This window comes from Rhodobacter flavimaris, from assembly GCF_021378075.1.
GTDB lineage: Bacteria > Pseudomonadota > Alphaproteobacteria > Rhodobacterales > Rhodobacteraceae > Rhodobacter > Rhodobacter flavimaris.
The window spans coordinates 1-56,233 of record NZ_JAJUOS010000008.1; the positions used below are offsets into that span (position 1 = coordinate 1).

Here is a 56,233-nt window from a genome sequence, read left to right on the forward strand (position 1 = left end):
CCGCCGCCGTCACCGTCGAGGCAACGACATTGTCGTCATCGTCGAGAATCTGGATCGTCACGCCAGCCCAGGGCGTGTCCTCGGCGTCGATCACACCGTCGCCGTCCATGTCCTCGTACTTCGTCCCGGAAATGTCGAACTTGTCGAAGTTCGCAAAGTCCAGATTGGTCTGGTCGGCTCCAGAGGTCCCGGTGATCGTGTAACCCGCGGTCCCGAGCGTCTGAACCGACCCGTCCGGCAGGACCTCCTGCACCGTGTAGCCCGCGTAGCTGTAGTCCAGCCCCGTGAACGACCACGTCCCGTCCGCCGCCGTCACCGTCGAGGCAACGACATTGTCGTCATCGTCGAGAATCTGGATCGTCACGCCAGCCCAGGGCGTGTCCTCGGCGTCGATCACACCGTCGCCGTCCATGTCCTCGTACTTCGTCCCCGTCACCGAGAACTCCGCGAAGTTGTAGAAGTCGGTAACCTCACCCTCTTCATCACCGAACGTCTCACCGCCCAGGACGGTGACGGCGTGCCACGGGGTAGAGGTCGGCATCCAGTTTCCGTCAGGACCGTCCATGTCTTCGATGACAAAGTAGTCTCCGACCATCACGTCGCCAAAATAGTAAACACCTGAGTCGTTAGTCGACGTCGTCGCGACCGGAGTGCCGGAGCTCAGTGCCGCGGAAATCTCGGCTTCGCTCAGCCCGCCACTATTGTCGGTGTCGATCGAGTCGTCGAAGAGATAGATCGTCCAACCCGCGATGGGCGTATCCGTGCCACCGGCGCCATTGCCGGTCACGTCTTCATACTTCTCACCGGTAATATTCCCGGTCGGTTCGTAGTTGCCGAAATCGAACCCGTCGAGCGTCTTGTTCAGATCGTTCTTGACCGGATCATAGACATAGCCGAGCGGCCCGAGCTCTTCCGACCCTGTATTCAAGGTCGGGCTAAGCACGGACACACCGCCGGAGCCCTGCTCCCACCCGTCCTGCATGACCTCGACGATAATGAACTGGGCATCGGCGACATATCCGCCGTTATTCGGTATCTGCGCATCAAGGAAGAAGTTCAGCTCGAACGCGCCGAATTCGTCCGTGAGATCGGTCGCATAGGCGCCAAAATCGTACTCGTTCTGGTCAAGCAGACCATCGCGATCAAGGTCGATATAGGCGCGGATTTCCCAGCCGCTCATGACCTCTTCGCCGGCATCCTGCACGCCATCGGAATCGATATCATTGAACTTGATGCCGACGACCTCGACGAATTGACGGACCGACCATTCTTCGAAGCCGGAATTGTTGGTCCAGTCCGCGACAAGTTCGCCGTCAACTACATAGTCGTCTTGGACGCCGAACTTGGAATAGAGCGTCACATAGGTGCCGTCGTCCAGTTCTATGTCCGCTTCCTCGAAACTCGAGAGCGGCACGTACATGATCATGTCCGAAACACCGGAGCCCGCCTGCAGCGTGTAGTCGAGCGCGATCCAGCTATCACCTAGCTCATCGAGCGACCAGACCAGTTCATACTGGGAAAGGTCGACAAAGCCCGGATCGCCCGACGGGACCTGTTCGTTTGAGAGATATATCTTGATCTCATCGAGCGAGAGATAGCTGGTCGCCCCGGAATCCGGCTCGTTGATATCAAGACGGAATTCAAGGTACTGAACGGCGTTACCCTCGTCGTCGTAAAGCGTTACGACCGGGATATCACCGTAGAACAGGTCACGCGTGAAATTCGGGCTGGTATTCTCGTCGTAATCAAGGGGCCGATCAGAGGTATTGTATCCTTCCTCCACCGGATCGTTGGTGCTGATCCGAACAAACGGATTGATCAGGCCGGTACCGGCGCCTGCCGCGTCGTTTGAAAAGAGGACGCCATCAAGCTCGACCGGCGAGGACACAAGGGTCGTGAGATCCACATCAGCTCCGGCATTATCCCCCACGCCGTCGGTAAACGTCGCATAGGCGGTATCGGACCCGCTCGATATGCTGAGAAGGAAACGCTCGCCCGCGCTGTCATCGGGGTTCACATACCAGGACGTGACCACCGTCCCGTTTGCCAGACCGTCAAGATCGCCCTCGCCGCCATCGGTGACGGTCCAGCTGTCATGGCCGTCCCCACCAAGGTCGATAACGACATCGTCCTCGGTGCCAAGGACGCCGTCTTCGCCAGCGTCGCCGACATGCTCGACCTCGAAGGTGACGCTGCCGCCCTCTTCGACACCGGTGGCGGTAAAGATTGCCGTCGAACCCGGCGCGTAATCATCTTTGTCCGTGCTGACTGCCAAACCATCATCAAGGATCTGGTCGTCCGACAGAATGACGTCGTTGTTATCTTCGAGTGCCATGTTGAGTCCCCACCAAAATCAATTCCAAACGCCGGAGACCAGAACGCGCGGAGGGACCTCGCCCAGCCGAACCCTAGTGCTCTGATCGTCCCCCAAAAGCCGGCCAATACGCCGGTCGGCTCCGCCAAAACTCCATCAACACCGGCGACAAGCGCCGATGGTGCCCAGGTCGTGCTGTCTGACGTGCCTCGTGGGGTTCGCTTGGATGTCCGTGAAAGTTCCGGACGTTATTGCAAACCGCGTTGTTTCTTTATTGCTTCAAATAGATCGTGCCCGATGAAAACGGCCCGGACACTTCGGTAAGATTATTTCGCAAACACTCGGCCTGCGATTAAGGAATATGGCGAAAGTGTGGCGTCCGTGCGGCAAATTGTCAATTACGTAAAGGCAACGATGGTTTCACCCGGCGATTGTATCCAAAATGGCGCGCACCGCTTTTGGGCGTGAAATGTGAAGCTAACCAGCGTCGCGCAGCCGGATTCGGTGACGGTCACTCATATTGTTTACAGTATCGCAACAATCGTTTTGGAAGCGACGACGACACAGATCATCTCTGCTGCGGTCGATTCGTAAGCCTCGGGCACGTTAAGGAAAGATCGGAATTGCGGCGGTCGTTGGCCCGCGCGTGCTACTCCGTTGACTGCACGTCCCACGCATCGCGGGGCCCATCAAGCAGCTCTTCGTCGCGGCGAAACCAGAGGCCGTGCATCTTGATGCGCGTTGCGGCCTGGATCGCCTTAAAAGCGGGGGAGGACAGCTTTCTGTGCTCCGGCCCATGCTCAAATCACGCGAGTTATCCTGAGCGGCTTTTCGAGCCGCAAAACGTCGACACAACGCGGCATTTCGACATCCTGCGCGAGCCTAAAAGGTCTGATCTTTTCACAACCGGTCGGCAGGACAGATCGGCCTCAATCGTGCGAAATGAAGCCCCAATTTCGCGGATGAGATTCGGGCGCTCCAGAAGTGTCGGCTCCGTACATTCGAATGAGAACGCGCCAGTGTATCCGGCCTCAAGCAACGCCGCGATTTGAGCATGGTTTCCGCAACGATCCCGTTCATCCACCAGCACGCGATGCGCATCCTGACTGGTATCAAGCATTACATCCGATGCCGAGATGCCCGAGATATGGACCATCGCAGTGTAGGGAGCGAACAGCTCGCGCTCGCCCGAGATGCAGTGCTGGAAGGTATCATGCACCAGTTTGACGCCCCATCCCACTGCTTCAATCGAATCGACAAGCTCGGCCTTGTAACGCAGCGAAGACGACTCGAAGCCGATCGGCTCGATCAACGGCTGAACCTGTGTTCCCGCGACCAAGTGTTTTATGTCTCGCATCACTTCGCGCAACGCGCGCGTGGGGCGAGCGTCCACAGTCGGAATCAGGCTGATGGTTTCGGCGCCAGACTCCACTGCGGTTTCAACAAGCGCAGCGATCTGCGCAGCGCGTTCATCATCCCAGACGTTGAACCCATAGACTTCACTCAGACCCAGCAGGCGCAGGCCGCGATCGCGCGCCATCTGACCCGCCAGACCTGGATCGATCCCATCGAAAAACGGACGCCCAAGATCGTTGCGCGGCTCCACGCCAACGCACCCGAGCTGCTGTGCTGCATCGAGAAACGCTTCGAACGAAAGATGCCGAAGTGTTTTCTGATTGAGGGCCCTTGGGATCATTTCGCGTCCCGCTCCATGATCCACTCAACCTCGGGTGCCGCGACGAAGCGCCAGTTGCGGCGCGGGCCTGCCATGACGTTGAGGTAATACATCTCGAAGCCGTAGGGGGCACCGCAGAGGTGGTGGCCGCGCGGAACGCAGACCACGTCGCCGTCCTTGGGAAGGATAGTGCCGGTTACGAGAAGCCGTTCGCCACGACTGGGGGATGTATTTTACTCAGTGTATTTGACTCACGGACGGCAAGCACCTGATCTGTGGAGTATACGGGAGGCCTCGGCCAGTCATCTTCCTGATGTTGCCATGCTGAAACTCGACAAAAGTGAAGTCGCACCATGAAGAGCCAACCTACTTGTGTAGGATAGACCCGCCAAAACGAAGCCTTATGCGCAATCTGCGCAAACTTATGCGCTGCGCGAAAGGTTATGCGCAATCCTACACAAGCGATCAGAAGTCGAGGTTCTCCACGCTCAGCGCGTTTTGCTGGATGAACTCGCGACGCGGCTCGACCACATCGCCCATCAGCTTGGTGAAGATGTCGTCGGCCTCGGCCAGATCCTCGATACGCACCTGCAACAGCGTGCGCGCCGAGGGGTCGAGCGTGGTTTCCCACAGCTGCTCGGGGTTCATCTCGCCCAGACCCTTGTAGCGCTGCAAGGTCAGGCCTTTTTCGCCCTCTTGCAAGATCGCCGCCAGCAGGTCGAGCGGGCCGTTGATCAGCTGCTCGCGTTCCTTGCGGATCAGCTTGGCGGGGACGCCATAGGTGTCGCGCAGATCTTGCGTGTATTGCCCCAGACGCCGCGACTCGGCGGCGCGCAGAACGTGACCGTCAAGCGTGCGCACCTCTTCGACACCGCGCAGGATGCGGCTCAGGCGCAGGCCATGATCCTGCGTCGGGCGGCCCTGCCAGCCGCGCTCATATTCCAGCGCCACCAGATCGAGGCGCCGCGCGACGCTGTCTGCCACCGCCTGCGCATCGGCATCCATCGCACCGGGCAGCATCGCGCCAGCGATCGCGGACTGCTCAAGGATATTGCGCGGGTAATGCGTCGGGAAGGTCGCGAGGATGCGCTTGATCACGCGGGCCTCCTCGACCACGCGCAGCAGATCCTGACCGGTGATTTCCTCACCGCTGCCAAGACGCAGCATCGCGCCTTCGACACCCTGATGCACCAGGAAGTCATCCAGCGCCGCCTGGTCCTTCAGATAGACCTCGGACTTGCCGCGCGCCACTTTGTAAAGCGGCGGCTGCGCGATGTAGAGATAGCCATGCTCAATCAGCTCAGGCATCTGGCGGAAGAAGAAGGTCAGAAGCAGCGTGCGGATGTGCGCGCCGTCCACGTCGGCATCGGTCATGATGACGATCTTGTGGTAGCGCAGCTTGTCGATGTTGAACTCGTCGCGGCCGATGCCGGTGCCAAGCGCGGTGATCAGCGTGCCGATCTGGTCCGAGGACAGCATCCGGTCAAAGCGCGCGCGCTCGACGTTCAGGATCTTGCCGCGCAGCGGCAGCACCGCCTGGTTCTTGCGCTCGCGCCCCTGCTTGGCCGAACCGCCAGCCGAGTCACCCTCGACCAGGAAGACTTCGGACAGGGCGGGGTCTTTCTCCTGGCAGTCGGCCAGCTTGCCGGGCAGCGAGGCCACGTCCATCGCGGTCTTGCGCCGCGTCAGCTCCCGCGCCTTGCGGGCGGCCTCGCGCGCCAGCGCCGCCTCGACGATCTTGCCGACGATCTGCTTGGCCTCGCCGGGATGTTCCTCGAACCACTCGCCCAGCTTCTCGTTCACCAGGTTCTCGACCGCGGGACGCACTTCGGAAGAGACAAGCTTGTCCTTGGTCTGGCTGGAGAATTTCGGGTCCGGCACCTTGACCGACAGCACGCAGGTCAGGCCTTCGCGGGCGTCGTCGCCGGTGAAATCGACCTTCTCGCGCTTGGCGATACCGCTGTCCTGGGCATATTTCGTGATGGTGCGCGTCAGCGCGCCGCGGAAGCCCGCAAGGTGCGTGCCGCCATCGCGCTGCGGGATGTTGTTGGTGAAGGGCAGCACGGTTTCATGGTAGCTGTCGTTCCACCACATCGCCACTTCGACACCGATCCCGCGCACCTCGCCGACCATATAGATCGGCTCGGGCATGACGGCGGTTTTCGAGCGGTCGAGGTATTTGACGAACTCCTTGACACCGCCCTCATAGTGCAGCTCCGAGCGCAGCGCCTCGGCGGGGCGGTCGTCCTCGATGATGATGCGCACGCCCGAGTTCAGGAAGGCCAGCTCGCGCAGGCGGGTTTCCAGCGTCTTGAAGCTGTATTCGAGGTTCGAGAAGGTGCCCTCGGCGTCGTTGGTCTTGGACGAGGCCATGAAGCGCACCTCGGTGCCCTTCTCGCCGGGCGCATCGCCCACCTCGCGCACATGCTCGACGCATTCGCCCTTTTCGAAACGGGCGTAATATTCCTTGTCGTTGCGCCAGACGCGCAGCTCAAGCCAGTCGGACAGCGCATTCACCACCGACACTCCGACGCCATGCAGACCGCCCGAGACCTTGTAGGCGTTGCCGTCGTCATCCGTGTTGTTGAACTTACCGCCCGCGTGCAGCTGGGTCATGATGACCTCGGCCGCCGAGACGCCCTCTTCGCGGTGAATATCGACCGGAATACCGCGCCCGTTGTCGCGCACCGAGACCGAGCTGTCGGCGTGAATCTTTACCGCGACGTAGTTGGCATGGCCCGCGAGCGCCTCGTCGATGCCGTTATCGACGACCTCGTAGACCATGTGATGCAGGCCCGAGCCATCGTCGGTATCGCCGATATACATGCCCGGCCGTTTGCGCACCGCTTCCAGGCCCTTGAGAACCTTGATGGATTCGGCGCCGTATTCGGCCTTTTTCTTGGTGTTCTCGGTCATGCGTTTCCGTCCGTGAATTTACCGGCGATTTATAGTGGCTCGGGCGGGGAATGTCACGTCCAAGACACAAGATTTGGTGGCATTACGCCGAGGCCGGAATGCTAAGCGTGCCATCCTCGGCCAGCGGCCAGAACGGGTTCATCACCAGCTCCCAGACATGGCCATCCGGATCGGCGAAATAGCCCGAGTAGCCGCCCCAGAAGACCTTTTCGGGCGCCTTCAGCGCAGTAGCCCCCGCTGCCAGCGCGGCAGCAAAAGCGGCGTCCACCTCGGCCTCGGTGTCGAAGTTCTGCGCCAGCGTCATCGCCCCGGCTCCAAGCACAGCTCCCGGCCGTCCCTGATCGGCGGCGAGATCTTCGCGCCCAAAGAGGCCTAGGGCCATTCCCGCGAGCTGGTAGAACACGACACTCTCGAGCGCCTGAACGGGACGCCAGCCAAGCGCCTCGTAGAAGGCGCGCGCACGGGGGATGTTGGCCACGCCGAGGGTGATCAGGGTAATGCGTTGCTTGGGATAGCTCATGGTGCGACCCTTTCGCTGACCTCCGACACGCCGCCGTGCTCGGCCACCTCATAGTAGCGCCCGCGCGGGCCGAGGCTGTCATATAGCTCGGCCCCTGTTCCGGTCATCACGACCTGCGCGGGCAGGGTGCAGATCTCATCATAAAGCGCCGCACGACGGCCCGCGTCGAGATGCGCGGCCACCTCGTCGAGCAGCACCACGACCGGCTCCCCCGCCAGCGCGCGGGCGTTGGCCAGCACCAGCGAGATCAACAGCGCCTTCTGCTCTCCGGTCGAGCAGAGTGCAGCGGGCACGTCCTTCTCGGCATAGATCGCCTCAAGATCGGCGCGGTGCGGGCCTTCGAGCGTCCGCCCCGCCGCCATGTCGCGACGCCGCCCCTCGGCCAGCGCTGCGGCCAGATCCTCTGGCCCGCCATTGACGATGGCCAGATGCGCGGCTGGAAAGGCGGTCGCGGCACCATCCTGCGCGGCGGTAATGCGCGCCAGTGCCTCGGCACGGTTTGTGGCGATCAGCGCGGCGGCCTCGGCCATCTGGCCCTCCAGCGCGTGATACCAGCGCTGATCGGTCACCTGATCCTTGAGCAGCCGGTTGCGTTCGCGCATGGCTTTTTCATAGGCCAGAACCGCCTCGGCATGGGCGGGCACGAAGGACAGGGTAATCCGGTCGAGATACCGCCTGCGCCCCTCGGCCCCCTCGATCCACAGCCGGTCCATCGCGGGCACCAGCCAGAGCACCCGCAGAATGCGCCCAAGGGCCACCTGCGGCGCCGCCTTGCCGTCGATCAGCACCTCGCGCGAGGCACCGGGCAGGGCCGAGGTTTCGACCTCATGCAGTTCGGTCTCGGCGCGGATCTTCCAACCCACCGCCTCGGCGCGGCGCATCAGTTCCTCGGCCGAGGCCCGGCGCAACCCGCGACCGGGGCTGAGCAGGGAAATCGCTTCAAGGATATTGGTCTTGCCCGCGCCGTTCGGTCCGTAGATCGCCACGGGCCGCCCATCGAACGTCAGATGCGAACGCCGATGCGAGCGGAACTGCAAAAGAGTCAGCTCCCTCAGCATCGGCGCCCTTTCACTGCATCGGATCGCAGGCCGGAACCGGCCCCGATCACACGCGCATCGGCATCACGACATAGACCGCCGAGGTGTCATTTCCCTCGCGCATCAGCGTCGGATCGCCGGAAGAGTTGAACATGAAGACGGCGTTCTCGCGGTCCACCTGGCTTGCGATTTCAAGCAGGTACTTGGCGTTGAAACCGATTTCAAGCCGTTCGTCGCCATAGGCCACGGCCAGTTCTTCCTCGGCCGCGCCCGCATCGGGGGCGTTGACCGACAGCACCAGCCGGTCTTCGTCGAGGCTGAGCTTGACGGCGCGCGAACGCTCGGACGAGACAGTCGCCACGCGGTCCACGGCCTTGGCGAATTCCGAGGCATCGACCTCAAGCCGGCGGGTGTTGCCCATCGGAATGACGCGCGTGTAATCGGGGAAGGTGCCGTCGATGACTTTCGAGGTCAGCGTGATCACCGGGGTGGCGAAGCGCACCTTGGTTTCGGAAACCGACACCGCGATCGCGGTCTCGTCGTCATCCAGCAGTTTGCGCAGCTCGTTCACCGTCTTGCGCGGCACGATCACGCCGGGCATACCCTGCGCGCCCTCGGGCAGGGGCGCGTCGATCCGCGCCAGCCGGTGGCCATCGGTCGCCACGCAGCGCAGCACCGGGCCATCTTCGCCGGTTGCGACATGCATATAGACGCCGTTGAGGTAATAGCGCGTCTCTTCGGTCGAGATCGCGAATTTCGACTTGTCGAAGAGGCGCCGCAGCACCCCCGCCTTGGCCGAGAAATTCGCCGTATATTCCGACGACGCCATGACCGGGAAATCTTCCTTGGGCAGCGTCGCGAGGTTGAAGCTCGACCGACCCGCCTGGATCGTCAGCCGCCCCGCCGCCGCGTCATCGGTCAGCGAGATCAGCGCACCATCGGGCAGCTTGCGCACGATCTCATGCAGCATGACCGCCGAAACGGTGGTGGCTCCGGCGCGTTCGACCTGCGCGGGGGCCTTGTCCACGACCTCGATATCAAGGTCGGTCGCACGGAACGACACGGTGCTGCCTTCCGCCTCGATCAGCACATTCGCGAGGATCGGTATCGTGTTGCGGCGTTCGACGACCGACTGAGCCTGAGCCACCGCCTTCAGAAGCGCGGCACGTTCGATGCTGAATTTCATTTCCATCCCCCACGGCAGACCGGAACGGAAAGGTAACATCTCTCCGCTCAGGCTCAAGATTTTTCAGGACATTCGGCCGCTTTGGCGCGGGCGTCAAGGGCTCGGCGTGTCGCGTCAGCTTTCCAGAAGCCGACGCAGCAGCGCGATATCCTCGGCCAGTTGCCGATCGCCGTCCTTCAACTCCTCGATCTTGCGGATGCCATGCATGATCGTGGTGTGGTCGCGACCACCGAAGCGACGCCCGATTTCGGGCAGGCTGCGGGTGGTCAGTTGCTTGGACAGATACATCGCCACCTGACGCGGACGCGCGATGGTGCGCACCCGCTTGGGGCCGATCATGTCGGACAGGCGGACGTTGTAATGCTCGGCGACCTTGCGCTGGATCTCTTCGATCGAGACCTTGCGGTCCGAGGCGCGCAGGATGTCGGTCAGGCATTCCTGGGCCAGATCCAGCGTGATCTCGCGCCCGACCAGCGAGGCGAAGGCAAAGAGACGGGTCAGCGCGCCTTCCAGCACGCGCACGTTCGTGGTGATGCGATGCGCGAGGAATTCCAGCACGCCCGAGGCCAGCTTCAGGCCCGGATACTGGGCGCGGTAGGCCTCGGTCTTGGTCTGCAGGATGCCGAGGCGCAGCTCATAGTCGGTCGGATGCAGATCGACCACGAGGCCGCATTGCAGGCGCGACTTGATGCGCTCTTCGAGGTCCTTGATCTCACCCGGCGCACGGTCGGCCGAAATGACGATCTGCTTGCCCTGATCCACCAGCGCGTTGAACGTGTGGAAGAATTCTTCCTGCGTGCTGTCCTTGCCGGCGATGAATTGCACGTCATCGACCATCAGCACATCGACCGAGCGGAACATCTCCTTGAAGTCCATGATCTGGCGCTCACGCAGGGCCTGCACGAAGCGATACATGAACTGCTCGGCCGAGAGGTAGAGCACGCGCAAATCGGGGCGGCGGAGTTGCAGCTCATGCGCGATGGCATGCATCAGGTGGGTCTTGCCCAGGCCGACGCCACCGTAGAGGAACAGCGGGTTGAACGAGACCGGGCCGCCCTCGGCCACGCGGCGCGCGGCGGCATGGGCCAGCTCGTTCGGTTTGCCGACGACGAAGCTGTCGAAGGTGAAGCGCGCATCGAGCGGCGCGCCGGGCAGCTCGACCCCATCGACCGGACGGGCGACACGGGCACGCGCAGGAACGGGCGCCACGGCGGGCTTGGCAACCTCGGCTGCGGGAATCGCCCGCAGGGCGGGCACGCGGATGTCGATCCGCTCGGCCGCAACACCGGCCGCGCGCAGCTCGCGCAGAATCGGTTCGGCGAAATTGCGCGACACCCAGTCACGCATGAATTTGGTCGGTGCTTCGAAGGCCGCGATGCCTTCGGACATCTCGATCAGCCGAAGCGGCGCGATCCAGGTCGAGTAGTTGTTCTTGCCAACGCTCTTGAGAAGTTCATCACACACCCGCCCCCAGGTTTCGTCCGTCATTTTCTTGCCTATTCAAAACACACACGGTCAGCCGCATTCGCATCCCCTGGCATCTTCGGCCTTAACCCCGCATGAGCGGGGCGCACAGCCTGCGATAGGAACACAGAAATCCGGCCCGGGAATCCCGAGTCAGGCAGTTCTGCCGAAGGCGAGGGCGCAGAGCCCTCAGGAATCGGATTCGCATCATTCGAGGCCAGGAGACCCGGCTGTTTTTACTTGTCGTGGCAGACGTTTATGCCTGCTCCGGTCCCGAAAAGATGCGTCATGTCCCCCAAGGCGACGTGAATCGCAAGGAGACGCTAGCGCGGCGCCAAGCCCCCGCGCAACCGATCTTCACTCTTGACGCCGGATTCGTGTCACCGAATCTGTGCCACTTGGTCAAACCTGCAACACTTCAATTTAAGCATTTGAAAAACAACAAAAATAAAAGGCGCCCGATTGGGCGCCTTTGGCAACAGTCTGTTTCGACTGGTAATCAGACCGCGAGGGCTTTCACGCGAGCCGCAAGGCGCGAGATCTTGCGCGACACGGTGTTCTTGTGCAGCACGCCCTTGGTCACGCCACGGGCCAGTTCCGGCTGAGCGGCGCGCAGAGCAGCAACGGCGGCTTCGGCGTTGCCCGAAGCGATCGCTTCTTCGACCTTGCGCACGTAGGTGCGGATGCGCGAACGGCGAGCTTTGTTTACGTCGTTGCGGCGCTCGTTCTGGCGGGCGCGTTTCTTGGACTGGGGCGTATTGGCCATGTGTTTTTCCGACTTTCCGGGTCTGTTACAATTTCGAATGCGCAACAAAGCCCGGTCGTCCCAGCGAACCGGTTGATTCTAGCCTGAGCGGGCTCCACGCGCATGTGAGGCGGCCTCATAAGCGAGAATCGCCAAAAAGAAAAGCCCCGAAGGGGGCCTTTCGCTTATTTGTCGCGGAATTGCGGCTGCCGCTTTTCGAGGAAGGCCGACATGCCTTCCTTCTGATCTTCGGTCGAGAACAGCGCGTAGAAGATGCGGCGCTCGAAATGGATGCCTTCCTGAAGCGTGGTCTCGTAGGAGCGATCGACGCATTCCTTGACGACCATCGAGGTCAGCACCGATTTCTCGGCAATCTTCTGGGCCGCGGCCATCGCCTCTTGCATCAACTTGGCCGCGGGCACGACACGGCTGACCAGGCCCGAACGCTCGGCCTCGGCGGCATCCATGAAGCGGCCGGTCAGGTGCATGTCCATCGACTTCGACTTGCCCACGAAGCGCGTCAGGCGCTGCGTGCCGCCAATCCCGGCCACGACGCCCAGGTTGATCTCGGGCTGGCCGAACTTGGCGTTGTCGGCGCAGATGATGAAATCGCACATCATCGCCAACTCGCAACCGCCACCAAGCGCATAGCCCGCGACCGCCGCGATGATCGGCTTGCGCGTGCGCAGGATGCTGTCGGAATTGTCGGTGAAGAAGTTCTGGGTATACATCTCGACAAAGGATTTGTCGGACATTTCCTTGATGTCGGCACCGGCCGCGAAGGCCTTGTCGGAGCCGGTAATGACGATGCAGCGCACCTTTTCATTGGCGTCCGCCGCCTTCAGCGCCTCGGCCAGCTCGCCCAGCAGGGTCGAGTTCAGCGCGTTCAGGGCTTCGGGGCGGTTGAGCCGGATCAGGGCGACATAGTCTTCGATCTCGACGATCAGGGTCTGGTAGGCCATCTGGCTTTGCCTTTCCTTGTGATGGCAGGAGTCCTATCAGGACCGCGGCGATTATCAAGCCTGACTTCGCGGCTGCAGCATTTCTAGCGCTGGCAGGCGGGGCAGAAGAAGCTTGAACGCCCCGATTGCACGATGCGCCGAATGGGCGTGGCACAGGTGACGCAGGGTTCGTCCTCGCGGTCATAGACGCGGAAGCTGTGCTGGAAATAGCCGAGCTCGCCATCCGCCTGCCGATGGTCGCGCAGGCTCGATCCACCCGCCTCGATCGCCTCGGCCAGAACCTCGCGGATGATCGGCACAAGGCCCGCCACCCGCTTCGCGGCGATCTTGCCCGCCTGACGGCGCGGGTCGATGCCCGCGCGAAAGAGCACCTCGGAGACGTATATATTGCCCAGCCCCGCCACCACCCGCTGATCGAGCAGCGCGGCCTTGATCGGTGTTGCGCGGCCTTTCAGTCGCGCCACGAGGTAGTCTTCGTGAAAATCGTTGCCGAAGGGCTCGGGGCCCAGGCCCGCCAGCAGCCAATAGGCCTCTTCGCGGTCGGTGCGCACCAGATCCATCGCGCCAAAGCGCCGCGCGTCGTTGAAGGTCACCCGCGCGCCGCCCTCCATGTGCAACACCACATGATCATGCTTTTGCGGCGCGGGATGGTCGAGATGAAAGCCCCCCAGCATCACCCCCGACACCAGCATCCGCCCCGACATGCCCAGATGGATCAGAAGGCTCTCGCCCCGGTCCAGATCGGCGAGGATATATTTCGAGCGCCGCCGCAGCTGCACCACCCGCGCACCGGTCAGCCGCTCGGCCATATTCTCGGGCAGGGGCCAGCGCAGATCGGGGCGATTGACCTCGGCCTGCACGATCAGGCGCCCCTCCATCGCGGGCAAAAGGCCGCGCCGGACGGTTTCTACCTCGGGCAGTTCGGGCATCGTTGCTCCTGTCGCATTGTCATGGCCGCTGGGGCCCCTATAAGAAGGGGGAGTTTTTCAGATCGGCAAGAGCGCATGAGCACGGATCAGACCAGAACCACGCATTTCGGCTTCAAGACCGTCGATGAGGGAGAGAAGGCCGGGCTTGTCCATGGCGTCTTTTCGCGCGTGGCATCGAAATACGACATCATGAACGATCTGATGAGCATGGGCATCCACCGGGTCTGGAAAGACGCGATGATGGACTGGCTTGCGCCGCGCCCAGGGCAAAAGCTGCTCGACGTGGCGGGCGGCACGGGCGATGTGGCCTTCCGTTTCCTCAAGCGCGCGCCGGGCGCCAGCGCCACGGTCTGCGACATGACCGAGTCGATGCTGATCGAGGGCCAGAAGCGCGCCGAGGCCGAGGACATGGCCGATCGCCTGAAATGGGTGGTGGGCGATGCGATGGCCCTGCCCTTCGAGGACAACACTTTCGACGTCTATACGATCTCGTTCGGCATCCGGAACGTGACCCGCATCCCCGACGCGCTGCGCGAAGCCTACCGTGTGCTGCGCCCGGGCGGGCGGCTTATGGTGCTCGAATTCAGCCAGATCCCGAACGACATGCTGCAATCGCTCTATGATGCCTATTCGTTCAACGTCATCCCGGTGATGGGCCAGATCGTCGCCGACGACCGCGACAGCTACCAGTATCTGGTCGAATCGATCCGCAAGTTCCCCACGCAAGAGATCTTCGCATCGATGATCCGCGAGGCCGGGTTCGACCGGGTGAAATACCGCAACCTCTCGATGGGGATCGCGGCGCTGCATTCGGGCTGGAAGATCTGAGATGCGGGGACCCCATAACATCTGGCGACTAATCCGCACCGGCGCCACCTTCGAGCGTACCGGCGCGATGAGCGTCGCGCTTGAGGCCGTCGATGCGCCGCCGCGCCTGCGGTTGGTGGCGCGCATCATGGGCTGGCCGTTCAAATGGCTGGGCTACAAGGGCGATCCGAACCTGCCGCCGGTGACCCGCGCGATCACCGCGCTCGGGCCGGCCTATATCAAATTCGGCCAGGTGCTCTCGACTCGTCCCGACGTTGTCGGCGAAGAACTGGCCGACCAGCTGCGCGTGCTGCAAGACAAGCTGCCGCCCTTCCCGACCGATGTCGCCAAGCGCATGATCGCCGAAGAACTCGACCGCCCGGTGGACGATCTGTTCTTCGACTTCTCGGAACCCGTCGCCGCCGCCTCGATCGCGCAGGTCCATTCCGCGCGCCGCGCCGATACCGGTGCCCGCGTCGCCGTCAAGGTCCTGCGCCCCGAGATCGAGCGCGCCTTCCGCCGCGACCTCGACGCCTTCCATTTCGCCGCCGGCATGATCGAGCGGCTCTCGCCCGCCTCGCGCCGCCTGCGCCCGACCGATGTCGTCAAGCATTTCGAAGGCGTGGTGATGGGCGAGCTGGATCTGCGGCTCGAATCCGCCGCGGCCTCGCAATTCGGCGCGAATACCGTGGGGGACGCAGGCTTTACCGTGCCCCAGCCGATCTGGTCGATGTCGGGCCGTCGGGTGATGACGATGGACTGGGCCGAGGGCGTGTCGATCGGCGACCCCGAGGCGATCCGCGCCGCGGGCCACGATGTGGTGGCGATTTCCGAGCGCGTGCTGCAACTCTTCCTCAGCCATGCGCTGCGCGACGGCTATTTCCATGCCGACATGCACCACGGCAACCTCAAGGTGGCGGCGAATGGCGATGTCATCGCCTATGACTTCGGCATCATGGGGCAGATCGACGAATATACCCGCCGCGTCTATGCCGAGATCCTGATGGGCTTCATCCGCCGCGATTATCGCCGCGTGGCCGAGGTGCATTTCGAGGCAGGCTACGTGCCCGCCGACCGCGACGTGAACGAGTTTGCCCTGGCTTTGCGCGCGGTGGGCGAACCGATTTTCGGCATGAACGCGACACAGATATCGATGGCGCGGCTGCTGGCCTACCTCTTCGAGGTGACCGAGCGTTTCGGGATGCAGACCCGCACCGAGTTGATCTTGCTGCAACGCACCATGGTGGTGGTCGAAGGCGTCGCCCGCTCGCTCAACCCCGCGATCAACATCTGGGAAACCGCGCAGCCGGTGGTCGAGAAATACATCCGCGAGAACCTCGGCCCGCGCGCCGCGATCCGCGATCTGGTGCGCACGGTGATGATCCTGGGCGATTTCGGCCCGCGCCTGCCCGAGCTTCTACGCTCGGCACTGGAGCGGCAGGCCGCCCCGGTGACCCCGCCCGAACCGAAACGGCGAATGCACCTCATTGGTTTCGCGGCAGCCGGTATGGCACTGCTGGCGGTTGGCGTGGCGGTCGGGCAGATCCTCTAGGATCAGCCCGCCTCGCGCAGGGCCGTGACATCGCTGGCCGCAACCGTCGTGCCGCCTTCAAGCACCAGCATCGTGCCGCTACCGGTTCCCTGCGCCTCGACGATCCGGCTGTAAACCTCGACCGTATCCGTCGAGATCAGCGTGCCGTTATTGTAGCTTTCCAGCCGGAACGAGTAGTTGCCCGCAGGCAACGGCGCGCCATTCGCATCCGTTCCCGCCCAGTCGAGCGTCTCGGCGCTGGCCGCAATCGTCTGGCGCGTGACCTCGGCTCCGCTGGCGTCATAGGTAACCAGCACGGCCTGATCGGCACCCACCGCCGGATTCGGCGCCAGCGTTACCGGCGCACCGTCAAACCGGGCGGGCGCGGCCACGCGCGCCTCCATCCCGACCCAGCCCGCCATCTCGGCCATCCCCGCGACACCCATCTGCGCCGCCAGCGCCTGCAACAGCGTATTGGTCTGCACCTGCTGCTCGACCCCCGAGAAGGTCGCCAGCTGCACCGCGTAATCCGAGCTTTCGATCGGGTTCAGCGGATCCTGGTTTTGCATCTGCACCGTCAGCATCTTCAAAAACGTCTGAAAGTCCGAGGTCAGCGCCCCCTTGCTTTGGGTCGCCGTGCTAGTCGCGGCAGTGCTGGTCACCGATGAGACAGTGGTCATGGCGGAAAGCTCCTTCACATTCGCAAATCGAGGCCGCGTCCTGCGGCGGATGGTTTCAGCGGGATCGGCATGGGTCGGGCGGGTTCGATCGCCGGGGCATCTGCCCCCTCGTCAGGATCGGGGGGCGGCGCGGACCTCTGCCCGGAATGGTCGGCAAAGCTGAAAGCCACGTCGCGAAACCCGAGATCACGGAACTCGCGCGCCAGAAGATCCGCATGGCGGCGCATCAGGTCGAGCGTCTCGGCGCGTTCGGCCTGAATCGAGACATTCATGACCCCGTCATGGGCCTGCAATCGCAGCTTTACCTTCCCCAGTTCCTCGGGGGCCAGCGCCACTTCAACCGCACCCTCGCGCTGCTCACCTACCGCCTCGGCCAATTGCCGCGAGACTTGAACGGGCGTCGCGGGCGCTTCGGCAGCGGCTGAGCGCGGCGGCAGGGTCACGGCCTGAACCTCGAAGCCGGGGCCGCGCGTCGCCGGGGCGGCCACTTCGGCAAGAGCCTCAGGGCTTTCCGTATCTCGCGGCGCGTCCCCGGCCATCACGGCAGGCGCAGGCATGGGTGGCGACGCGGCCGGCCCGGTATCGCGACGAACCTCCGGCGTGACCGAGGCAGGCGACGGCGATGTCTCCTCGTCACCTGACGCGTCTGCCGCAGGCGGATCGGGCGCTTTGCGCGGTGACGTCTCTGTCAGTCCGGGCGCCGACAAGAGGCCGGGCGCCTCAGCGTGAACCGATCCGGGCGCGACTTCGGGCGCCGAGCTGCGTTCGGAAGGCGGGGCGGGGTCACGTGCTGCCCGGTGCGTGGAGCCCGGGGCCGCAGTCGCCCCGAAGGCCGTCGCCGTTGCAAGCGCGACGGGCGCCGCCGTTGCGGCAGCGTTGAGCACGGCCGCCGGGAGCGGAAAGCCTGCCAGCTGCGGCCCCGAACCGACAACAGGCGTCGCAGTGCAGGTGCTGTCCGCAGTCTCGGCGGGGAGCATCGGCGCCATGACCGGGCCAAGGGGATCCGTCTTGCGCGCAACGCTATTTCGGGATTCGGGCGGCCCTTCGACCGGAGGATCGGCTGGGGCCGGATCAGAGGTCTCCAACGCCGCTCCGTAGGACGGCGGGGATACTTGGGTCAAGGCTTCGGCGTGTGCGCCCTCGCCAGGCGCGACCGGGTCCGGCATGGCAGGAAGAGGCAGGGCAAAGGCCGCACAGGTCAGCGACTCGGGGCGCGGACCATCCATCTTCGCCGATTCGTCCTGGCGCGGTGCGGCAGGCTCTGCCTCCCCCTCCAGCAGACTGCCGAACGCGCCATCCGGCAGGCCGAGGCCTTTCGCCTTGCCGCCCAGGCTGGCGGCAAGCGGCACTCCCGCCACTGGGCGGTCTGCGGGTGTGAAATGCGGCATCGTCCCCTCGACTTCTGTCGATCCGCCGCCAGCCTGTCAGCGAGAGGTTACCGCTTCTTTACTCCTGCCCCAGAGAATGGAGGAAATCGATTCAATTGGAGCGACCGCCATGCTCGATCCGACCGCCCCCACCGGTGCCGCCACCGCGCCGAGCACCCCGAAACCCGCCCTGCGACAAGCCGCGCAGGATCTTGAGGCTGCGTTTCTCGCCGAGATGCTCAAGCAGGCGGGCCTTGGCAAAAGCCACCAGGCTTTCGGGGGTGGCGCCGGAGAAGAGCAGTTCTCCTCGTTCCTCGTGCAGGAACAGGCCAGCCTGATGGCGCAGCATGGCGGGATCGGGCTTGCGGAACGGCTGTTCGCGGCCATGCAAAAGGATCAGGCCAATGGCTGAGCCCAAATCCCCCGCCGATCAGATGCGCGCCCTACTGCTTGCAGAACGCAAGGCGATCCATAGCGGCGATTTCGCCGGGCTCGAGGCGCTGGTCCGGCGTAAGACCGAGCTGCTGGCGCGGCTTGAGGGCGAATCGGCGCCGGTGCTTTCGGCCCTGCGTGACAGCGCGCAACAGAATGGTCGGATGCTGGCCGCCGCGCTTGAGGGCGTGCGTGCGGCGCAGCGCCGACTTGGCCTGATCCGCGAGGCCGCGCGCGGCTTCCAAAGCTATGACAGCACCGGGCGCGCGCAACGCATCAGCCGCGAGGGCGGCTCGGGCCTCGAACATCGCGCCTGAGACAATCGACTAAAATCCAATCGATTCAGGGGCCGGCAACTTGCCGGCCTTAGCTTTCTGTTAGGCGATCCGCTGCAAGGATCGGCTTGCATCCTCGGGATGGCGCGGCACCCGACTCAGCGCCGCATCGGTCAGAACGCCACGAGCGCCGTTTGAAAACGGCAAGCGTAACCCGGCGCAAAGCGCCGTTTTTGGAAGGACATGACATGTCGAGCATTCTGACGAACTCCAGCGCGATGGTGGCGCTGCAAACCCTCAAGGGCATCAACTCGGGTCTGGCCAAGACCCAGGCCGAAATCTCGACCGGCAAATCGATCGCCTCGGCCAAGGATAACGCGGCGATCTGGGCCATCTCGAAAGTGATGGAATCGGATGTGAAGGGCTTCTCGGGCATCTCCGACAGCCTTGCGCTTGGCGAATCGACCGTCGCGGTGGCCCGTCAGGCCTCGGAGACGATCACCAACCTGCTCACCGACATGAAGGGCAAGATCGTCGCCGCGCAGGAATCGAACGTCGATCGCGGCAAGATCCAGAACGACATCAACGCGCTCAAGGATCAGATCAACTCGGTCATCGGCGCGGCGCAGTTCAACGGCCTGAACCTGGTCGATGGCAGCAATTCGAGCGTGAACGTGCTTTCCTCGCTCGACCGCACCGCGACCGGGGTGAATGCCGCGCATATTCAGGTGGATGCGCAGAACCTGTCGACCGGCGGCTACACCGCCAAGGCGGTGTTCAGCTCGGCCAACGCCTCGACGACCAAGGATGTCGCCGCGGCCACGCTGGCCAAGGCGGATACCAGCGCCGTCTCGTTCACCCTCGACCGGACGATTACCTATGCCGAGGGCGACGCGATCTCGATGCGGATCGGCGATCAGGAGGTGCGCTACACTGTCAGCGCGGGTGATGCGGCGCAGACCGCGACCGAGCAGTCGAACCGGATCCTTGCCGGGCTTGCCTCGGCGATCGATTCGCTCGGCATTGCCGACCTTGAGATCACCACCAGCGCGGCGGACGGCTCGAACGATGGCGCGATCACGCTGACGGTGACCGATACCGCAATCGACGGCCTTGCCACCGACACCCCGGCCGATGTGGTCGGGCTGGATCAGGATCTCAACATCACCGCGCAGTTCCATTCGGCGGGCGCGGGTGGTCTGTCGGCGCTGACCGGCCTTGATGTGACGACCAACACCGGGGCGACCGCGGCACTTGGCGCGATCGAATCGCTGATCGACACCGCCACCAATGCTGCGGCGAACTTCGGCTCGGTCGAGGGGCGCATCCAGACCCAGTCGGAATTCATCTCGAACCTTTCGGACGCGATGAAGACCGGGATCGGCTCGCTCGTCGATGCGGATATGGAAGAGGCCTCGGCCCGCCTTCAGGCGCTGCAAACCCAGCAGCAGCTTGGCATCCAGGCGCTGTCGATCGCCAACCAGCAGCCGCAGAACATCCTGTCGCTGTTCCGCTAAGAATAACGGGGGCGCCTGACACGGGCGCCCCCTTCTTCGCGGCAAAGCCGCGTTCCGATGCATCCAGCCACAGGAAGGACTTCCCGTGTACGCAACGACTCTGGCCAAAACGGCCTATGGCAACCCCGCTCAGCCGACCCGCACCCTGCGCGGCACTGAATATGAGCTGTTCGCCCGCATCACCCATAACCTCAAGCAATCGAGCGCGGGCGGACCAACGCAATTTGCAGCGCTTGCCGCGGCGCTTTATGAAAACCGCCGCCTCTGGACGACGCTGGCCGCCGATGTGGCCTCGCCAGACAATGGCTTGCCGTCCGAACTGCGCGCACGGCTTTTCTACCTGAACGAATTCACGCAGATCCACAGCCGCAAGGTGCTTGCGGGCGCGGCCTCGGCCGATGTCCTGATCGAGATCAACACCGCGATCATGCGCGGTCTGCGCCATGAAGACGGGGCGGCAGCATGAGCGGCCTTGTCCTGAAACTCGCCCCGAAGGAGCGGGTGCTGATCAACGGCGCGGTGATCGAGAATGGCGAGCGGCGCTCGCGCCTCGCGATCATGACACCCAATGCGCATATCCTGCGCCTGCGCGATGCGATCCACCCTGAAGAGGTCAACACACCCGTGCGCCGCGTGTGCTACATCGTGCAGCTGGTGCTGTCGGGGGACGCCGACCCGCAAGAGGCGCGGATGCAGCTTTTGCGCGGGATCGAGCAACTCAGCCAGGCGCTAACCGATCACGACAGCCGGGCGCAACTGACTCTGGCCACCGAGGCGGTGCTTGAGGCGCAGTATTATCAGGCGCTCAAGGCCCTGCGCAGCCTGTTGCCGCGGGAGGCACGCATGCTGGCGGCTGCCCGGGTATGAGTTACACGCCGGTCATACCCATGGGCGGTTACGCCGGCTGGAAGTTCCTTAACCGGACCATGGAGAAGCAGCAGGCGGCCTTCACGGCCTCGGCCCAGATCCAGCGCAACGAGGATTATTTCCGCGACAAGATAGGCTCGGTGACCACGGCGGCCGAGCTTGTCGCGGATCGGCGCCTGCTGTCCGTGGCACTTGGGGCCTTTGGCCTCGATGACGATATCAACAACCGCTATTTCATCCGGAAGGTGCTGGACGAGGGGTCGCTTGACGGCGATGCATTGGCCAACAAGCTGGCCGACAAACGCTATCTGGCCCTGACCAAGGCCTTCGGTTTCGGTGACTTCTCGACCCCGCGCACGGTGCTGAGCGACTTTCCCGACGAGATCGTGGCGCAATACGTCGAGCGCCAGTTCGAGATCGCGGTGGGCGAGGCGGATAGTTCGATGCGGCTTGCCCTGTCGCTGCGACGCGACCTGCCGGAACTGGCAACGCAGGGGTCGTCGGAAAAGACGAAGTGGTTCACCATCATCGGCTCGAATGCCATGAGCACGGTATTTCGCACCGCCCTGGGCCTGCCCGAGAGCGTCTCTTCCCTCGATGTCGATCAGAAGCTTGAGATCTATCGTAGCCGAACCCAACAAGTCTTCGGCTCATCCGATCCGGGCCAGTTCGCGCAGCCCGACCGGATCGAGGAACTGATCAAGACCTACCTTTTGCGGGCGGAACTAGGCGGCGGCGCAGCCGTAAGCTCCCAATCAATTGCGCTGCAATTGCTTGGCGCCTCGGCAGGATTGGGCCTGTCCATCCTGCTTTAGGGCGGCGCTGCTTCGAATCTGATGCGCCTCGCGCCAAGTTGCGGCACTATTCCAAAGAATAGACCGCTAGCCTTCTGCCCAGATAGCCGCGGCGACCTGTCGAAGCTAGGATTTTCGGGTGCCGGGGATGCCCTGGCGCGGCGCGGCTGATTTGCTGCACCACGAGGTGAGAATGAATTTTGAGATGCGAATTGGTATGGGCGGCATTCTGAAAGCATTCGTGCTTTGCAGCCTGATGTGCGGGGGGGCATTTGCGGGAACCCTGCCGACGCCGCAATCCGATATCCTACTGACCGTTGAAGGGGATATCGCCAATACCAATACCGAAGGCCGAGCCGAATTCGACATGGCGTTGCTGCAGACGCTACCTACTGTGACGATCCGAACGAACACGATCTGGACTGAGGGCGTCCAGGAATTTCGTGGCGTCCAGCTTAGCGATCTGCTGGAGGCCGTGGGTGCGCAGGGCGACATGATCTACGCCACTGCCGTGAATGACTACGCGATCGAGATCCCCGTGACGGACGGAGTAGACGGGGGCCCGATCATCGCCTACCAACAGAACGGTCAAGAGATGTCCGTCCGGACACAGGGTCCGTTGTGGCTGGTGTATCCGTATGATTCGAACGCCGATTACCAAAGCGAGGTGATCTACTCGCGCAGCATCTGGCAACTGGTTCGGATGGAAATCACCGACTGACAGAACACAGGAAAAGATAGCCGAAAACCACTGTTTTGACTCACGGAACAGAAAAACCAACAAGCTATCTCAGAGAGCTCAGGGGAATCACACTTCTCCTGGCTCTCGCCATTTTTCTGACGCCCATTCTGTATCTGGCGCGCGATGTGAAAAGCCAGCTTGAGCTGCTGGCGGCCTCAAGATCGGACAACGTTCAATGGTCGCTCTCGCAGGTCGAGCTGGAGTATTATCGCTACGAAAACAACCTGCTGATGGCGCTGGAAATGCCCGACGGAACGCTGGATGAGCTGCGCCGGTCATTCGACATTTTCTACAGCCGCATCCAGATCGTGAAGCGTGGCGACATCTATTCGTCGATCCATGGCGAACCCCAGATTGCCGAGGCGCTGACTTCGGTCACCACCTATCTGGACTCGACCGCGCGCCTTATGGATGGTGACGATCCGGCGCTTGTGGCGGCCCTGCCCGAGCTTCTGACCCATGCGCAAACCCTGCGCGCGCAGCTGCGGGCGATTTCGCTGCGCGGCATCATGGTTTTTGCCGCGCGGTCCGATGCGCAGCGCGAGGATATCTCGCAGACGCTGCTGCGGCTTGCGGCGGGCACGCTGTTCCTGATCTTCACGCTGACCGCGCTGCTGCTGTGGCTGATCCATCTGTTCCGGCTGAATGCACGGCGCGAACAGCAGCTCAAGCGCTCCAGCCAACAGACCGAGGCGATCGTGGCAACGTCGCTCGATGCGGTCATCGTGGCCAATCGCAGCGGTCAGGTGATCGAATTCAACGGCGCCGCGGAAAAGATCTTTGGCTATGCACGGGCCGAGGCAATCGGCCAGCCGATGCATGAGTTGATCATCCCCGACGGTCTGCGCGCACAGCATCTGGAAGCCATGCGGCGCTACCTGAGCACGGGCGAAAAGCACTATCTTGGCGCGGGACGGATCCGGCTACAGGCCAAGCGCAAATCGGGCGCGGTTTTTCCTGTCGAGGTCTCGGTCTCTTCGGTGCTGGCGGGCAAGGATGAGATCTTCGTCTCTTATATTCGCGACATCACCAAGAGCCTCGAACGCGAGGAGGCCCTGCAAAAGGCCCGCGACGACGCGCTGGTGGGTGAGCGGGCCAAGACGCAATTCCTTGCGGTGATGAGCCATGAGATGCGCACCCCCTTGAACGGCCTGCTGGGGACGCTGGAGCTGATGGACGATACCGCGCTGACGCCACAGCAGCGCAAATATCTCGACACGATGCGCGTCTCGGGGCGCCTGTTGCTGCACCATGTGAACGACGTGCTCCAGATTTCGCGCTCGGATTCGGGCTCTGAGACCCTGTCCGAAACGCCTTTCGAAATTGACACCACCGTCGCCGAGATCGTCGAGTCGCAGCGCGCTCTGGCGCATCGCAACGGCAACATCATTCGGACAGAGCGGATCGGAACTTTGCCGCGTTCCGTCTCGGGGGATGAACGCAAGCTGCGCCAGATCCTGCTGAACCTGGTCGGCAATGCGGTGAAATTCACGAAAGACGGCGCAATCACCATCGAGATCGAGCGGGTCGGTCAGGTGCAAGACGTCGCCATGATCGAGTTTCGCGTGATCGACACCGGCATCGGCATCGCCGAGGCCGACCTGACCCGTATCTTCGACGATTTCGTGACGCTGGACACGACCTACGGCCGCCGCGCCGAGGGGACGGGCCTGGGCCTGGGCATCGCGCGCCGCTACGCCGAGACCATGGGCGGCGAGGTCGGCGTAGAAAGCGAAGAGGGCGAGGGCTGCGCCTTCTGGCTGCGCGTGCCGCTGACCGAGGTGGCCGACGCCGTCGCATCCGAACAGGCAGATGAGCCGGTGACGCAGCTCGCGACCAAGCCGCTCGACATCCTCATCGTCGAGGATAACGAGATCAACCGCTTCGTCCTGCGCGAGATGCTGCTCAAGATGGGCCACCGCGTGATCGAGGCGCATAACGGGCGCGACGGTGTCGAGGAGGCCGCCTATCGCCATTACGACGTGATTTTCATGGATATCTCGATGCCGCAGATGGACGGGTTCGAGGCCACGCGCGCGATCCGTTCGGGCAGCGGCCCCTCGCGCGCGACGCGCATCGTTGCCGTGACCGCCCATGCCCTGCCAAGCGAAGTCGCACAGTTCGAAGCGGCGGGCATGAATGACTGGATCATCAAACCGGTCAGCGGGCAAAAACTGCGCGCCCTTTTCGGCGCGTTGCCCACGGCCACGGCACGCGGCAAGGTCCCCAGCTCCGCGCCACGACTGCTGGACCACGATGCCTTGCAGGAATTGCGTGAAAGTCTGCCCCCGGGCAGTTTCATCAAGCTGCTCAAGAGCTTCATCGTCGAAACCGATATCGCCGTCGCAACCCTGACCGGTCGTGTCGCGACCACCGCGACACCAGAGGCGCTATCGCTGATCCATCAGACTGCCGGCGCCTGCGGCACCTTCGGCGCCGAGCGCCTGCGCAAGGCCCTGAGCAGCATCGAGGCGCGCTGCAAGGGCGGCGAGACGGTCGAGATTGACGGCAAGCTGATCCCGATCTGGGATGAGACGCGCACGGCCCTGAAAGCACTGCTGGAAGACGCGACGGCCTGAGCCGCCCTTAGTGGAAATGGGCTTCCTTGGCGATGATCGCCGCCTGCGTGCGGTTGCGCGCGCCGATCTTGCGGCACAGCGTCTTGACGTGCAGCTTTACGGTCACTTCCTGGATGCCCATGTCGCGCGCGATTTCCTTGTTCGACTGCCCGCGCAAGAGCCCGCGCATGACCTCGCCTTCGCGCTCGGTCAGTTGCTTGGCCAGCTCTGTCTTGTCGTCGTCCTCGTCGCCCGCAAGGAACTCGAAGGGCGCGTAGACCTCACCCGAGGCCATGAAGCGCACCGCATTGATAAGGGATTTCGCCGAAAGGCTCTTGGGCAGGAAACCCGCAGCGCCAAGCGCCAGCGCCTCATTCGCAACATGGCGCGTCGCGGTGCCGGAGATCAGACCCACCGGGCGCCCGCCATTGGCGCGCATCGCCTCTTGCAAGCCGTTCAGACCGTTCATGCCATGCATCGTGTAATCCAGCAGCACCAGATCGAAACCGCCGTGATCGACGGTCTTCTTCAGCGCACTGGGCATGTCCTTCGCGACTTCGGTCTGAATATCCTGTTCGTTCTCAAGATATGCCGCGATCGAGTCGCGTACCATTTCATGATCGTCGGCGATCAGGACCGTGATCATTGTAATGCCTCTTGGATCAAATGACTTGTCTACCAAACGATATAATACGTTGCGGAAACGCGCGACCAAAAATCTTAACGAACTCTACCGTTGTATCAAAATCCCCGACAAGGTGCGAAAGCTGGCCTGAATATCGGCTGGCTCATCTTGCGAGATGAACCCGTCGAGCGCGGGCCAGAGCGCGATCGCCCGGTCCACCAGCGCGTCCGAGCCCTGCGCATAAAGCCCCGCCTGCACCATCATCTCGGCGCGGTCATAAGTGCCCAGCAAGCGCCGCGCCGTGCCGATCAGATCGTTCTCCTCGGCGCTTGCCGCATCCGGCAAGGAGCGCGAGACCGACCGCAACAGATCGATCGCAGGAAAGCGCCCGCGTTCAGCGATCCCGCGATCCAGCACGACATGCCCGTCCAGCACGCCGCGCAGGATGTCGGCCACCGGCTCGTCCATATCCGAGCCCGCGACAAGCACACTGAAGATCGCGGTAATGTCACCCGTGCCCTCCGGCCCCGGACCCGCGCGTTCGGCCAGCGCCATGATCTGATGCGAGGTCGAGGGCGGGAAGCCCCGCAGGCTAGGCGGTTCGCCCCCGGCCAGGGCGACCTCGCGATGCGCCTCGGCGAAGCGGGTGACGCTGTCGGCCAGAAACAGCACATGCCGCCCCTGATCGCGGAAATGCTCGGCCACGGCCATCGCGCTCCAGGCGCAGCGGCGGCGCACGAGGGGCGACTGATCCGAGGTCGCCGCGACGACGACCGAGCGCGCCATCCCCTCGGGGCCAAGAACGCCCTCGACGAATTCGCGCAGCTCGCGTCCGCGTTCACCCACCAGGGCGATGACCACGACATCGGCACGCACACCGCGCGCGAGCTTTCCAAGCAGCGAGGATTTCCCCACGCCCGAGCCTGCGAAAAGCCCGACACGCTGGCCGCGCACCAGCGGCAGAAGCGTGTTGAACACCGCCAGCCCGGTCTCGAGCCGCTCGCCAAGACGCCGCCGTTGGGCGGCTGGCGGCGGCGGGGCGCGCAGTGCGCGTTCATGCTTGCCGCGCGCCAGCGGCCTGCCATCAAGCGGGCGCCCGAAAGGATCGACGATCCGCCCGACCCAGCTGTCATCCGGCGCAAGCCCCGCCTGCCCCATCAGCTCGACCCGGTCACCGATCGCCAGCCCCTCGGCCCCGCCATCGGCCAGAAGCGTAACGATCTGCGGCCGCAGCGCCAGAACCTCGGCCCCGACCACGCGGCCCTGACACCAGATCCGCGCGCGATCCCCAAGCGCCGCATGCGCCGTGAGGCCCGACACCTCGATCATGCCCCGCCCAACCTCGCACACGCGCCCAACCGGGCGGGCCACGACAAGATCCGAGATCTCGGCCTGCAAGGGTTCAAACCCGATGAATGCCATTCTGGCCTCCCTGCTGCATGAAACGGTTTCTAAACGATTCGCTCTTAAGCCTTGGTTGATAGCTCGGAGGAGAAGCCCCGATGTTCGACAGGCTCGAAATCATGCAGATGGCCCAGTCCATGGCGCGCCACGCGGCGCTGCGCCAGACCGCCGTCACGCAGAACATCGCCAATGCCGATACGCCCGGATACCGGGCGCGCGATGCGGCATCCTTTGCACAAACCTACGCGGTCGATGACGCCGTCGCCCTGCGTCAGAGCCGGGCGGGCCATCTGGGCGCCGAGGTCTCGGCCAGCGCAAAACTGCTGGTTCAGGACGGCACGCCTTCGCCCAACGGAAACTCGGTCTCGCTGGAGGAAGAGATGGTGCGCGGTGTCGATATCCGGCGCGAACACGATCTGGCGCTGAGCATCTATAAAAGCTCGCTCGGCATTTTGCGCAGCTCTCTGGGCCGGAGTTGAGCATGAGCGATTTTTCCTACGCCCTCTCTCTCTCGGCATCCGGCATGAAGGCCCAGGCGGCGCGCCTGCGCCATGTGTCCGAGAACATCGCCAATGCCGACACCCCCGGCTATCAGCGCAAAACCGCCGCATTCGAGGAGGTGGTGGCAGAGGGTCAGCGGACGGGCGCCGTGGCGCTCGGCCCCGTGACGCTCGATCCCCGTGCGCTGGAGCGGGTCTATGACCCCGGCCACCCGCTGGCCGATGACGCTGGCTATTACGACGGGTCGAATGTCGATCTGGTGCTTGAAATCGCCGACGCGCGCGAAGCGCAGCGCAGCTACGACGCAAATCTGAGGATGTTCGACCAGACACGGCAGATGTCGTCGTCGCTGCTCGATCTCCTGCGCCGATAACCGGAAGGCTGTTCAGAATGGACATCAAGACCTCATTCGCAACACAGGGCTATACGCAAGCCCGCGCGGCGGCCGCAGCCCGCCCCGAGGCCGCGCAGCAAAGCATCGGCAAGGTCGCGACCAGCTTTGCCGAGACGCTGCGCGCGGGCGAGGAAACCGCCAAATCCGCGATGCTGGGCGGGGCCGACCCGCACGCGCTGGTGCAGGCGCTGGCGCAGACCGAACTCGCGGTCGAGACGGCGGTGACCCTGCGCAACAAGGTGGTTGAGGCCTATCAGGAAATCCTTCGGATGCCGGTGTGATCATGCAAGAGGCCGTCTTCTTCGACACGATGCGCCAGGGGCTGTGGATCGCCGTGATGATCTCGGCGCCGATGCTGGGCGTAGCGCTGGTCGCCGGGGTGGCGATCGGCCTCTTTCAGGCGCTGACCTCGGTGCAGGAGATGACGCTTACCTTCGTGCCCAAGGTGGGCGCGATGCTGTTCGTCTTCTGGGTGTCGATGTCCTTCATGTCGGACACGCTGGTGGATTTCTTCACCACGCGGATCGTGCCGTTGATCGCGGGGGGCTGATCCATGGACAACGCAATCTACGCCACGCTCTCGCGCCAATCCGGCCTGATGCGCGAAATGCAGGCGGTCGCCAACAATATCTCGAACCTCTCGACCAGCGGGTTCCGCCGCGAAGGCGTGATCTTCTCGGAACATGTGAAGGCGCTTGAGGGCGATGAGAGCCTGTCGATGGCCTATGCGCATGGGCGTAACGTCTCGCTCGCGCAGGGGCCGCTGACGCAGACCGGCGGCAGTTTCGATTTCGCGATTGAGGGCGAGGGCTTCTTTCTGATCGAAACACCCCAGGGCAACCAGCTGACCCGCGCGGGCAGCTTTTCTCCGAACCCCGAGGGTGATTTGGTGACGGCGGATGGGCACCGGCTGCTCGATATCGGCGGCGCGCCCGTGTTCGCGCCCTCGGACGCCGGGCCGATCACGCTTGCGCCCGACGGCACGCTGTCGGCTGGCGCAACACCGCTGGCGCAGGTCGGCATCTACCTGCCCGCCGACCCGAACGGTCTGATCCATACCGGCGGCACGCGGTTCACCGCCGAAGCCGGCGTGAACCCCGCCGAAGGCGCCACGCTGCTGCAAGGTTTCATCGAGGAATCCAATGTCGATCCGGTCGCCGAAATCGCCCGGATGATCGAGGTCCAACGCGCTTATGAGATGGGCCAGACCTTCCTCAACCGTGAAGACGAACGTATCCGCAGCGTCATCTCGACGCTCAGCCGATAGGAGGCCCCATGCGCGCCCTGCAAATCGCCGCAACCGGAATGAGTGCCCAGCAAATGCGGGTCGAGGTGATCTCGAACAACCTCGCCAACATGTCCACCACGGGCTACAACGCCCGCCGCGCCGAGTTCGCCGACCTGCATTACCAGCAGATGACGCGCCCCGGCACGATCTCGGCCAGTGACGGCACGGTGATCCCGGCCGGGGTGCAGCTTGGCCTTGGCGTGCGCCCGAGTTCGGTCACCGTGAACCTCGCGCAGGGCTCGCTGTCGCAAACCGGCGGAGATCTCGATGTGGCGATCGACGGTCAGGGCTATCTGGAGGTGACACTTCCCTCGGGCATTTCGGCCTATACCCGCGATGGTGGGCTCAAACGCTCGCCCGATGGGCTGATCGTGACGTCGGACGGCTATGCCGTCGCACCCGGCATCACCATCCCCGAGGACGCGCGTACCCTGTCGATCAATGCCGCGGGCGAGGTCTATGCCTATTTCGGCGACCGGGTCGAGCCCGAGTTGCTCGGGCAACTGACGCTGGCGGGGTTCCCCAATGAAAAGGGGCTCGAGGCGACGGGCTCGAACCTGTTTCTGGAAACCGGCGCCTCCGGTTCGCCGCAGGTCTCGACGCCCGGCGAGGACGGGCTTGGGACCCTGCGCCAGGGCTATCTGGAGGAAAGCTCGGTCGATCCGGTGCGCGAGATCACCGAGCTGATCAAGGCACAGCGCGGGTATGAGCTGAACGCCAAGGTCATCACCGCCGCCGACCAGATGCTGGGCGCAACGACGCAGGTGCGCTGATGCGTTGGCTGCTCGTCATGCTTGCGCTTATACCGGGTAGCGCGCTGGCCGATACGCTGATCGCAACCCGCACCCTCCGCGCGCAGACCGTTCTCACCCCCGCCGATCTGGCGCTTGGGCCGGGCACGCTGCCGGGTGCGCTGACGGCGCCTGAAGAGGCTATCGGGTTGGAGACCCGCGTCGCGATCTACGCTGGGCGGCCGCTCCACCCCGAGGAACTCGGCCCCCCCGCCATCGTCGAGCGCAACCAGATCGTGCCGCTGACCTACCGCCAGGGCGGGCTGCTTATCCAGACCGAGGGGCGGGTTCTCGACCGCGCCGGGGTCGGCGACACGATCCGGGTGATGAATATCAGCTCGCGCTCCACCGTCTTTGCCCGCATCGCCCCCGATGGCACGGCAATCGTTTCAAACCAGTGAAAGGCCCGTCATGCGCCCCTTTGTGATCCTGCTTGCCGCAACCGCGCTTATCGCCTGCCAGCGATTGGAAGACGTCGGCAAGGCGCCCGCCTTCACCCCGGTCGAGAACGGCAGCGAATTCTTCGCGATGAACACGCATCCCATGCCCGAGACCCTGGGCTACCCGCAACCCGCCGCGCAGGAGGCCTCGCTCTGGTCCGGCACGCGCGGTTCTCTGCTGGGGGATCGGCGGGCGGCACAGCGCGGCGATATCCTGACCGTCGTGATCGAGATCGACGACAAAGCCGAGATCTCGAACAGCTCGGGGCGCAGCCGCAATGGCTCGGATTCGATGGGGATCCCTTCGCTGCTCGGGCTGCCGCAACGCATCGACGCCGAACTGCCAGAGGGCGCCAGCATGGCCGATGCCTTCTCGACGAATTCGCGCTCATCCTACCAGGGCGATGGCTCGGTCAGCCGGAAGGAAAAGCTGACGCTGCGCATCGCCGCGACCGTGCTTGATCGGCTGCCCAATGGCGCCTTGCAGATCCAGGGCAGCCAGGAGGTGCGCGTGAATTTCGAGATGCGCGAGTTGATCGTGACCGGCTTCGTGCGCCCCGAGGATGTCAGCCGCCAGAACGAGATCACCTATGACAAGATCGCGGGCGCGCGGATTTCCTATGGCGGGCGCGGGCAGATCACCGATGTGCAGCAACCCCGGATCGGCCAGCAGGTCGCCGACGTGCTGCTGCCGTTCTGAGGCCCCTCATGCGCAAGCTCCTGCCCATCCTTCTTGCCATGATCGGGGTTCTTGCCGGTGGTGGCGCGGGCTACTTCCTGCGACCGCCTGCGGAAGAGGCTAGTCCCGCGGCGGGCACCCATGCACCGGCGTCTGACGCGCATACTGCGGACGCGGCGCCCCCCTCAGATCATGCCGCGCCTGCGGGCGACGATCATGGCGCGGGCGCGACGGTCGAGTATGTCAAGCTCAACAACCAGTTCGTCGTGCCGGTGGTCGAGGATGCCCGCGTCGCCTCGCTCGTCATCCTGTCGCTCAGCCTTGAGGTCGGGCTTGGCGCGACCGAACGGGTCTATGCGGTTGAGCCGAAGCTGCGCGACGCCTTCCTTCAGGTCCTGTTCGACCACGCCAATGCAGGCGGCTTTCGCGGGGCCTTCACCGACGCCAGCCAACTGGACGACCTGCGCCGTTCGCTGCTGGAGGCCGCGCGCAAAACCCTCGGGGCCGAGGTGAAAAGCGTGTTGATCTCGGATATCGTACGTCAGGATAACGGCTGACGCCGCCCCTTTGCCGCCTGACGGGCGGCAAGCTTCGCCAGCGCCTCATTGCGGCCAAATGCCTTCGCGGCGGCGGCGCGCTGCTGCGCCATATCCGGGGCAAGAGCCGCCTCGCGCCGCGCAAGAGCCTCGCAGTTTTCCTGCACCCAGTCGCGATATTTCCCGAGCGTGGCCGGATCGTCCGGGCCCGCGCCCTCCTGCGCATGAAGCCCCGCGCGCAGGGCTTGCTGGCGCTCGCGCAGCGCAGCCTGCTGTTGTGCCAGAGACGCCAGACGACCCAACTCGATCTCCTGGCGAAGCTGCGCCAGCATCCGCAAGCTTGCCAACTTCTTGCCGATCATTTCCGCATCCCCTTCGCACGCCGACGCATGGTTTCCGCGAACCTGATCGCGGCGGCCACGGGCTTGTAATGCTCGGGGCGGATTTCCTCGCCCACTTGCATCGCCGCGTGCAGGGCCCGCGCGGTAGGCGGATCGGAGTGGATCGGGACCCCGCTCTCCATTGCCACGGCCCGGATCCGCGCGGCGATCTCATCGACGCCCTTGGCGACGCAGACCGGCGCGCGGCCGCTTGAACGCTGCCATTTCAGCGCCACCGCGTAATGGGTTGGGTTCACGATCACGACGTCTGCGGTCTTCACATCGGAAATCATCTGGCGCGTCGCGATCTCGACCCCCTTCTGGCGCCGCTGCGCCTTGAGGTGCGGATCGCCCTCGGATTCCTTCATCTCATCGCTCAGATCCTTGCGACTCATCCGATTGCGGCGCAGGAACTCAGCCCGTTGCCACAGGAAATCGAGCGCACCGACGACCAGGGCGATCAGGAAGACCAGAATCAGGAAATCGCGCAGCATAACCATCGCCGCGACCGAACTTATCCCCGGCGCGGTGCGTTGCATCGCCAGAATCCCCTCGATCCGGCTGCTGAGGAAGACGCCGAGGACGCAAGCGATCACGATCAGTTTGACGAAGCTCTTGGCGAATTCAAACAGCCCCGCGCGGCCGAATTTCTGCGCGGCATTGGCGATCGGGTCGATCCGGCTCAGCTTCGGGCGGATCTTGTCGGGGGCGAAAACCAGCGCACGCTGCGCCCCAATCGCCGCCAGCACCAGCGCCAGCGGAAGCGCGAACCACGGCGCAATCGCCGCCACGATCCCGCCGATCATCCCGCCCACAGGCGCGGCGGAGGAACCGAAGATCAGGCGCGAAAGGCTGTCTGCTTGGTCAAGCAGCACCATTTCTTTCTGGCCAAACAACGTCAGGCTGCTTGCCCCCAACCCCATCGCGACCAGCAGAACACCGCCATAACTGGCCGCCACGCTCAGCTCGGCCGAGCGGATCAGATCGCCTTTGCGCCGCGCCTGCTCTAGCTTTTGCGGGGTTGGTTCGAATTCCTTTTCGCTGTCATCCTCGCTCATGGGGCCACCTCGAAGGGGTTGTCAAGAAAGCCCTCGAACGCCCCGAGCCAGACCATCAGCCCGGTCGGCGCGGCGATCATCAACAAGACGAGTCCCCCGGCGGTCAGCGCAGGCGCGCCCACGAAAGCCACCATCAGCTGCGGCATCGCCCGGTTGATCGCGCCGAGGGCAACGTTGTAGATCAGCCCGGCCACCACGAAGGGCGCGGCGATCGAGAAGGCAAGCGCGAAAGCCTGCGCAACCCCCGCCAGCCCCCAAGCGCGCACCAGCGCTGCATCGGGGAAGCCACCGGGCGGCAGCGCGTCATAAGAGCCGATCATCAACTGGGCAAAGCGGACATGCAGCCCCGATTGCACCGCCAGCGCTAGCCCGCCCAGCATCAACAGGTGGCCGATCGCGGGCTGCGGCTCGCCACTCGAGCCCCCGAAAAGCTGCGAGAGCGAGGTCGCCTGCGCGGCAAGCGTGCCCGCGATTTGCAGGGCGATGACGAACAGCCGAAGCACCGCACTGATCAGCAACCCGATCATCACCTCGGCGGCGCAGATCAGTGCTGTTGGCGCGGGCACCTCGACTGCGGGCAGCACCACGACAGTGAAGTCAAGCCCAAGCGCAAGGCGCACCCGCGCCGGGATGCTTTGTTCGCCGAAGGCCGGCAACAGGGCCATCATGCCGCCGATCCGCAGAAACACCACAAAGCCCGCAACAAGCAGCGTCTGGCTGATCTGTAGCAGCTCGACCAGTGCGGCGCTCATGCGGGCACCACGCCGACCATGGCGGGTTTTGCGTCGATGCCGATTTCCTCGAAGCTGAGGACCGGGGCCGAGATGCCCTTGGCCGCCAGCACGGTGCGCAGGAAACGGCGGCGGCGGGTCGAGGTGATGATCGCGGGGAAAACGCCGGTCTCGCCCGCCCGCGCGATCTTGTCCGAGACGTTGGCGACCAGCCGGTTGAACTTGTCGGGCGGCAGCGCGACATCGGCCGGGCCGCGATCAGTCTGGAGCTGGTAGGTGGTAAAGGTGTCCTCCCACTCGGGCGCGAGTTGCAGCAGCGGCAGGGTGCCATCCTCGCGCCGGTATTCGGCCACCAGTTGGAACCCGAGGCGCTGGCGCACATGCTCGCAGATCGCCTCGGGCGATTGCAACCCGCGCACCTCGGCGATAGCCTCGACGATCAGCAGGAGGTTGCGGATCGACACGCGCTCTTCCAGCAGCAGGCGCAACACCGCCAGCAGCAAGTCGAGCGGCACCTTGTCGGGGATCAGCTCATCAAGGATTCGGCGGTTCGCGTCGGCGCGTGCGGGATCGGAGAGGTTCGCCGTCTCTTCCAGCAGGCGGCGCAGCGCGCGCAGCCCCATGAGGCGCGCGAAGTTGCGCTTGATGACCTCAAGCAGATGGGTGGCTAGAACCTCGGTCGGGGACACCACGGTCGAGCCGGTCAGCACTGCCTCCTCCTGCGAGGCGGCGGGAACCCATCGCGCGGGGGCGCCATAGACCGGCTCGCGCACATCCTCGCCAGCAGGTAGCAGATCGCGGTTGTCGGCGATCAGAGCCAGCACGCGCTCGGGGCGGAGGCGGTCGCGCGCCTGCTCGACCCCCTGAATGCGGATGCGATAGGTGCCGGGCGGCAGCGCGCCGTCATCGGTCAGGCGGATCTCGGGCAGGATCAGCCCGAAAGAGGCCGCCACGTGGTTGCGCATATTGGCGATCCGCGCGTCGAGGCCCGTCGCTGGGTCGAGCGCCATCGCCACCAGATCGGGCGCGAATTCGACGTGGATGTCATCGACATCCAGAATGTCGCCCATGGATTTACGCCGCGCAGGCTCGGGCGGGGGCATCTTCATCGCCTCGCGCCGCGCGCGTTTCTGATCGGCGCGGCGCAGCAGTTGCGCGGCGCCCCCGAGCACCAGCGCCCCAACCATGAAGGGCAAGAACGGTAGGCCCGGCACCAGCGCGAACAGCGCCATCAGAACCCCCACCGTCATCAGGGCGGGTGGATATTTCCCGAGCTGGCGAAACAGCTCCATATCGGCCGAGCCCTTCGCGCCGCCGCGCGACAGCAGGATGGCCGAGGCAATCGAGATGATTACTGCGGGGATCTGGCTGACCAGCCCGTCGCCCACGGTCAGGATCGCGTAGGTCTCGAGCGCGCGGCCAATCGGCATGCCATGCACCGCCGTGCCGATGATCAGCCCCATGACCAGATTGAGCAGCGTGATCAAAAGCCCCGCCACCGCATCGCCCTTGACGAATTTCGACGCCCCGTCGAGCGAGCCGAAGAACGTCGTCTCTGCCTGTTCGCGTTCGCGCCGGGCGCGGGCCTCGGCATGGTCGATGGCGCCCGCGTTCATATCGCTGTCGATGGCCAGCTGTTTGCCCGGCATCGCATCGAGGGCAAAGCGCGCGCCCACCTCGGCCATGCGGCCCGCGCCTTTGGTGATAACGATGAAGTTGACGATCAGGATGACCCCGAAGACCACAAGGCCGATCAGAACCGACCCGCTCATGATGAAATTGGCAAAGCCCTCGATCACATCGCCGGCCGCGCCCGTGCCGGTGTGTCCCTGCCCGATGATCAGCTTGGTTGACGAGACGTTGAGCGATAGCCGCAGCATCAGCGACGCCAGCAGCACCGTCGGGAAGGCCGAGAAATCGAGCGGCCTCTCGATGAACAGCGTCACGGTGAAGATCAGGATGGCCATGGCGAAGGACGCAGCAAGCCCCACGTCGAGCACCCAGGCAGGCACCGGAAGAATCATCATCACGATGATCGCCATCAGCGCGAGGGCCAACAGGATCGTCGGCTGAAAGATCGCAAGCAGCGTGACGCGTGGCATCATTCGGCCTCGACGCGCCGCACCGCCGAGGCAAACAGGCTTGCCCCCGGCGCGCCGCCTAGGGGCGGGCGCACATCGCCGCTACGCTGCAAAAGCGGATAGGTGTTCACCCGGGGCGGCCCGACCTCGAGCCCGCCGCCATTCGCCGCCAGAACGATATCGGGAATGTCGGGGATCGCATCGCCCGGCTGGATCGGCGCCTGGCCTGCATCTTCGGCCAGGTAGCGTCGGCGCAGCTCGGCGAAGCGGGCGGCGTAGCGATCCGCATATTCGCGGGTGCGCGAATGAAAGGCCCCGGCGGCGGCGTTCCAAGACCCTGTTTCAGCGTAAAGCTCGCGCAGGAAGCGCGCGGCGTAAAGCGCGTTGGCCATCGGATCGAACATCTCGTCGATCGAGGAGAACCCCTCCTTGTGCCATTTGTAATTGATCTGGAAGCAGCCGACATCGAAGCTGCGCGCGCCGCGCTGGTATTCGCGCACGACAAAGGCGCGCGCCTCGGGGAGGGTGTCGAACCAATGCCCCGCCCCCTCCATGTTCACCGTCCAAGGCCAGGGGCGGAACTGCCCTTCGAGCTTGCGGCCCGTCTCGGTCAGCGAGATCGCCTTCAACACCGACACCGGCACGCCCGAGCGCCGCGCGGCTTCGGCGGCGACCTCCTCGCAGACCGAGGCGAGGCGCGCGTTGCTGGCCAGTGCCCATGACGGCGCCAGCAGCGACAGGATCACGATCAGAATGCGCCCGATACCCGGCATGGGATTCGCCCCGCGACAGCAGTTCTTGCTGGGGGCAGGCTAGGGGCCAAGTCTTGCCAATTGGTTAGCCGCGTCTCACTCGGGCCAGTGACGCAATTGCGCGATGTAATCGGCGTGCAGCCGGGGCGCGGCCACGACAAGGCCGTTCGACTGCGCGCCGGGCCGGTTGAAGCGCAGCGGGCTGCCGTTGCGGTCGGTCGCCATGGCTCCCGCGCGCTCGGCGATCAGGCTGGCGGCGGCAATGTCCCACTCCCATGCCGGGCGCAGCGAGATCGTCGCGTCATAGCGCCCCTCGGCCACTAGGCACAGCCGCCACGCCAGCGAGGGCCGGAGGCTGCGCCGATAGCGCGGCACACCGCGGCGCCAGTGCCCCGGATCGTCGGACATCTTCGAGGTCAGAACCGTGCTGCCCTCGACGCTGTGCGCGGTGCTCGGGCTGATCGGCTCTCCATTGAGCAGCGCCGGGCCATCAAGCGCCGCCGCATAGGTCAGATCGAGCGCGGGCAGATGCACCACACCGGCCACCGCGCGGCCATCTTCAACCACTGCCAGCGCATGGGCAAAACCGCCGTCATGGGCAAGAAAGGCGCGCGTGCCGTCAATCGGATCGACGATGAAGACCCGCGTCGCCGCAAGGCGGTCGGTGCTGTCGGCGCTTTCCTCGGACAGCCAGCCGTAATCGGGTCGCGCCGCGCGCAGATCGCGCTCCAGCATCGCGTTGACGGCCAGATCGGCCTCGGACACCGGACCGGCGCCGCCGCCCTTGTCCCAGGCCTCGGGGCCTCGCTTCCAATAGCCAAGCGCGATTTCGCCCGCGGCCTTCGCGGCCTCGATCAACAGCGCCAGATCATCCTGATAATCACTGCCCGGCAAGCGTCAGCCCCTCGATCAGAAGCGACGGCACCAGATGGCTGAGATGCGCGCGGGCGTCATTGGCGGGGATGATCCGCATCAGCATCTCGCGCAGGTTGCCCGCCACGGTGCATTCGTTGACCGGATACTGAATCTGCCCGTTCTCGACCCAGAACCCCGAGGCACCGCGCGAATAATCGCCGGTGTTCGGGTTGATCGTCGCGCCGATGAACGAGGTCACCAGAAGCCCCGTGCCCATGTCGCGCAGCAGCTCCGCGCGGCTCTGCACGCCCGGCGTCAGCGTGACATTACCCACCGAGGGCGCGGGTGGCGAGGCCGTCCCGCGCGTGGCATTGCCGGTGCTTTCCAGCCCCAGCTTGCGCGCCGTCGCCAGATCCAGCGTCCAGCTGCGCAGCACGCCGTTTTCCACGATTGCACGGCGGCGCGTCGGCAGCCCCTCGGCATCGAAGGGGCGCGAGCCCGAGATACGCGGGCGGTGCGGTTCTTCGGTCAGCGAAAGCGCCTCGGGCAGAACCGGCGTGTCCATCGCGTCGCGCAGCCACGAGGCGCCGCGCGAAATCGCCGAGCCGTTAATCGCCGCCAGCAGATGCGCGATCAGGCTGCCCGAGATGCGTTCGTCGAACAGCACCGGATAGGCGCCGGTCTTGGGGCGGCGGGGGTTGGCGCGCTCGACCGCGCGCTGACCTGCCTGAGCGCCAATCGAGGCCGCATCGGGCAGATCGGCCTGAAAGGTGCGGCTTTCGGCGGCCCAGTCGCGCTCCATCGACAGGCCCTCGCCCGAGATCGCGACGGCCGACACCGCGCGTGAGCTGCGTCCGTAGCCGCCGGAAAACCCGTTCGAGGCCGCGATATGCACGCGCTTGCGCGAGTAAGAGGCCGAGGCGGATTGCACCTGCGACACCCCCGAAACCGCCAACGCCGCAGCCTCGGCGGTGCGCGCATCGGCCTCAAGCGCGCTTGCCGCGGGCTCGGCGGAAGTATCCTCAAGCTCGAAGGCCGTGATGTCCCAGCTTTGGGCCAGCTGCGCGGGATCGGCCAGACCCGCATAGGGGTCGTTCGGTGCCTCGCGCGCCATGGCCACCGCACGTTCGGCCATGTCCGACAGGGTCCGCGCCGAGATATCCGAGGCCGAGACGCAGGCCTGGCGCCCACCGATCAGCACACGCAAGCCGATCTCGACACCTTCGGACCGCTCGGCCTGCTCCAGCTTGCCGCCGCGCACGTCGATCGAGATCGAACGGCCATCGACCGCCATGGCATCCGCGGCTTCCGCCCCGGCGCGCTTGGCGACTTCCAGCAGGGCCCCGGTCAGGTCGGACAGGCGAGTATCGGACATACTATCTCCGCAATGAAAAGGCCGCCCGGAACGTCCGGGCGGCCTGACGTGTCGTTTGTCTTACTGGATACGCTGGCCGTTGGCGAGGATTTCGCCGTCCTCGTTGAACTCGATTGTCGAGGTATAGGCATCGTCACCCGCGGGCTTGGCGTAAAGGCCCAGCATCATGTTCACGAACATGGTCTGATCCTGCGGCACCATGCCCATCGCTACCAGCTTCTCCAGCAGCGCGTTGAGGCCCGTCAGATCCAGCGTGACCGCGCCCAGGGGCATCGGCACGCCCATCGTGTTGTCAAAGGTCAGCGCACCCTTGCCCGACAGATCGGCGCCCAGCAGGGTCAGCTGCACCTTGTTCACATCGAGGGTCTGGACCTCGGCGGGCGGGCCTTCCAGCGTCGCCATCTCTTCCGAGAAGAGGTTCACGAGCGGACGCAGCGCGCCGGTCAGATCGACGATCAACGTGGCCGGGTCATGCGGCAGCTGTCCCATGGGGTCGAACAGGCCCCAGATATCCTCCGACACGGTCAGATCCTTGAGCGTCAGCTTGGCGGTGTAGGGCGCAGCTTCCTCGCTTTTCGCGACCGGCGCGGCCAGGCGGAACTCGCTGTCACCCAGGGCGCCCGCAATCGGGAACGGCACATCGGGCGAGCTGAGGCTGAAGGTCGAGGGGCCGGAGGTCACGCCGTAATCGAAGGCATTGCCGTTCAGCACAATGTCGATACGCCCCGATTCCGCAGTGCTTTCCATATGCACCGGACCCTCCGCGGTGACGCCCTCGATCACGAAGTTCGACGCGCCATAGCCGATATATCCGTTGATCTCGGCGCCATCCGCCATGACCGTCAGGAAGTCCGCCGCACCCGGTGCAACCTTCATCCGGGTCGTGCCCTCGGTGCGCAGGTCGGCCATCTGGCCGCTCATCTTGAAGGTCTCGGTCGCCGCCGGGTCGCTGCCCTCCATCGAGAACTTGAGCGCCGACATCGACAGGTTCGAGAGCGTCTCGGTCATCTCGCCATGCGCGACCTCATAGAAACCCGAGGTGCCCTGCATCGTGGCCGACAGCGACAGTTCGGGCGGCTGGTCTGCGCCCGAGGTTTCCATGGTGCCTTCGAGAACCATTTCGGGCGCGGTGATGTCATAGCGGATCTTCTCGGGGCTGCCCGAGGCCACGGCGACCGAATTCGCCTGGGTCATCACCATGTTCATATTCGTGGTGACGGTCTCCTGCTCGGCCTGCACGGCCGACGAGGTCACCATGTTGATCTTCTCCGCGCCGGTGATTTCCACCGTGCCATCGCCGCGTTCACGCAGGCGCAGCTCACCCATGCTCATCTCGCTGCGGGTCTGCATCTGCAGCTCTTCCTGGTTCTGCTCGGATACCACCTTCACGCCGCTCAAGACCAGGGTATCGCCCGAACGCTCGCTTTTCTCGACAGTGACCACAGAGCCGTAATCGGCATTGCTCTTCTGAATGCTGTCCCAGACCTGCTCGGCGGTGACATCGGCATAAAGCGCGGTCGTGCCCATCAGCGAGAAAATGGCACCGAGGCTTGCGATACGCTTGGTGATCATCTGAAATTCCTTTCCGAATTTAATGTCGGCGGCATCCTCTTTTGATGCCGGGCAATGGTCAAGGCCCGATGGCCTTGTTAACAGGGAAACAGCGTTGCCTTGCAGGGGACAGTGATGATCCGACTTGACCAGACCGACGGGCTTTGGACCGTCACCATCGACCGGCCGGAAAAGGCCAACTCGCTGACGCGCGGGATGCTTGCCGAAATCGCCGATATCGCCGAGCGCGCCGCGACTGAGGGCGCGCGCGCCATCGTGCTGCGCGGCGAAGGCAAGGTGTTCTCCGCCGGTGCCGATCTTGACGAGGCCCGCGCGGGCCTGGCCACCGACCCGGTGTGGGAGCGTCTGTCGAGCGCCATCGCAACCCTGCCCTGCCTGAGCATCGCGGCCTTGAACGGCACGCTGGCGGGCGGCGCGATGGGCATGGTTCTGGCCTGCGATCTGCGCATCAGTGTGGCCTCGGCCAAATTCTTCTACCCCGTGATGAAACTGGGCTTCCTGCCGCAACCCTCAGACCCGAAACGCATGGCGGCCCTAATCGGCCCGGCGCGCGCCAAGATGATCTTGATGGCGGGCCAGAAGATCGAGGCGGAAGAGGCGCTGGCCTGGGGCCTGATCGACCGCATCGTCGCACCCGAGGCGCTGATGGACACTGTCACCACCCTTGCCGCCGATGCCTGCGGGGCGACGGCTGCCCATGTCGCCGGGATCAAGAACCTGATCTGAAACGCAAGACGCCCGGAGGCCGGCTCCGGGCGTCGCATCCATTCGCTTCGGCTCAGCCGTAAACGGCTTCTTTGCGGAAATGCTTGGTCAGCATGTAATAGACCACGGCGCGATACTTGTTGCGCTCCGAGCGGCCATAGGTCTCGATCACGGCGTCGATCGCATCCATCAGCGCGGGGCCATCGGTCAGACCCAGCTTCTTGACGAGGAAATTGTTCTTGACGGTCTCAAGCTCGCTCTTGTCCGAGGCGGCGACGGTTTCGGCATCGGCATTGTAAATCGCCGGGCCACAGCCGATGGTCACCTTGGTCAGAAGATCCATGTCGGGTTCCATCCCGCATTTGGATTTCAGATCCGCGGCATATTTCGCGATCAGCTCGTCACGTTTTCCCATTTATTCACTCCCACAAAGTCCGGTTGGTTAAAATGCACGGGCTGCCCCCATGTCGGAGCCGAGGGTAAGGCGAAACTTTGAACCTCTCCAAGGGAAAACTGACGCGAACTTCCCCCGATGGCGAAAAGCCGCAAGCCATCCACACCGGGCAACGAAAAGGGGCGGCGCCTTGCGGCCCCGCCCCATCGATCTAACTGGTTCAACGCTCAGTAGCGGTAGTGATCCGACTTGAACGGGCCTTCGACGGTCACGCCGATATAGGTGGCCTGGTCAGGGCGCAGTTCGGTCAGCTTGACGCCGATCTTGGCCAGATGCAGGCGGGCAACTTTCTCGTCGAGATGCTTGGGCAGGATATAGACGCCCGGGGCGTAGTCGTCGCCCTTGGTCCAAAGCTCGATCTGCGCCAGCACTTGGTTGGTGAAGGAGGCCGACATCACGAAGCTCGGGTGGCCGGTCGCGTTCCCGAGGTTCAAGAGGCGCCCTTCGGAGAGCAGGATGATCCGCGCGCCCGAGGGCATCTCGATCATGTCCACCTGGTCCTTGATATTGGTCCATTTGTGGTTGCGCAGGGCGGCGACCTGTATCTCATTGTCGAAGTGGCCGATGTTGCCGACGATCGCCATATCCTTCATCGCGCGCATATGCTCGATGCGGATGACATCCTTGTTGCCGGTGGTGGTGATGAAGATATCGGCGCTGTCGACGACGTCTTCCAGCACGACAACCTCGAAGCCATCCATAGCCGCTTGCAGAGCGCATATCGGATCGACCTCGGTCACCTTCACGCGGGCGCCGGCGCCGCGAAGCGAGGCGGCCGAGCCCTTGCCCACATCGCCATAGCCGCAGACCACTGCAACCTTGCCCGCCATCATCACGTCGGTCGCGCGGCGGATGCCGTCCACGAGCGATTCCTTGCAGCCATACTTGTTGTCGAATTTCGACTTAGTGACGGAATCGTTCACGTTGATCGCCGGGAAGGGCAGCAGGCCCTTCTTGTGCAGGTCGTAAAGGCGATGCACACCGGTGGTCGTCTCTTCCGAGACGCCCTGGATCGCGTCACGCTGCTTGGTGAACCAGCCGGGGCTCGCGGCCAGACGCTTCTTGATCTGGTTGAACAGGCAGACCTCTTCGTCCGAGGTCGGCACGGCGATCAGGTCGGTCTCACCCGCTTCGACGCGCGCGCCAAGAAGGATGTAGAGCGTCGCATCCCCGCCATCGTCGAGGATCATGTTGCAGGTGCCACCCTCGCCGCCGAACTGGAAGATCTTGTCGGTATATTCCCAATATTCCTCAAGGGTTTCGCCCTTGATCGCGAAAACCGGAGTGCCGCCCGCTGCAATCGCCGCCGCCGCGTGATCCTGCGTCGAGAAGATGTTGCACGAGGCCCAACGCACATCCGCGCCCAGCGCCTTGAGCGTCTCGATCAGCACGGCGGTCTGCACGGTCATGTGCAGCGAACCCGCGATGCGCGCGCCCTTGAGCGGCTGCGACGCGCCGAATTCCTCGCGGCAGGCCATCAGGCCCGGCATTTCGGTTTCGGCGATGTCCAGCTCCTTGCGGCCGAATTCGGCCAGAGCGATGTCCTTGATGATGTAATCAGCCACTTTCGGCCCCCAGATCCTGAATTTTGGGGGCTATGTAGCACCGCCACCCCCGCGCGGCAATGCAAGGGCGGAAGCGCGGTTTACAGGCCCCCTCGCATTCGCTAGCACCATGGCCAGCAACAGGGGGCCGCGATGGCACGCGCATGGCAAAGGATGCTCTCGGGGCGCAGGCTTGACCTGCTTGACCCGACGCCGCTCGATATTGAAATCGAGGACATCGCGCATGGGCTGGCCTTCGTTGCGCGCTGGAACGGGCAGACACTTGGCGATTTCGCCTATTCGGTGGCCGAGCATTCGCTGCTGGTCGAAGAGATCTTCGCCCGCCAGAACCCCGGCATCGGCCCGCGCTGGCGCCTGGCCGCGCTGCTGCACGATGCGCCCGAATATGTATTGGGCGACATGATCAGCCCGGTGAAGGCCGCGATCGGGAAAGGCTATAACGAACTCGACACGCGCCTGACGGGCGCGGTCCATCTGCGCTTTGGCCTGCCCGCCACCCTGCCCGCCCCCATCAAGAAGGCGATCAAGGTGGCCGATCTGATCTCGGCCCGGCTGGAGGCCGAGCAGATCGCAGGGTTTTCCAAGGCTGAGGCGGATAAGCTGTTCGGAAAAACCGATGCTTCGGTCATCCGGGGGCTGACGATCCGCCTGCGTCCGCCCGCTGAAGTGCGCGCGGCCTATACCGCGCGCTACACAGAGTTGCTTGCCGAAATTACCGCGTGAATTTCTGGACGCGGTTCTGCGGCGCACGTTGCGCCTGGCCACCCATGGCAAGAGTGAGCACATCTGCAAGAATCCGGATCATTTTCTGATCTCCTTTGTTGTGGTCATGCCCTTATTTGCATTGACTTGCGGTAATTTGCGAGTCAGGAATTTTTCATCATCTGTTAGTTTGACTTACATATGAGCGAAATCGACTGGAGAAAGATGCCGGCCCTGACCTCGTTGCGCGCCTTCGCGGCGACCGCGCGTGAGGGGGGATTCAGCGCCGCCGCGCGGCGGCTGAACGTGACGCACGCGGCCATCGCCCAACAGGTGCGCGCGCTGGAATCCGACCTCGGGCTGAGCCTCGTATGGCGCGAGGGGCGCAACCTGAACCTCACCCCCGAGGGCGAGCGTCTGGCCGCCGCGCTTGAGGATGGGTTTGGCCAGATCCAGTCCACGCTCGAGGCGCTGCAAAGCCAGAAGACCGACAAGCCGCTAACGATCACCCTGCCGCCGACCTTCGCGGCCGAGTGGCTGATGCCGCGCCTTGCCAAGTTCTGGAAGGCTCACCCCGAAATCGCGCTGTCGCTGCTGCCCGACCCGCGCAATGTCGAGCTGCGCGAGGTGGGGGCAAGCCTGGGCATCCGCTTCGGCACCGGGCGCTGGCCCGGCGTGGTCTCGGAATATCTGACCGCGGCGCCGCAGGTGGTGGTGGCCGCCCCCGAATTGCTGAACGGGCGCAAGAAGCTGTCATTGCGGGAAATGTCGATGATGCCCTGGATCCGCGAACGCGGCTGGCCCGAGCTGATGCAATTGCTGGAATCCATCGGGCTAAAACCCGCCGCGCTGAAATTCACAGATTTCCCGAATGAGGAATTGGCGCTGTCTGCCGCGCGCGAGGGGATTGGTCTGCATCTCGAAACCGAGTCGCTGATCGAGGAGGATCTCGAGAACGGCTGGCTCGTGAAAATCCACGAGATGAACGACGAAAGCCTGGGGTATTATGTGGTCAGGCCGCCGGGGCCAATAAGCCCGGCGGCCCGAACGCTGATTGACTGGCTTAGATCGCAGGTCTGATCAGATCGCCAGATCTTCAAGCGATTTACCGGCATCGAGCGCGGCCTGCACCCATTGCGGCTTGCGCCCGCGCCCGGTCCAGGTTTGCGCGCTATCGGCCGGGTTGGCATATTTCGCAGCGACAGGCTTGCGGGTTTTCGCCACCGAAACACCCGTCAGTTCCGCGAGGGTGAAGCCCATTTTCTTGGCGGCTTCTTCCAGCTCGGCCAGGGCCTCTTTTTTCTTGCGGTCTTCGAAAGACGAAATTGCGCGATCCACCTTGGCGCGCAGCGCCTTGAGTTCGCTCATCGAAAGGTCGTCGAGATTGATATCCATGATTATCCCTGAATTGTTTTTTCAGAGATAATCATCTAGCGCGCAAAAACGCCAATTGTACTTTTGTCAGTTTTATTAACGCGGGCTGCGCTTGGCCAGAATACGCTGAAGCGTCCGGCGGTGCATATTCAAGCGCCGCGCCGTTTCCGAAACATTGCGGTCGCACAGCTCATAAACGCGCTGAATATGCTCCCAACGCACGCGATCCGCGCTCATCGGGTTTTCCGGCGGCGGCGGCAGGGTTTCCCCCTTGGCCAGAAGCGCATTGGTTATATCGTTGGCGTCGGCGGGTTTCGACAGATAATCGGTCGCGCCCATTTTCACCGCGGCCACGGCGGTGGCGATGGCGCCATAGCCGGTCAGCACGACGATCCGCGCATCGGGGCGCCGCTCGCGCAGCGCCTCGACCACGTCAAGGCCATTGCCATCCTCAAGCCGCAAATCCACGACCGCATAGGCCGGCGGGCGGCTTAGCGCGATCGCCTTGCCGGCCGTAACCGTCTCGGCGGTTTCGGTCTGAAAGCCGCGTTTTTCCATCGCGCGCGCAAGGCGGGTCAGGAAGGGAACGTCATCATCCACCAGCAAAAGCGTGCGGTCGGACCCGAGTTCGGCAAATTGATCGTCGGCCATGTGCTCTCCCCATGCATTCCGAAAGTCTTAGGCGGTCGGAACCGTCTGGTCAAATTCCCCGTTCGTTATTGGGAGTTTTTCCAGGCATCGACGAAACAGGAGACCTGCTCGGCCATTTGCTCGGGCGTGGTATCGCGGTTGAAGAAATCGACAAACCCGATTTCAGGAAACACCAGGTAGGTCTGGGTCGAATGGTCGATCAGAGTATAGGGGTCGCCAGGGTTCTGAACCTTGAAATAGGTCCGGTAGGCTTTCGACGCGACCGATATCTGTTCGGCCGAGCCGGTCAGGCCCAGCATTTTCGGGTGCATGATCTCGGTGAATTCGGCCAGAAGCTCGGGCGTGTCGCGCTCGGTATCGACCGAGACGAACACGGGCGTCACGTCATAGCCGCGCTCATCGAGCAGGGTGACGGCCTCGGCATTGCGCGAATTGTCCAGCGGGCAGACATCGGGGCAATAGGTATAGCCGAAGTAAAGCAGGCTGGGCTTGGTGAACACATCCTTGTCGGTGACCGTCTCGCCGGTTTCGGAAACCAGCGTGAACGGCCCGCCCAACTGGCCCGAACCGCCCACGACGCCCCGGCGGCACTGGGCGAAGATATCCTCGTCGCCGCCCTGGGTGAACAACACGGTTGCGCCAAGACCTGCGACGACGGCGGCCGAGGCCAGGATGGCGGCGAAGCGCGGAGTAAGTGCCATGAGAAGTTCCGTTCCTTGTCCTGCATTGATCGCGTGGGCGGACACTACTATCAAGTTGGGCAAGATTAAATGTGACAACCAGACCCATCTTTGGATTGATCGGGGGCAGAATGGCGGAACGGCTTGAGGCAAGTGCGCAATTTGCCGAGGCGCATCACGACTGGGTCCGTCTGCGCACTCTGATCTTTTTGCGCTGGACCGCGATCATCGGGCAGCTTGGCGCGATCTTTGTGGGCTGGTGCTGCTATGATATCGCGCTGGACCTGCCGCTGGCGCTGGCCACGGTGGGCGCGGCGGTCGCGGCCAATATCGTGGCGATCTTCCTGTTTCCGCACAGCCGCCGGCTTAGCCAGGCCGAGGTGACAGCAACGCTTCTGTTCGACACCGCGCAGCTTGGCCTGTTGCTGGCGCTGACGGGCGGGCTGAACAACCCCTTCGCGTTGCTGATCCTGGTGCCCGTCACCATCGCCGCCACCGCGCTGGAGCGTCGCCCGACGATCCTGCTGGGGATCGCAACGATCCTGATCATCTCGATCGTCAGCCAGTTCCACCTGCCGCTGATTACCCGCGACGGCACCGTGATCGAGATGCCAAGCGTGGTCGAGTTCGGCTTCTGGGTCGCCATCGTGATCGGCGTGGTCTTTCTGGGCGCCTATGCGCATCGCATCTCAAGCGAGATCCACTCGATGGGCGACGCGCTGCTGGCGACGCAGCTTGCACTGGCGCGCGAACAGAAGCTGACCGATCTGGGCGGCGTTGTTGCGGCAGCGGCGCATGAGCTTGGCACGCCCCTAGCGACGATCAAACTGGTGTCCTCCGAACTTGCCGACGAGCTGGAGGACAGCCCCGATCTGCACAGCGACGCCATCCTGATCCGCGAACAGGCCGACCGCTGCCGCGATATCCTGCGCTCGATGGGCCGGGCGGGGAAAGACGATCTGCACCTGCGCTCGGCCCCGGTGCTGGCGGTGCTGCGCGAGGCGGCCGAGCCGCATCTCGATCGTGGCAAAGAGATCCTGTTCGACGTGAATCCCGGCGAGGGCGGGGCCGAGCGTCAGCCCACCGTCTATCGCTACCCCGAGGTGATCCACGCCCTGCGCAACCTGGTGCAGAACGCCGTGGATTTCGCCCGCAGCACCGTCTGGGTCGAGGCCGAATGGACCGACCAGACCATCCTTGTTCGGATCACCGACGATGGGCGCGGCTATGCGCCGGGGGTCATGAACCGCATCGGCGACCCCTTCCTGCAAAACCGCTCGGGCGACCGCAGCCAGCGCCCGGAATACGAGGGCATGGGCCTTGGCCTCTTCATCGCCAAGACGCTGCTTGAGCGCACCGGCGCCCATCTGCGTTTCAGCAACGGCCCCGAATCCTTCATCCCCGAGGTCAGCCACGCGACCCGCTCGGGCGCCATGGTCGAGGTCAGCTGGCCACTCTCGCGGCTTGTGGTCGAGGACGGCGCAGGGCTTGGAGAGAACCAGCCGATTACCGCCTGAGGCGCGATCTTCCTGTGGATTAACCGCCTGTTAACCATTCCCTAGCGAAACTCCGCCGGATGTGGGGCGGAAGGGCGCGCGGATGCAATTCGAATGGATGCAGGCACTGGTCATCGTGGCGACTTCGGTCGGTGCCGCCTTCCTGGCCTTGCTGGGTCTAAGCGTTCTGGCGCCGCGCAGGCGGGCCGGGCTTGCACCAGCCGAGAGCTATCTGGAGCCCATCGTCTTCCTCTTCGACGAACAGCGCCTTGTCGATGCCACCACCCCGGCCCGCGCGTTGCTTGACGGCACCCCCGCAGGGCAAAGCGAATGGGCGCGTTTATCGGTCTTTCTCGCACCAAGGTTCGACGACTTGGCCCAAAGCCTTGCGCAACTGGCGCAGCGCGGGCGGATCGAGTTGACCGGGCGCGAGGGCGCTGATGCGCTGCGCCTGACCGCCGAGGATGTGAACGGCCTTGCGCGCATCACCCTTGCCGATCCCGCGGCCGAAGGGGTTGGCATGATGGTTGACGGGCTTAGCCTGCGCGCGCAGGAGCTGGAACTCGATCAGCTGCGCCAGACGCTTGACCACGCACCCTGTCCGATCTGGCGCGAGGATGCGGGCGGCGACGTCATCTGGGCCAACCGCGCCTATGCGCAGCAGGCGGGCGTGCTGGACGCGCTGACCTGGCCTTTGCCCCGGCTCTTTGAGCCGCAAGGGGCAAATGCCGCGCGTCTGCGCAGCATTCCCGAGGGGCTCTGGTTCGACTGCCACAGCCACGCCTTTGGCCCCGAGGTGCTGCATTTTGCTCTGCCCGCCGATGCCACCGTGCGCGCCGAGACAAGCCTGCGCGAATTCGTCCAGACCCTGACCAAGACCTTCGCCGACCTGCCCATCGGCCTTGCGATCTTCGACCGCCAGCGCCAGTTGCAAATGTTCAACCCCGCGCTTTTGGACCTCACGCATCTGACGCCGCAGTTTCTCTCGGCCCGGCCCACGCTTTTCGCCTTTCTCGACCGGCTGCGTGAGGCCCGCATGATGCCCGAGCCGCGCGATTACGCCAGCTGGCGCCAGCAGATGAGCGCGCTCGAACAGGCCTCGGCGGCCGGATACCATACCGAGACCTGGTCGCTGCCCAACGGCCAGACCTACCGCGTCACCGGTCGCCCGCATCCCGATGGCGCGGTGGCCTTCCTGTTCGAGGATATCACCTCCGAGATCGGCCTGACCCGCCGCTTCCGCGCCGAGCTTGAGATGGGGCAGGAGGCGCTCGACCTGATGCCCGATGCGCTCGCGGTGTTCCTGCCCTCAGGCGAGTTGGTGCTGTCAAACACCGCCTATGGAGCGCTTTGGGGGGTCGAGCCGGAGACGACGCTCGGCATCCTGACGCTACAGGACTCCCTCGGCCAGTGGCGCGCGCAGTGCGAGATCGAGGGGCTGAGCACGGCCTTGCGCAATCGTGCAGCGCAGGGCGGACGCGGGGAGGCGGTCGAAGGCACGGCGCAGATGCATGGCGGCCAGAGCCTGCGCTGGCGCGTTGCCCCGATGAGCGGGGGCGCGACGCTGGTCAGCTTTGCCCCCGCCATGGTGGCCGCCGCACCCAGGGAGGCCACCGTGCCGTGATACGGGCTTGCGGCAGCTCACGGGCGGGGTAAAACTGCCGCCATGCCCGATTTGCTGTTTCGCCTGCCCCTGCCCGACGCCGATGCCACCGCCCGTCTGGGTCAGCGGATGGCGCAGCTTGTCCAGCCCGGCGATGTGCTGCTGCTTGAAGGCCAGATCGGCGCCGGCAAGACCCATTTCGCCCGCAGCCTGATCCAGACCCGCCTTGCCGCGCTGAACCGGAGCGAGGATATCCCCTCGCCCACATTCACGCTGGTGCAGGTCTATGATGCCGCGCCCGAGATCTGGCACACCGACCTCTACCGTCTGACCCATCCTGACGAGGCGATCGAACTGGGGCTCGAGGAGGCGTTCGACACGGCGATCTGCCTGATCGAATGGCCCGACCGGCTGGCCGATCTGGTGCCACGCAAGGCCCTGACCCTCCGCTTCGAACTGGCCGATGCCGGGGCCTCGCGCTGTGTGAGCTTCCTTGGTGATGCCGACTGGGCCGAGCGCCTGACGGATCTGCGCGATGCCTGATCGCGCCGCACAGATCACGCGCTTTCTCGCGCTGGCCGGGTGGGGCGAGGCACATCGGGCATCGCTCGCTGGCGACGCCTCTGCCCGGCGCTATGAACGGCTGACGCACGGCGACGCGCGCGCGGTGCTGATGGATGCTCCTCCTGGGGATGAGGTGATACGCTTCCTGCGCATGGCGCGCTGGCTGCGGCAACACGGCTTTTCCGCCCCTGAGATTCTGGCAAAAGCGCCGGAACAGGGTCTATTGCTGCTTGAAGACCTGGGCGATGCGCTGATCTCGCGTTTGGTCGCGCAAGACCCTGCGCGCGAGGGCGCCCTTTACGCCGAGATCACGGCCTTCCTGCTGGCCCTCCACCGCCTGCCTCCGCCCGATTTCCTCGCCCCGCTCGACGGCACCGCGCTGGCCGAATTGCTGCGCCTGACGCCGGAATGGTATCCGGTGCTGTCACGCGAGGCGGCTGAGGCCCTCCCCGACCTGATCGCGCAACGCTACGCGGCGCTGAATCGCGAGCCCCCCGTCACCTGCCTGCGCGACTTCCACGCCGAAAACGCGCTCTGGCTGCCCGAACGCCAAGGGGTTGCGCGGCTGGGGCTCCTCGATTTTCAGGACGCCGTGGCCGCGCATCCGGCTTACGATCTCGTCTCGGCGCTGCAAGACGCGCGGCGCGATGTCTCGCCCAAGACCGAAGCGCGCGAGCGCCACCGCTATGCCGAGGCCGCGAACCTTGATCTGCCCCGGTTCGAGGCGCTCTATGCCCTGCTTGGCGCGCAACGCGGGCTGCGGATCATGGGCGTCTTCGCCCGGCTCTGCATGGCCATGGGCAAGGCGCATTACGTCGATCTGATGCCCCGCACCTGGGCGCATATCGCGCGCAACCTGACCCATCCGGCGCTGAAAGATATCGCCCGCGCCGTCCACGCCGCCTTCCCCGCCCCCACGCCCGACCTGATGCAAAGGATCAAGGAGCAATGCGCACAACGCCCGATGCATTGATGCTGTTCGCCGCCGGGTTCGGCACGCGTATGGGCGCGCTGACCGCGAACCGCCCCAAGCCGCTGATCCCGGTGGCGGGCAAGGTGCTGCTCGATCACGCGCTTGATCTGACGCGCGCGGCCGGCATCGCGCGGGTGGTGGCCAATGTGCATTACCTGGGGGATCAGGTCGTGCGCCACTTGGCCGGTCGCGACGTGATGATCTCGGACGAGACCAATGATATCCTTGAGACCGGCGGCGGGCTGCGCAAGGCGCTACCGCTTCTGGGTCATGGGCCGGTTTTCACACTCAACACCGACGCGGTCTGGAGCGGGCCGAACGTGGTCTCGACCCTGCGCGGGCAGTGGGACGGGGCGCGGATGTCGGCGCTTCTGGCGCTGATCCCGGCGGAAAAGGCCGTTGGCCATCGCGGCACGGGCGACTTTGCGCTGGATGCCGAAGGGCGGATCACCCGCGGCGGCCCCTATGTCTATACCGGCGCGCAAATCCTCAATCCCGCTGGAATAGAGACGATTTCTGGGGCTGCCTTCTCGCTCAACCTGCTTTGGGATCGCATGATCGCCGAGGGGCGCGCCTTTGGTGTGGTGCATCGGGGCGGCTGGTGCGACGTTGGCCGCCCCGAAAGCATCCCTCTGGCCGAAGCCATGCTGGAGCAGGCCGATGGCTGAAGGCACCGTCTTCGCCCTCCCCCCCGGCGTCGATTTCGCGCGGGAACTGGTGCAGGGCCTGATCGCGCGGATGGAGGGCCAGCCGCCCGAGGCCATGGCCCGCGTGCAGCTGATCGTGAACGCCGGACGTATGCAGCGCCGCGTGCGCGAGGAATTCGACCGCCACGGCGCTCGGCTGCTGCCGCGCCTGCGGCTGGTCACCGACCTCGGGCGCGACCCGCTGGCAGGGCTTCCGCCTGCGGTGCCCTCGCTTAGGCGGCGGTTGCAACTGGCGCAGTTGGTCGCACGGATGGTCGCGCACTTGCCGGGCTTCGAGGCTGGGTCGGGTATTTTCGGCCTTGCCGACAGCCTCGCCGACCTGATGGCCGAGATGCATAACGAAGGCGTCACGCCCGACCGCTTCGACCAGGTCGAAATCGCCGAGACCCATGCCGAGCATTGGCGCCACGCGCTCGCCTTCATCCGCATCGTCACCCGGTTTTTCGAGGATGAGACCGTCCCCGACGCCGATGCCCGCCAGCGCCGCGTGATCGAGGCGCTGGAGCGCAGCTGGCCCATCGACCCGCCTCAGGATCCGGTCATCGTGGCAGGCTCGACCGGCTCGCGCGGGACAACGGCGCTGCTGCTGCGGGCCGTGGCGCGGCTGCCCAAGGGGATGATCGTCCTGCCGGGGTTTGACTTCGATATGCCCGAAAATGGCTGGAATAGTCTCTATTCCGGCGATGTTCCGATCGAGGATCATCCCCAATTCCGCTTCCATGCCCTGCTGCAAAGCCTGAACCTGCCGCGCGATCAGGTCGCGCGCTGGACGGATGCCCAGCCCCCGGCACCCGAGCGCAACGCGCTGCTGTCGCTGGCGCTGCGGCCCGCGCCGGTAACCGATCAGTGGCTGAGCGATGGCCCCGCCTTGGGCGATCTGCACCCCGCTTGCGAGGGGATGACCCTGATCGCCGCGCCAGATCCGCGACGCGAGGCCAATGCCATCGCCCTGATCCTGCGCGAAGCCGCCGAAACCGGCACGAAAGCCGCGCTGATCACCCCCGACCGGATGCTGAGCCGCCGCGTCACCGCCGCCCTTGGCCGCTGGGGCATCATCCCCGACGATAGTGCGGGCGCGCCGCTGCATCATACCGCGCCGGGGCGCTTCCTGCGCCATATCGCCACCATGCGCGGGCGCCGCCTGACGCTGGAATCGCTGCTGATCTTGCTCAAGCACCCGCTGACGGCGACCGGCTCGACCGAGCGCGGCAATCACCTGCGCTACACGCGCGAGCTGGAGTTGCGCCTACGCCGCCACGGCCCCGCCTTCCCCGATGGCGATGCCCTGCGCGCCTGGGGCCTGCGCGGAGATATCGCGCAGCAGCAATGGGCCGACTGGCTTGCGGGCGCCATCGCCGGGCTGGAAGAGGCGCCACAAATGGCACTTTCCGCCTGTATAGAGACACATTTGCATTTCGCCACCGCCCTTGCAGCGGGTCCGGGCGGGACGGTCGAGGCCTCGGGTCTTTGGGGTGGCGACGCGGGCGCGGCCTGCCTGCGCACGATGAATGAGCTGTCGTCCGAGGCCGCACATGCCGGGGATTACTCGGCGGGCGATTATGCCGATCTGATCAGCCGCCTTCTGCAACGGGGCATGGTTCGCCAGACCGGCGCGGCGCATCCCGGTATTGCCATTCTCGGCACGCTTGAGGCCCGCGCCCATGCGGCGGACCTGATGATCCTGGCCGGGTTGAACGAGGGGAGCTGGCCCGAAACACCCGCGCCGGACCCGTGGCTCAGTCGCCGGATGCGACTTGAATCGGGTCTATTACTGCCCGAACGGCAGATCGGTCTGTCGGCGCATGACTTCCAGCAGGCCATGGGTGCGCGGCGCGTGGTGATCAGCCGCGCCCGCCGCGATGCAGAGGCCGAGACGGTTCCCTCGCGCTGGCTGAATCGTCTGACCAACCTTCTGGGCGGCCTGCCCGCGCAACACGGCCCCGAGGCGCTGGCCGCGATGGAGGCGCGTGGTAAGTACTGGCTGAACTTGGCCGAGGCGGTCGAAACCCCACGCGAACCGATCCCGCCCGCGCCACGACCCTCGCCCCGCCCGCCGGTCGCCGCGCGTCCGCGCGAGCTGCCCGTCACCGCGATCCGCAACCTGATCCGCGACCCTTACGCGATCTATGCCGGGCGTATCTTGCGCCTGCGCCCGCTTGACCCGATGCGCCCCGCGCCCGACCCCCGCCTGCGCGGTCAGGTGCTGCACCTGATCGTCGAGCGGTTCATCCGCGAGCGCACGGACAACGAGCCGCCCGAAGCCGCCGAGGCCCGCCTGATGCAGATCGCGCAGAGCGTGATGGAAAGCGAGATCCCCTGGCCCAGCGTGCAACGCCTTTGGCTTGGCCGGATCGCGCGCATCGCCCGCAAATTCCTGTGTGACGAAGCCGAGCGGATGCAGCGCGGCACCCCTGCTGTGATCGAAAAAAAAGGCTCTGTTCCACTGGAAAAGAGCCTTTTCACCCTGACCGCCAAGCCCGACCGGATCGACATTCTCGAAGACGGGCGGGCGCAGATCTACGACTATAAATCGGGCAAGCCCCCCAGTGACGATGCCGTGCTGCATTTCGACAAGCAGATGCTGCTGGAGGCCGCGATGGTCGAACGCGGCGGGTTTGACGCGCTTGGGCCCGCCGGAGTCGCGGGGATGACCTATATCCGCCTTGGCGGCGATGGCGAGACGCGCGATATCAAGCCCAAGGAGAGCCTCGATGAGGTCTGGGACAAGTTCGAGACCCTGATCGCGCGCTATCTGGCGCCAGAGCAGGGCTACTCGGCCCGCCGCGCCTTGCAGAAATCGACCGACGCCAGCGATTACGATCACCTCTCGCGCTTTGGCGAGTGGGAGATGAGCGACGACCCGACCCCGGAGGATCTGGAATGAGCGCCCCCGACCAGGCCACGCAGCGCCAGATCGCGGCGGCGAACCCGGTGGAGTCGACCTGGCTCTCGGCCAACGCCGGATCGGGCAAGACCAAGGTGCTGACCGACCGCGTCGCGCGCCTGCTTTTGGGCGGAACAGAGCCGCAAAAGGTGCTCTGCCTGACCTATACCAAGGCCGCTGCCGCCGAGATGCAGAACCGCCTGCTCAAGCGTCTCGGCTCCTGGGCGATGCTGGGGGACGCCGAACTGCGCGCCGAGTTGCGCAAACTGGGCGAGGAAGGCGAGATCAGCCCCGAGCGCCTTGCCCGCGCGCGGCGCCTGTTCGCGCAGGCGATCGAGACGCCGGGCGGCTTGAAGATCCAGACGATCCACTCGTTCTGCGCAGCGCTGCTGCGGCGCTTCCCGTTGGAGGCCGGCGTGGCCCATGGCTTTCGCGAAATGGACGATCGCACGGCGGCCGTGCTGCGCCACGATATCCTTGAAGAGATCGCCGGGGGCGAGGACCGCGCAGCTTTTGACAGTCTTGCGCGGTGTTTCTCAGGCGACGATCTGACGAAGCTAATCAACGATATCAGCCGTAATAGACACGCTTTTCCGGCTGATTTCGACCGTCGGGCGGCGCTGGAGGTCTTCGGTATGCCGCCGGATTACACCATCGCGCGACTGCTCGACGATGTGTTCGGGCCGGGCGATCTGAGGCTGCTGCATGACCTCGCGCCGGTCCTTTTGGCCAGCGGCGCAAACGATACCAAGCTGGGCACCGTCTTTGCCGGGATCGGGGAACTGACGCTTGAGACCCTGATCAAGCTTGAATCCGTCCTGCTGTTTGGCAGCGGTGCCGCCAATGCATTCGGCCCCAAGATCGGCTCGATCCCCACCAAGGCGCTGCGCGAAGGCCCCGCCGCCCCCTATATGAGCGCCCTGAGCGCGCTGATGGAGCGCGCGGCCGATGCCCGCCCGCGCCGCCTTGCCCTTGCCGCGGCCGAGCGCACCCTGGCCTTGCACCGCTTCGCCCGCGCCTTCCTGCCGCGCATGGCCGCGCGCAAGGCCGCACAGGGATGGCTCGATTTCGACGACCTGATCGAACGCGCGGCGC

General features: G+C 64.6%; 56 protein-coding genes and 1 pseudogene (1 of these 57 cut by a window edge). 29 read left to right on the forward strand and 28 right to left on the reverse strand.

Annotated elements, in window-relative coordinates; translation table 11 throughout:
- From LZA78_RS11100 to mutM, 11 genes and pseudogenes are all read right to left on the reverse strand, one after another.
- A partial coding sequence (locus LZA78_RS11100) for an SdrD B-like domain-containing protein (protein ID WP_233677006.1) occupies positions 1–2,335 on the reverse strand: 2,335 nt, incomplete at its 3' end.
- A gap of 793 nt (positions 2,336–3,128) precedes the next feature.
- On the reverse strand, positions 3,129–4,010 hold the full coding sequence (locus LZA78_RS11105) for a TIM barrel protein (RefSeq protein WP_233677007.1): 882 nt from the start codon (positions 4,008–4,010) through the stop codon (positions 3,129–3,131).
- A pseudogene (locus LZA78_RS11110) lies at positions 4,007–4,171 on the reverse strand (5-deoxy-glucuronate isomerase); the annotation flags it as partial. The pseudogene LZA78_RS11110 and the gene LZA78_RS11105, both read right to left, overlap by 4 nt.
- A 283-nt stretch (positions 4,172–4,454) precedes the next feature.
- Positions 4,455–6,905 carry a DNA topoisomerase (ATP-hydrolyzing) subunit B gene (gyrB, locus tag LZA78_RS11115; protein ID WP_233677008.1) on the reverse strand — a complete coding sequence of 817 codons (2,451 nt, stop codon included), beginning with the start codon at positions 6,903–6,905 and terminating at the stop codon, positions 4,455–4,457.
- 82 nt (positions 6,906–6,987) lie between these two features.
- The gene (locus LZA78_RS11120) at positions 6,988–7,425 is read right to left on the reverse strand and encodes a VOC family protein (protein ID WP_233677009.1); all 438 of its coding nucleotides are present in this window, start codon (positions 7,423–7,425) and stop codon (positions 6,988–6,990) included.
- Entirely contained in the window at positions 7,422–8,483 is a 1,062-nt protein-coding gene (recF, locus tag LZA78_RS11125; protein WP_233677010.1) for a DNA replication/repair protein RecF, read from the reverse strand. The genes LZA78_RS11120 and recF overlap by 4 nt, the downstream gene beginning before the upstream one ends.
- Positions 8,484–8,529: 46 nt before the next feature.
- Complete coding sequence (dnaN, locus tag LZA78_RS11130; protein ID WP_233677011.1) at positions 8,530–9,648, reverse strand: DNA polymerase III subunit beta; 1,119 nt, start codon at positions 9,646–9,648, stop codon at positions 8,530–8,532.
- Positions 9,649–9,762: 114 nt separating this feature from the next.
- On the reverse strand, positions 9,763–11,136 hold the full coding sequence (gene dnaA, locus LZA78_RS11135; RefSeq protein ID WP_233677012.1) for a chromosomal replication initiator protein DnaA: 1,374 nt from the start codon (positions 11,134–11,136) through the stop codon (positions 9,763–9,765).
- A 475-nt stretch (positions 11,137–11,611) separates the two neighbouring features.
- Positions 11,612–11,878: a 30S ribosomal protein S20 gene (rpsT, locus tag LZA78_RS11140; RefSeq protein WP_233677013.1), complete on the reverse strand. Its 267-nt coding sequence runs from the start codon at positions 11,876–11,878 to the stop codon at positions 11,612–11,614.
- 164 nt (positions 11,879–12,042) lie between these two features.
- Positions 12,043–12,819, reverse strand: coding sequence for an enoyl-CoA hydratase (locus LZA78_RS11145; RefSeq protein ID WP_233677014.1), 777 nt, complete (start codon positions 12,817–12,819; stop codon positions 12,043–12,045).
- 83 nt (positions 12,820–12,902) lie between these two features.
- A complete protein-coding gene (mutM, locus tag LZA78_RS11150) occupies positions 12,903–13,748 on the reverse strand; it encodes a bifunctional DNA-formamidopyrimidine glycosylase/DNA-(apurinic or apyrimidinic site) lyase (protein WP_233677015.1) in 846 nt (281 codons plus the stop codon).
- 75 nt (positions 13,749–13,823) lie between these two features.
- Here mutM and ubiE point away from each other — a divergent pair, with 75 nt between their 5' ends.
- Positions 13,824–14,576 (forward strand): bifunctional demethylmenaquinone methyltransferase/2-methoxy-6-polyprenyl-1,4-benzoquinol methylase UbiE, encoded by a 753-nt coding sequence (ubiE, locus tag LZA78_RS11155; RefSeq protein WP_233677016.1) that lies wholly within the window; start codon positions 13,824–13,826, stop codon positions 14,574–14,576.
- Between the two features lies 1 nt (position 14,577).
- Positions 14,578–16,107 carry a 2-polyprenylphenol 6-hydroxylase gene (gene ubiB, locus LZA78_RS11160; RefSeq protein ID WP_233677017.1) on the forward strand — a complete coding sequence of 510 codons (1,530 nt, stop codon included), beginning with the start codon at positions 14,578–14,580 and terminating at the stop codon, positions 16,105–16,107.
- Positions 16,108–16,109: 2 nt separating this feature from the next.
- On the opposite strand, the gene LZA78_RS11165 is transcribed toward ubiB, so the two are convergent.
- Both LZA78_RS11165 and LZA78_RS11170 read right to left on the reverse strand, forming a co-directional pair.
- Complete coding sequence (locus LZA78_RS11165) at positions 16,110–16,766, reverse strand: flagellar hook capping FlgD N-terminal domain-containing protein (protein ID WP_233677018.1); 657 nt, start codon at positions 16,764–16,766, stop codon at positions 16,110–16,112.
- A gap of 14 nt (positions 16,767–16,780) precedes the next feature.
- Complete coding sequence (locus LZA78_RS11170) at positions 16,781–18,154, reverse strand: flagellar hook-length control protein FliK (RefSeq protein WP_233677019.1); 1,374 nt, start codon at positions 18,152–18,154, stop codon at positions 16,781–16,783.
- Between the two features lie 109 nt (positions 18,155–18,263).
- Here LZA78_RS11170 and LZA78_RS11175 point away from each other — a divergent pair, with 109 nt between their 5' ends.
- The 8 genes from LZA78_RS11175 to LZA78_RS11210 all read left to right on the forward strand — a co-directional run bounded on the left by LZA78_RS11175 (position 18,264) and on the right by LZA78_RS11210 (position 25,339).
- Positions 18,264–18,545, forward strand: a complete 282-nt coding sequence (locus tag LZA78_RS11175) for a rod-binding protein (protein WP_233677020.1) — start codon at positions 18,264–18,266, stop codon at positions 18,543–18,545.
- Positions 18,538–18,882, forward strand: a complete 345-nt coding sequence (locus LZA78_RS11180) for a M15 family metallopeptidase domain-containing protein (protein WP_233677021.1) — start codon at positions 18,538–18,540, stop codon at positions 18,880–18,882. Before LZA78_RS11175 ends, LZA78_RS11180 begins: the two co-directional genes overlap by 8 nt.
- Positions 18,883–19,088: 206 nt before the next feature.
- A complete protein-coding gene (locus LZA78_RS11185; protein ID WP_233677022.1) occupies positions 19,089–20,357 on the forward strand; it encodes a flagellin N-terminal helical domain-containing protein in 1,269 nt (422 codons plus the stop codon).
- Between the two features lie 85 nt (positions 20,358–20,442).
- Positions 20,443–20,823: a flagellar biosynthesis regulator FlaF gene (gene flaF / locus LZA78_RS11190; protein ID WP_233677023.1), complete on the forward strand. Its 381-nt coding sequence runs from the start codon at positions 20,443–20,445 to the stop codon at positions 20,821–20,823.
- Positions 20,820–21,224, forward strand: a complete 405-nt coding sequence (gene flbT / locus LZA78_RS11195; RefSeq protein WP_233677024.1) for a flagellar biosynthesis repressor FlbT — start codon at positions 20,820–20,822, stop codon at positions 21,222–21,224. The genes flaF and flbT overlap by 4 nt, the downstream gene beginning before the upstream one ends.
- On the forward strand, positions 21,221–22,039 hold the full coding sequence (locus tag LZA78_RS11200) for a DUF1217 domain-containing protein (protein ID WP_233677025.1): 819 nt from the start codon (positions 21,221–21,223) through the stop codon (positions 22,037–22,039). Before flbT ends, LZA78_RS11200 begins: the two co-directional genes overlap by 4 nt.
- A 172-nt stretch (positions 22,040–22,211) precedes the next feature.
- Entirely contained in the window at positions 22,212–22,739 is a 528-nt protein-coding gene (locus LZA78_RS11205; protein ID WP_233677026.1) for a putative pterin-binding protein, read from the forward strand.
- A gap of 146 nt (positions 22,740–22,885) precedes the next feature.
- Positions 22,886–25,339: a hybrid sensor histidine kinase/response regulator gene (locus LZA78_RS11210; RefSeq protein WP_233677027.1), complete on the forward strand. Its 2,454-nt coding sequence runs from the start codon at positions 22,886–22,888 to the stop codon at positions 25,337–25,339.
- 7 nt (positions 25,340–25,346) lie between these two features.
- Here the strand turns inward: LZA78_RS11210 and LZA78_RS11215 are convergent, their stop codons facing one another.
- Positions 25,347–25,964, reverse strand: a complete 618-nt coding sequence (locus tag LZA78_RS11215) for a response regulator transcription factor (RefSeq protein ID WP_255697409.1) — start codon at positions 25,962–25,964, stop codon at positions 25,347–25,349.
- An 84-nt stretch (positions 25,965–26,048) separates the two neighbouring features.
- Positions 26,049–27,365 carry a FliI/YscN family ATPase gene (locus LZA78_RS11220; protein WP_233677028.1) on the reverse strand — a complete coding sequence of 439 codons (1,317 nt, stop codon included), beginning with the start codon at positions 27,363–27,365 and terminating at the stop codon, positions 26,049–26,051.
- An 80-nt stretch (positions 27,366–27,445) separates the two neighbouring features.
- Here LZA78_RS11220 and LZA78_RS11225 point away from each other — a divergent pair, with 80 nt between their 5' ends.
- The 9 genes from LZA78_RS11225 to LZA78_RS11265 are packed head-to-tail and all read left to right on the forward strand — an operon-like array spanning position 27,446 to position 31,997.
- Entirely contained in the window at positions 27,446–27,826 is a 381-nt protein-coding gene (locus LZA78_RS11225) for a FlgB family protein (RefSeq protein ID WP_233677029.1), read from the forward strand.
- Positions 27,827–27,828: 2 nt separating this feature from the next.
- The gene (flgC, locus tag LZA78_RS11230) at positions 27,829–28,221 is read left to right on the forward strand and encodes a flagellar basal body rod protein FlgC (RefSeq protein ID WP_233677030.1); all 393 of its coding nucleotides are present in this window, start codon (positions 27,829–27,831) and stop codon (positions 28,219–28,221) included.
- 17 nt (positions 28,222–28,238) lie between these two features.
- Positions 28,239–28,523, forward strand: coding sequence for a flagellar hook-basal body complex protein FliE (gene fliE / locus LZA78_RS11235; RefSeq protein WP_233677031.1), 285 nt, complete (start codon positions 28,239–28,241; stop codon positions 28,521–28,523).
- 2 nt (positions 28,524–28,525) lie between these two features.
- Positions 28,526–28,792 (forward strand): flagellar biosynthetic protein FliQ, encoded by a 267-nt coding sequence (locus LZA78_RS11240; RefSeq protein WP_233677032.1) that lies wholly within the window; start codon positions 28,526–28,528, stop codon positions 28,790–28,792.
- A 3-nt stretch (positions 28,793–28,795) separates the two neighbouring features.
- Complete coding sequence (locus tag LZA78_RS11245; protein WP_233677033.1) at positions 28,796–29,509, forward strand: flagellar hook-basal body complex protein; 714 nt, start codon at positions 28,796–28,798, stop codon at positions 29,507–29,509.
- An 8-nt stretch (positions 29,510–29,517) separates the two neighbouring features.
- Complete coding sequence (flgG, locus tag LZA78_RS11250) at positions 29,518–30,303, forward strand: flagellar basal-body rod protein FlgG (RefSeq protein ID WP_233677034.1); 786 nt, start codon at positions 29,518–29,520, stop codon at positions 30,301–30,303.
- Positions 30,303–30,722 carry a flagellar basal body P-ring formation chaperone FlgA gene (gene flgA, locus LZA78_RS11255; protein WP_233677035.1) on the forward strand — a complete coding sequence of 140 codons (420 nt, stop codon included), beginning with the start codon at positions 30,303–30,305 and terminating at the stop codon, positions 30,720–30,722. Before flgG ends, flgA begins: the two co-directional genes overlap by 1 nt.
- Positions 30,723–30,732: 10 nt before the next feature.
- On the forward strand, positions 30,733–31,461 hold the full coding sequence (gene flgH / locus LZA78_RS11260; RefSeq protein WP_233677036.1) for a flagellar basal body L-ring protein FlgH: 729 nt from the start codon (positions 30,733–30,735) through the stop codon (positions 31,459–31,461).
- An 8-nt stretch (positions 31,462–31,469) separates the two neighbouring features.
- Positions 31,470–31,997, forward strand: a complete 528-nt coding sequence (locus LZA78_RS11265; protein ID WP_233677037.1) for a flagellar basal body-associated FliL family protein — start codon at positions 31,470–31,472, stop codon at positions 31,995–31,997.
- Here the strand turns inward: LZA78_RS11265 and LZA78_RS11270 are convergent.
- From LZA78_RS11270 to LZA78_RS11305, 8 genes are all read right to left on the reverse strand, one after another.
- Complete coding sequence (locus tag LZA78_RS11270) at positions 31,982–32,338, reverse strand: hypothetical protein (protein WP_233677038.1); 357 nt, start codon at positions 32,336–32,338, stop codon at positions 31,982–31,984. The genes LZA78_RS11265 and LZA78_RS11270 overlap by 16 nt on opposite strands.
- Complete coding sequence (gene flhB / locus LZA78_RS11275) at positions 32,335–33,414, reverse strand: flagellar type III secretion system protein FlhB (protein ID WP_233677039.1); 1,080 nt, start codon at positions 33,412–33,414, stop codon at positions 32,335–32,337. The genes LZA78_RS11270 and flhB overlap by 4 nt, the downstream gene beginning before the upstream one ends.
- On the reverse strand, positions 33,411–34,166 hold the full coding sequence (locus tag LZA78_RS11280; protein WP_233677040.1) for a flagellar biosynthetic protein FliR: 756 nt from the start codon (positions 34,164–34,166) through the stop codon (positions 33,411–33,413). Before LZA78_RS11280 ends, flhB begins: the two co-directional genes overlap by 4 nt.
- Entirely contained in the window at positions 34,163–36,247 is a 2,085-nt protein-coding gene (gene flhA / locus LZA78_RS11285; protein ID WP_233677183.1) for a flagellar biosynthesis protein FlhA, read from the reverse strand. The genes LZA78_RS11280 and flhA overlap by 4 nt, the downstream gene beginning before the upstream one ends.
- Positions 36,247–36,999 (reverse strand): transglycosylase SLT domain-containing protein, encoded by a 753-nt coding sequence (locus tag LZA78_RS11290; protein ID WP_233677041.1) that lies wholly within the window; start codon positions 36,997–36,999, stop codon positions 36,247–36,249. Before LZA78_RS11290 ends, flhA begins: the two co-directional genes overlap by 1 nt.
- 75 nt (positions 37,000–37,074) lie before the next feature.
- Positions 37,075–37,872 (reverse strand): 3'(2'),5'-bisphosphate nucleotidase CysQ, encoded by a 798-nt coding sequence (locus LZA78_RS11295; RefSeq protein ID WP_233677042.1) that lies wholly within the window; start codon positions 37,870–37,872, stop codon positions 37,075–37,077.
- Positions 37,859–39,208 (reverse strand): TldD/PmbA family protein, encoded by a 1,350-nt coding sequence (locus tag LZA78_RS11300; RefSeq protein ID WP_233677043.1) that lies wholly within the window; start codon positions 39,206–39,208, stop codon positions 37,859–37,861. Before LZA78_RS11300 ends, LZA78_RS11295 begins: the two co-directional genes overlap by 14 nt.
- A 60-nt stretch (positions 39,209–39,268) precedes the next feature.
- Positions 39,269–40,780 (reverse strand): DUF2125 domain-containing protein, encoded by a 1,512-nt coding sequence (locus LZA78_RS11305; RefSeq protein WP_233677044.1) that lies wholly within the window; start codon positions 40,778–40,780, stop codon positions 39,269–39,271.
- A 114-nt stretch (positions 40,781–40,894) separates the two neighbouring features.
- Between LZA78_RS11305 and LZA78_RS11310 the strand changes: the two genes are divergently transcribed.
- Complete coding sequence (locus tag LZA78_RS11310; protein ID WP_233677045.1) at positions 40,895–41,506, forward strand: enoyl-CoA hydratase/isomerase family protein; 612 nt, start codon at positions 40,895–40,897, stop codon at positions 41,504–41,506.
- A gap of 52 nt (positions 41,507–41,558) precedes the next feature.
- On the opposite strand, the gene LZA78_RS11315 is transcribed toward LZA78_RS11310, so the two are convergent.
- Together LZA78_RS11315 and ahcY are read right to left on the reverse strand one after the other, a co-directional pair.
- Complete coding sequence (locus tag LZA78_RS11315) at positions 41,559–41,900, reverse strand: DUF2853 family protein (protein WP_233677046.1); 342 nt, start codon at positions 41,898–41,900, stop codon at positions 41,559–41,561.
- A gap of 206 nt (positions 41,901–42,106) precedes the next feature.
- On the reverse strand, positions 42,107–43,504 hold the full coding sequence (ahcY, locus tag LZA78_RS11320; protein WP_233677047.1) for an adenosylhomocysteinase: 1,398 nt from the start codon (positions 43,502–43,504) through the stop codon (positions 42,107–42,109).
- 132 nt (positions 43,505–43,636) lie between these two features.
- Here ahcY and LZA78_RS11325 point away from each other — a divergent pair, with 132 nt between their 5' ends.
- Together LZA78_RS11325 and LZA78_RS11330 are read left to right on the forward strand one after the other, a co-directional pair.
- Positions 43,637–44,227 carry an HD domain-containing protein gene (locus LZA78_RS11325; RefSeq protein ID WP_233677048.1) on the forward strand — a complete coding sequence of 197 codons (591 nt, stop codon included), beginning with the start codon at positions 43,637–43,639 and terminating at the stop codon, positions 44,225–44,227.
- A gap of 204 nt (positions 44,228–44,431) precedes the next feature.
- Positions 44,432–45,286, forward strand: a complete 855-nt coding sequence (locus LZA78_RS11330; RefSeq protein ID WP_233677049.1) for a LysR family transcriptional regulator — start codon at positions 44,432–44,434, stop codon at positions 45,284–45,286.
- On the opposite strand, the gene LZA78_RS11335 is transcribed toward LZA78_RS11330, so the two are convergent.
- The 3 genes from LZA78_RS11335 to LZA78_RS11345 form a co-directional block, all read right to left on the reverse strand.
- Positions 45,287–45,601, reverse strand: a complete 315-nt coding sequence (locus LZA78_RS11335; RefSeq protein WP_233677050.1) for an H-NS histone family protein — start codon at positions 45,599–45,601, stop codon at positions 45,287–45,289. It abuts the gene before it with no gap.
- A gap of 75 nt (positions 45,602–45,676) precedes the next feature.
- Entirely contained in the window at positions 45,677–46,231 is a 555-nt protein-coding gene (locus LZA78_RS11340) for an ActR/PrrA/RegA family redox response regulator transcription factor (protein ID WP_233677051.1), read from the reverse strand.
- 65 nt (positions 46,232–46,296) lie between these two features.
- A complete protein-coding gene (locus LZA78_RS11345) occupies positions 46,297–46,932 on the reverse strand; it encodes an SCO family protein (protein WP_233677052.1) in 636 nt (211 codons plus the stop codon).
- A gap of 110 nt (positions 46,933–47,042) precedes the next feature.
- Between LZA78_RS11345 and regB the strand changes: the two genes are divergently transcribed.
- The 7 genes from regB to addA all read left to right on the forward strand — a co-directional run.
- The gene (gene regB, locus LZA78_RS11350; protein WP_233677053.1) at positions 47,043–48,428 is read left to right on the forward strand and encodes a sensor histidine kinase RegB; all 1,386 of its coding nucleotides are present in this window, start codon (positions 47,043–47,045) and stop codon (positions 48,426–48,428) included.
- Positions 48,429–48,510: 82 nt separating this feature from the next.
- On the forward strand, positions 48,511–50,031 hold the full coding sequence (locus LZA78_RS11355) for a PAS-domain containing protein (RefSeq protein ID WP_233677054.1): 1,521 nt from the start codon (positions 48,511–48,513) through the stop codon (positions 50,029–50,031).
- Between the two features lie 42 nt (positions 50,032–50,073).
- A complete protein-coding gene (gene tsaE / locus LZA78_RS11360; RefSeq protein WP_233677055.1) occupies positions 50,074–50,553 on the forward strand; it encodes a tRNA (adenosine(37)-N6)-threonylcarbamoyltransferase complex ATPase subunit type 1 TsaE in 480 nt (159 codons plus the stop codon).
- Positions 50,546–51,547 (forward strand): aminoglycoside phosphotransferase family protein, encoded by a 1,002-nt coding sequence (locus tag LZA78_RS11365; RefSeq protein ID WP_233677056.1) that lies wholly within the window; start codon positions 50,546–50,548, stop codon positions 51,545–51,547. The genes tsaE and LZA78_RS11365 overlap by 8 nt, the downstream gene beginning before the upstream one ends.
- Positions 51,523–52,215 (forward strand): nucleotidyltransferase family protein, encoded by a 693-nt coding sequence (locus LZA78_RS11370; RefSeq protein ID WP_233677057.1) that lies wholly within the window; start codon positions 51,523–51,525, stop codon positions 52,213–52,215. The genes LZA78_RS11365 and LZA78_RS11370 overlap by 25 nt, the downstream gene beginning before the upstream one ends.
- A complete protein-coding gene (gene addB / locus LZA78_RS11375; RefSeq protein WP_233677058.1) occupies positions 52,208–55,138 on the forward strand; it encodes a double-strand break repair protein AddB in 2,931 nt (976 codons plus the stop codon). The genes LZA78_RS11370 and addB overlap by 8 nt, the downstream gene beginning before the upstream one ends.
- Positions 55,135–56,233 carry the beginning of a double-strand break repair helicase AddA gene (addA, locus tag LZA78_RS11380; RefSeq protein WP_233677059.1) on the forward strand. 2,279 nt of this gene lie beyond the right edge of the window, so the window shows 1,099 of its 3,378 coding nt (coding positions 1–1,099); the start codon lies at positions 55,135–55,137; the stop codon falls past the right edge of the window. The genes addB and addA overlap by 4 nt, the downstream gene beginning before the upstream one ends.

Bases quoted from the DNA above. Each gene is read 5' to 3' on its own strand.
- LZA78_RS11220 (WP_233677028.1), bottom strand. From the start codon at position 27,365: ATGGCATTCATCGGGTTTGAACCCTTGCAGGCCGAGATCTCGGATCTT.
- LZA78_RS11305 (WP_233677044.1), bottom strand. From the start codon at position 40,780: ATGATCACCAAGCGTATCGCAAGCCTCGGTGCCATTTTCTCGCTGATG.
- LZA78_RS11355 (WP_233677054.1), top strand. From the start codon at position 48,511: ATGCAATTCGAATGGATGCAGGCACTGGTCATCGTGGCGACTTCGGTC.
- LZA78_RS11200 (WP_233677025.1), top strand. From the start codon at position 21,221: ATGAGTTACACGCCGGTCATACCCATGGGCGGTTACGCCGGCTGGAAG.
- flhB (WP_233677039.1), bottom strand. From the start codon at position 33,414: ATGAGCGAGGATGACAGCGAAAAGGAATTCGAACCAACCCCGCAAAAG.
- LZA78_RS11170 (WP_233677019.1), bottom strand. From the start codon at position 18,154: ATGCCGCATTTCACACCCGCAGACCGCCCAGTGGCGGGAGTGCCGCTT.
- ubiE (WP_233677016.1), top strand. From the start codon at position 13,824: ATGAGCACGGATCAGACCAGAACCACGCATTTCGGCTTCAAGACCGTC.
- mutM (WP_233677015.1), bottom strand. From the start codon at position 13,748: ATGCCCGAACTGCCCGAGGTAGAAACCGTCCGGCGCGGCCTTTTGCCC.
- LZA78_RS11330 (WP_233677049.1), top strand. From the start codon at position 44,432: ATGCCGGCCCTGACCTCGTTGCGCGCCTTCGCGGCGACCGCGCGTGAG.
- LZA78_RS11325 (WP_233677048.1), top strand. From the start codon at position 43,637: ATGGCACGCGCATGGCAAAGGATGCTCTCGGGGCGCAGGCTTGACCTG.
- LZA78_RS11175 (WP_233677020.1), top strand. From the start codon at position 18,264: ATGCTCGATCCGACCGCCCCCACCGGTGCCGCCACCGCGCCGAGCACC.
- LZA78_RS11280 (WP_233677040.1), bottom strand. From the start codon at position 34,166: ATGAGCGCCGCACTGGTCGAGCTGCTACAGATCAGCCAGACGCTGCTT.
- LZA78_RS11300 (WP_233677043.1), bottom strand. From the start codon at position 39,208: ATGTCCGATACTCGCCTGTCCGACCTGACCGGGGCCCTGCTGGAAGTC.
- flbT (WP_233677024.1), top strand. From the start codon at position 20,820: ATGAGCGGCCTTGTCCTGAAACTCGCCCCGAAGGAGCGGGTGCTGATC.
- LZA78_RS11310 (WP_233677045.1), top strand. From the start codon at position 40,895: ATGATCCGACTTGACCAGACCGACGGGCTTTGGACCGTCACCATCGAC.
- flgC (WP_233677030.1), top strand. From the start codon at position 27,829: ATGAGCGATTTTTCCTACGCCCTCTCTCTCTCGGCATCCGGCATGAAG.
- LZA78_RS11270 (WP_233677038.1), bottom strand. From the start codon at position 32,338: ATGATCGGCAAGAAGTTGGCAAGCTTGCGGATGCTGGCGCAGCTTCGC.
- rpsT (WP_233677013.1), bottom strand. From the start codon at position 11,878: ATGGCCAATACGCCCCAGTCCAAGAAACGCGCCCGCCAGAACGAGCGC.
- gyrB (WP_233677008.1), bottom strand. From the start codon at position 6,905: ATGACCGAGAACACCAAGAAAAAGGCCGAATACGGCGCCGAATCCATC.
- recF (WP_233677010.1), bottom strand. From the start codon at position 8,483: ATGCTGAGGGAGCTGACTCTTTTGCAGTTCCGCTCGCATCGGCGTTCG.
- LZA78_RS11290 (WP_233677041.1), bottom strand. From the start codon at position 36,999: ATGCCGGGTATCGGGCGCATTCTGATCGTGATCCTGTCGCTGCTGGCG.
- LZA78_RS11120 (WP_233677009.1), bottom strand. From the start codon at position 7,425: ATGAGCTATCCCAAGCAACGCATTACCCTGATCACCCTCGGCGTGGCC.
- LZA78_RS11225 (WP_233677029.1), top strand. From the start codon at position 27,446: ATGTTCGACAGGCTCGAAATCATGCAGATGGCCCAGTCCATGGCGCGC.
- fliE (WP_233677031.1), top strand. From the start codon at position 28,239: ATGGACATCAAGACCTCATTCGCAACACAGGGCTATACGCAAGCCCGC.
- LZA78_RS11185 (WP_233677022.1), top strand. From the start codon at position 19,089: ATGTCGAGCATTCTGACGAACTCCAGCGCGATGGTGGCGCTGCAAACC.
- ubiB (WP_233677017.1), top strand. From the start codon at position 14,578: ATGCGGGGACCCCATAACATCTGGCGACTAATCCGCACCGGCGCCACC.
- tsaE (WP_233677055.1), top strand. From the start codon at position 50,074: ATGCCCGATTTGCTGTTTCGCCTGCCCCTGCCCGACGCCGATGCCACC.
- LZA78_RS11205 (WP_233677026.1), top strand. From the start codon at position 22,212: ATGAATTTTGAGATGCGAATTGGTATGGGCGGCATTCTGAAAGCATTC.
- flgG (WP_233677034.1), top strand. From the start codon at position 29,518: ATGCGCGCCCTGCAAATCGCCGCAACCGGAATGAGTGCCCAGCAAATG.
- flhA (WP_233677183.1), bottom strand. From the start codon at position 36,247: ATGCCACGCGTCACGCTGCTTGCGATCTTTCAGCCGACGATCCTGTTG.
- LZA78_RS11335 (WP_233677050.1), bottom strand. From the start codon at position 45,601: ATGGATATCAATCTCGACGACCTTTCGATGAGCGAACTCAAGGCGCTG.
- LZA78_RS11215 (WP_255697409.1), bottom strand. From the start codon at position 25,964: ATGATCACGGTCCTGATCGCCGACGATCATGAAATGGTACGCGACTCG.
- LZA78_RS11180 (WP_233677021.1), top strand. From the start codon at position 18,538: ATGGCTGAGCCCAAATCCCCCGCCGATCAGATGCGCGCCCTACTGCTT.
- LZA78_RS11365 (WP_233677056.1), top strand. From the start codon at position 50,546: ATGCCTGATCGCGCCGCACAGATCACGCGCTTTCTCGCGCTGGCCGGG.
- LZA78_RS11370 (WP_233677057.1), top strand. From the start codon at position 51,523: ATGCGCACAACGCCCGATGCATTGATGCTGTTCGCCGCCGGGTTCGGC.
- addB (WP_233677058.1), top strand. From the start codon at position 52,208: ATGGCTGAAGGCACCGTCTTCGCCCTCCCCCCCGGCGTCGATTTCGCG.
- LZA78_RS11315 (WP_233677046.1), bottom strand. From the start codon at position 41,900: ATGGGAAAACGTGACGAGCTGATCGCGAAATATGCCGCGGATCTGAAA.
- LZA78_RS11245 (WP_233677033.1), top strand. From the start codon at position 28,796: ATGGACAACGCAATCTACGCCACGCTCTCGCGCCAATCCGGCCTGATG.
- flgA (WP_233677035.1), top strand. From the start codon at position 30,303: ATGCGTTGGCTGCTCGTCATGCTTGCGCTTATACCGGGTAGCGCGCTG.
- LZA78_RS11105 (WP_233677007.1), bottom strand. From the start codon at position 4,010: ATGATCCCAAGGGCCCTCAATCAGAAAACACTTCGGCATCTTTCGTTC.
- LZA78_RS11165 (WP_233677018.1), bottom strand. From the start codon at position 16,766: ATGACCACTGTCTCATCGGTGACCAGCACTGCCGCGACTAGCACGGCG.
- LZA78_RS11345 (WP_233677052.1), bottom strand. From the start codon at position 46,932: ATGGCACTTACTCCGCGCTTCGCCGCCATCCTGGCCTCGGCCGCCGTC.
- regB (WP_233677053.1), top strand. From the start codon at position 47,043: ATGGCGGAACGGCTTGAGGCAAGTGCGCAATTTGCCGAGGCGCATCAC.
- dnaA (WP_233677012.1), bottom strand. From the start codon at position 11,136: ATGACGGACGAAACCTGGGGGCGGGTGTGTGATGAACTTCTCAAGAGC.
- LZA78_RS11265 (WP_233677037.1), top strand. From the start codon at position 31,470: ATGCGCAAGCTCCTGCCCATCCTTCTTGCCATGATCGGGGTTCTTGCC.
- flgH (WP_233677036.1), top strand. From the start codon at position 30,733: ATGCGCCCCTTTGTGATCCTGCTTGCCGCAACCGCGCTTATCGCCTGC.
- LZA78_RS11240 (WP_233677032.1), top strand. From the start codon at position 28,526: ATGCAAGAGGCCGTCTTCTTCGACACGATGCGCCAGGGGCTGTGGATC.
- dnaN (WP_233677011.1), bottom strand. From the start codon at position 9,648: ATGAAATTCAGCATCGAACGTGCCGCGCTTCTGAAGGCGGTGGCTCAG.
- LZA78_RS11145 (WP_233677014.1), bottom strand. From the start codon at position 12,819: ATGGCCTACCAGACCCTGATCGTCGAGATCGAAGACTATGTCGCCCTG.
- LZA78_RS11340 (WP_233677051.1), bottom strand. From the start codon at position 46,231: ATGGCCGACGATCAATTTGCCGAACTCGGGTCCGACCGCACGCTTTTG.